This window comes from Mesobacillus zeae (assembly GCF_003570705.1).
In the GTDB taxonomy this organism is placed as follows: Bacteria; Bacillota; Bacilli; order Bacillales; family Cytobacillaceae; genus Mesobacillus_C; species Mesobacillus_C zeae.
This window is the reverse complement of the sequence record NZ_QWVT01000015.1, coordinates 115344-166544: the sequence shown is the minus strand read 5'-3', so window position 1 is coordinate 166544 and position 51201 is coordinate 115344. Positions and strand designations below refer to the sequence as shown.

Here is a 51201-nt window from a genome sequence, read left to right as displayed (position 1 = left end):
TTTGACGGGTTAATTCCTGAGCTTCTGCAGCAGGAATGTTGAATGCACCGGATACATCAGCAACCTTGGTTAATTCGTCAAATAAGGCTTTGCCTTCGAGTCCGGCATTGTGCATGTACTTTGCCATCATATCGACTTGTTCCGTCTCAAATTGAGTCGTCTTGGCGAATGTCGCAATCTCTTTCAACATATCCTTAGCTTTTCCTTGTGTGCCTAAGAGTGTGGTCCATGCTACTTGGCTGTTTTCTATCATCGAATTGTAGTCAATCCCGACTTTACCGATGATGCCCGTTAGTGTCACCAGTCCAGCTCCGGCCGCTGTAGCCCCAGCTACCACCGCACTTCCCATTAATGACCCGGCCTTACCAAAGAAACCACCGATTTTACTACTTGTTCCCTCTGCTTTTTTATCAATGTTATCTAGCCCGCGTCTCGCTTCCTCATCACGCAGTGCAACCGTTCCCCATAACTTAAACAGTTCCAAATTCTCACCTTCTTTCGAGGGCAAACAAAAAGCGCACTAAGTGCGCCCCATGCTTTTTAATATGTTTTCTGCATCTTGCAAGATTTCTTCCTCTGTTAGCCCAACTGAAGTTTTCGGATCACTTGCTGCTTTCTTTAACTCCCTAAGATACACGTTAAATGGCTGTTTTTTCTGCGCTTCTGTATCTAAGGTGAGCCAGTATTCCCACACTGTTTCCTCTAATTCCTTTTCTCTAGCCTTGCTTAATAGCTTTAAAAGCTTCTTAGGCTTCAAACGATACACAATATCCATGCCCTTATACCGCTTTAAAAGGAAGTCGAGTGTTTCGTAGTGGTCTACTGTTTTAGAAAGGAGAAAAAATCAAGTGAATCCTCGTCTTTCGCCAGTTCTTTCAGCACCACTAATGGAGTTGAAATAGGCATTGTCTTTACGTTTTCCGGTTTAACCCCGATTAATGATGCTATCAGCTCGGTGAATTCTTTATGGACCTTATAATATTTTTTCGTTAAATCAGTGATAACCTTTAAAAAAACAGCTGTACCTAAGCTCTCTAACTTTTCCTTATTCTTCTTAGATGCTTTCACTAATTCTTTGGCTTCTGTTTCATATTTAGCAAGATCAAAATCTGTTTTATCCAAGATCATAGAAATGATTTCAGTATCATCGAAATTCAATCCCCTAACCTGATATTCCTTTCCTTTGATCTTTACAGTGGAAATCACTCGAATCTCTTTATCCATTCATCACACCGTCGCTTTCGGGAAATAGATTTTCACTGGCAATACACCTGTAGTTGCTTCATCAGGTCCGATATGAGCTGCAAATTTGATTGGCAATACTGCTTCTTTCTTATCCTCTGGTTTAAGGTTAAGCCCTTCGATAGATAGAGCGTTTTCGAGGATAATTACAACAGGTTTAGAACTACCTGACACACGTCCGACATAAGCGATATTATCGAGGTAGTCTGTTGCCTCAATTTTTCCCTTTGGGGTAATCACATCATAATTCGTATCCGATGTAAGCGTTGAACCTGCGATCGCCAGTTTAAGATTGGCTGCTGTTTGTTCCAATAGATTGACAGTCAAGACCGCTTCTTCGCTGTCAACGACTTGCAATCCTTTAACGCGGCCTTTTACTCCATCAATTGGGATTGGACGGATTTCTTGCGAGTAGGAAAACTCGTTGCCGCCCTGTGTTGCTCCCAGCGCTTCACCCGAGAATATGCCAGTTGCTTCAGCATACGTGACATTTTTATAAATCGCTCCGGCATCCAATAGGAGGTGGTCCGGCACACTTGCGTTATAGCCAATTGTTTTTACTTGTTCTATTGCCATGTATTTCACTACCTTTCATATTGTTTGACTGTATATTGTAGTTGCCTGCGCTTAATACTTGTATCTTCATCTGGTATCATAAGTCGGTTTTCACGTTCGAACATGAGGAATTGGTTCATATCCGTCACCCTGAGCCTGTAAAGCAGTTTATCAACTTGGCTTGTGAGGTTTTCTAAGGCTGTTGTATCTGTCCTGTTATCCCATATGTCAATGATTAAGGAGTAATCTTGCCTATCATTTTCTACATTCAGACTGTCAGGCAATTTAAAGACGATATAAGGGAATTTAGGTGGTGCGAGTGTAATACTGTCTTTCTCTGGCGCTTGCTCGAAATAGACAGGCTTCTGCGCTTGAGAAAGCAACGTGAAAAGATATTTTAGTAGATTCATCATAGGCGCATCAACTCGCCGATCAGATTCTTAATCCGAGAAACGTTTTCCATAACAGAACTTCTTAGCCAAGGTTGAGAACGCTGACGAGAACTACCTTCATGCACCCATAAGCCATAGTCCGTGCTGTTGCCGATAAGCACCTTTTGTTCTTCCGATACAACTTTATAATCGTTAGAATCCCTCAACTCCCCTGTTTTTACAGGAGACCGCGCCTGAGCTTCACTCCTGACAAACTCCCCTACTCCGGTCAACGCCCTTTCTTCTGCATCATCCAAGGCTCTCAACACACTTTGAAGGTTCGACTTATGCTTAATCATGTAACCGCCCCCTTGTATTCGAGTAGAATTTCCAAGTGACGGTCCATGTTCATCGGATTGTCCACGTTCTTTATGTCGTATTGCTCATTGTTGAGGAGTACCCGGTCATTCTCGGTAATGTCAGCAATGTCACCAATTAGAATATGGGTTGAGCCTGGGAAGGTTTTGTCTGCTTTCACAAACTCATTGCCGCTTAACTGATCGAGTGCTGTACCGTAATTTTCAATATGATTCGTCCACGTTTCGATATAACCGCCAAATCCATTCGATACGGTCGTCACACGCTGGATTGTCACCATGTTAACCGCCGCCTTAAGCCTTTGGTGATTGATTTAGGATAATCCTCACTAAACGTAGCAGAGTAGCGAGAAAGGCTTTCAGCGCTTACTCCAGCCTTTTGGTTGAGGTTGTATTCAATCATCTTGGTTGCGATCAATTCATATCCAGTTGGATAACCATCAACATAATCATTGTTGCAGTATCCTTTGATCCAATCCTCGACCAACAGTATTAATTCGGTTATACGCTCGTCTTTATTTGTCCCGCTTATCCCTAGGACGTTTTTTGCTTTTTGGAGTGTCGTTATTGACATCTTTCACACCCTCTTTCATGAAAAAAGAGAGAGTTTATTTTCCCTCTCCTTCTCCCCCTTCTATTTCCTCTTCTACTTCTTTTTCTTCTCCCTCGCACACTTCAAACCCTAATTTTTTCAGCAATTTTTGTTCCTTCTTATCTTTTGTTTCCAATACACCATCTTCAAACTTCCCTAATAGAGTATTAGTTTCAGGATTCCAAACTAAACCAGCGCCTTTAAATTTCATGTTTCATTCCTCCTATTTCATTAATCCAGCATTTTTAAGTTTTAATAATAATGCATTAAAATCTGTTTTCAATGTTGCTACATCCGCAGCTGCACTATCTGCTTGTGTTGGCATTTGAATGACTTCTTTTAAGGTCTTATCAATACGAACATCGTCCTGCAATTTACCCATTCTATTCCCTCCTCAAATAAAAAAGGTAGAGGAAAACCCCTACCTTTTCTTTAAGATGTTGCTAGTCCTGTGATAGAACCGTGTAGTGAAGCATGACCATGTGCCAAACCAATTTGGCCGAAGATTTGTCCTTCTTCTGCAGCTCCTTTTTTTCCTAACTCTTCATAGAAGAAATTACCTTTACCTGGTACAGGTTGGAATACTGGGGAAATTTCGCTCATTTCGAACAAGCCGATTGAAGATGCTGGAACCATACGGTCAAGCACAATCCCGATGTTCCCGAAATCTGTTTCGATTTGTTTGATATTGACTCCGCCGACATTACGATCTTGTGGAGCATAACCGTAAACTTGAGACAGCTTTTGTTTTTGGAATCCGTTTGTGAACAGTACCATGTTTTGGAATTTAGCACCGTTATTAAACATTTGGAGCAATAAAGCATCTACTTTCGCTTTATCTAACGCAGCTCCTGCAGCCGCTAATGTGTTAATAGTCGCAGCAAGAGCAAAAATACCGCGTGTTTTATTTGCTACGTTTGCCGCTGTAGCAACCTGATACACACCATTAAGGAAAGTAAAGTTAACATCACGCGCAATTTTTTCTAATTTACGCGCGATTTGGAAATCCTTCTCTGATGGTGCATTATTTTGCTGCCCTTGTGTGTTTAATCCTGATAGACGGCCGCCATTGGACTGTTTCGCATAAGAGATAGAAATCGTTTCTTGGAAAATCTGTGTTACGTTAGTTGCTTGACCGCGGACAATTTCCTCTGCAGTTGGCGCAGTTAATGATGCTGTTTCGGTGATAGCTGGCTGTGCTGCTGTTGGTAAATCGTAATCAGAATAAGTCGGAAATTCGAAGTTGGCAGTTTGTTTACCACCACCAGATAGACCACCGATCATAGTTAAGAATGGTGTATTGACTTGTGAAGCTGTGAAAAGTTCTCCTGCGTAGTTTGGCAAGTTCCAAGTTGTTCCTGTTCCATTTACATTTGCTGGCATATATTATTCCTCCTATTCTTCCCCTTGGAAGATTCTATTTTTGATTGATATTGCTAACGGCATATTCCCAGTGCTTACCGCTTTTTCGTACTCTGTTTGAAGATTGGTTTGGTTTGCTGGTGGCGTTGGGTCATTGTTTGGCATTCTGCCCTTCAGTCCTGGTTCTTCAAACAAATAAGACTTGGATTCTTTCAACGCTTTAAGCGCATCGTCCAAGCCTTTCACCGCTCCATCATCTTGCAGCTCCAGTCCATCCTTTTTGATGAACGCAAGCACATCGTTTGCATCCTTCGCGCCCTTTGCTGCCAGTTTGATAGCTGTATTCAGTTGTGTTTCCTTGTATTTCACTTCCCAATCGTCATTGGTTTTTTGCAGACCTGCAATTTTCGCTTCGAGTTCCTCATTGCCTTTAACTGATGTTTTCAGCTGACCTATTTGTTCGTCACGCTGCTTTAATTCGGCTTTGAGATCCTTGACTTCTTCGTTTTTCTCGTTGAATTTCTCTTTCGGCAACCAATTCCCATCATTCACGACCGCAAGCTTCTTATCTCCTGCTTTCTCGATGACTTGATTGTATAGGTCTTCACCTAATAATTCTTTTAAATCCATTTATATTCTCCATCCTTATTAGTTTTTTTGGCGTGTAACCCTCCACGCTAAGGAATGCGTTTCTTTATGGTGTCTAACCTTTAAAAAGACACGAAAAAGCACTTTTTAAAGCGCCTTGTTTAAACCGTTGCTATTCTGTTTCCTCTGTTATCATGACTTCATATCCATCCTTGACTATAGCTTTGTTATCCGCAACTGAAGCGATAAGCTCATGTGTTTCCTTATTGTAAATGGTAACGACTTTCATATCGTCGCCCCTCTTCTTGCTTCTATTTTCAACTTATGGTCTAACTTCTTTGCAATTTCGTTGATATCTACTGTAGTAGTTACTGCTCCACATTTGAAAAACATGTCTGTCGATGTCTTGGATTTAACATTCAATTCTCTGAACCTATGAATTTCTTCCGGTGTACCATTTACCATTAAACCGTCAATCGTTGCTATCATCTTCCCACTCCTCACTTTTAACGACATTCAGCAAGCCGAAAAAACTTATTCCATACCGTCAATAACGATTTTCGGGCCACCAAAGTACAGTTTGTTATCCTTCAAAACTTGATATAGCACAATACTCACTCGATTTACCACGTCTTCGTCCTGTTCATTGAATCCAGCTTCGTTAAAACAAGCGTGTAGCATTTCATGGACAAGTGTTTGCTCTTTTTTAGTTTCTGATAAACTATTTAATATTTCGATTTTGCTAGCACTATAACTACAGGAACCAGCGTAATTAACACTGCCATCAATAATGACATTTTCAACTTCAACCACTTTATATTCCACACCAGCCACATTCACTTTGCTCGGTATCATCATTTCACCCCACGAAAAAAGACACCCGAATGGATGCCTTAATCTTGATTATTTAAAAATCCTTTAATATCAAATTCTCGTCCTAATAACTTTTGCAATTCAAAACGAATTAAATCCTTTGTGTGTCGATTTGTATTTGGGTCATTATAGACACGCTTAATAAGAAGTAAAACTTGTCTCGGTAACCCAACATCCTTTAAGTCAATGACAAATGGACTACTTTTATTCTTAGAAATACGCATCACCCCTCTAAATCAAATATTGTTTTAATCTTATGAAATTGATTTAATTTTTCTGCTGTTTTATCCTCGTGAAAGTCAGGATGAAGTTCATTTCCATCTCGGTATACCGATAAAACACGTTTATCGTTTTCCCAAATATTCAATACACTATCTTCATCTTTTTTGAATGTTTCTATAGCCTTTTGCTCATCATGGGTTGCGATTTCTAAACCAGTTTCATCATAATACACATGCGTTACTGTATAAATTTTCGTAGTCATCATCCCTCAATATTGGATTTTTTCCACTCTTCATAAGTGGTGTACTTGATTACCTTCGTCTTGCCATCCTCGCCCCTTGATGCCCTCACAGTTGGCTCATAACCATCAATAACGCTTATATAGGTGCATCGGCAATGAATATTTTGCCCTGCCGAATTGTGCCCTACAAAGCTTCCTGGATACATTGCTTCTGCTCCGTTGTTCTTGAATGGTTCGTCAATGTTGACTGTTTTTCCATCAAGTTCCTGGTGGTTTCGGCGAGTTTTTTTATCAAGAGTAGATACCCATTTCTTTTTTAATCTTATGCCCTTTGCTTGGGCTAGTTTCATGGAATCATAGCGCCCTGCATTCTTTACACGGTGACTTTCAGTTTGTGCTACTCGAATCGCCTTGGCAGCATCACCCTCGAATGTTTCTTTCAAGCGTTTCGCCATCTTTTGATACGACTCACCGAGTATTAAACCTTGTGTTAATTCCTGCTTCACTGAGTATATCAGATTTACCCTATTCTTTTCCAGTCGTTCAGTAAGGGTCAAACCGCTGATTGGATTTTGTACGGATGCTATCACTGTATCATTACTGACAGGCATATAACCAATGCCCCCTATTTCGCTGTAGGAAGCCGTATCAAGCGCATAACCAGTTGAGTAATAGGATAACTCATAAATATCTTTCAAGCCTTGTTCGAGTGTTTTAGCGTTCTTTCCGGTTAGCTCCATTAACCGCTTCTTCATCTCTTCTTCGATAGTCATCATACGGTTATATTTCTGCATCTCAACGTATGATAGGCCATCAGCCGTACCATATTCATAATAAACCTCGGCCATGTAAGCCCTGACTTCTTTCAAGGCAAGAGAATAAGACTTAATCAGTTCTTTTTCGGTTAGTTCAGCTAATTTTTCGGCTTGGGCATCGAATTGTTTAAGATTGTTTTCCAGGCTCATTGTTGTTCACCTTATTCTGTTTGATTGGAGTTTCAAGGTCAACGTATGCCTCTTTTTCTTCCTCAATCCTTTTCATTTCCTGTTGCAAGTCATCCACCCAAGGGTGATTCGCAAGGATGGTTTTCTTAGAGATAATCCCCGCGCTCTTTTGAGCAATGTCAGCAATTTCAAGCTCATTCACCATCATAGTGCGCTTGAACGTGAAATCAACCTCTTTGTAGTCGAATTCACCTTTGCCTGATATACTCAGATATTCGCAAAGAAACCACATCAACTCTTGTAATGCTGGTCTGAATTTACGCTCTAGCGTGCTTGCTTTCAGATCGAGGAGTGAATACAAAAATTCAAGTGCAATCCCCGATGGGCTATTCCCAAACTTATCCGTGCCAACATCTACCCCAAAGCCAAATGTGAATATCGACTCTCTCAGCCTGTCTAAATGGCTGTCAATCGAAGCAATAGGCATTTCCTGTTTAAGTGTGTCCACTCCGCCTTCTGAATCGACTTTGATTGTTTTGTAGTATCTTAGATTTCTTTGGAACTCACCTAAATCAGTACCATCATAGCCCTTTAGAATAGTGATAAGCTCCTGGATTTCATCAAGCGTATTCTGATTGTCGGATACACGTTTATCAAACGAGTCAATCGACTGCTTGTAATACGCTAAATCGCCTTTCTCCTGCTCGTTGTTGCGAAACTTAATGAAAGGTACTCTGCCCCAACCATAACCTTTCATATTCTTTCCTGCGCCGTAATAGAAGTGTGATTGCGGATTTTCCTCTACTGACGGATCAGGAATGTATTCACCATTTGATTTTACATAGAACCAAACTTGTTTGTCATCCGATAACTCTACACGGATTGTTTCTTCGTCAACCAATACATGAGGATAATACCGGATCATGTAAGCGAGTTTTCTATTCCGTTTATCCGCATAAACAGGAATACATTGTTCGGCAGGGATCTGCATGAAATCAAACTCGCCATCTTCATCAATGAAAGGGTGTAACCACTCTTTCCCCTTGTTCGACGCTGCAACGACTAACTCATTCGCTGTGTCATCCCACTTCTCGCCAAGGTATTCGTTGATAAACTCGGTTAGCTTTTCATCATCGGCTGAGAAGTTGATTGGCTGACCGACAAGGTAAGCTGCTTTCTGATCTACGAGAAGCTTATGCCACCCGTGAGGGATTTTGTTGTTTGTTTTTTCATTGTCAACAATCTTTACATCGTCTACAACGGCATATTGTACACGCTTGGTGATGTCATTCTCATTCTCGTAATACCTGACACCTTCCGCCATTTTAGATGTGTCGTGATTGTCGATATACTCTTTAATAAGCCGTTGATGCGCTGTTGCTGAGTCTTTTTGCATTTGCGCTGCGAGTTTTTCTGTTTCTGTTGGTGTGTTCGGGTACATATTCTCACCTACCTTAAAATTGAAATGCTGCTTTGTTTCATATCGTCCTCAAAGGCGTACCTGGTGGCGTCTATTGTGTGATTGTCTTTATCCTCTAACTTCGCTTTTGGATTACCGTCTTTATCAGTCTGGTAATCAATGTTCTCAAACTCTTTCGCTATGTTCGGTGTACGCTTCGGATCTATAATGATTTCCTCTAAGTCATCCAGCCACTTTTCACCATACTCAACACTACCCGGGCCTTTCCTGGCTCCTTTTGTCCTCACTCCATACGATTTCATTTCTGCAATGGATTTTGGTTCTGCTGAGTCGGATGTCGTGTTGGTATCATGATAGCTTTTTTTCTTTCTCCATTCGGCCGCTTCTCTGTTGGAGATTTTCACCCCATACAGTTCGTCCATGGCATATATCTTTTTCCTCGTCTTGTCGTAATGCCATCTAACGAACGAATAAGGGTCTGTGGCATATCCCCAGTCTTCACCCTGACGGATATTATCAAATGATTTGATTTCTTCGTCTGTAATTGTTCTGAATTTCAGATTATCGAACGGTACAACACCAGAACCGATTGCCTTACCGAGATATTCCCATTCGTACCTGAGTAAGTTTCGCTCTTTTGCTGCTTCTGCTTCTTCAATGAACTGCTTGGCAATAAAAGGATTATCTAAATAAGTGGAATGGTGAACGAAAGTGTTGTCCGAGACAAACTGAGTTTCATATTTCTTGTTCACCCATGATTGCTTTCTTTTTGGTGGGTTGTAAGAGTAAAAAAATTTATAAAAAAGACCATCGTCCAATTCTCCGCGCAATAAGGAGTTGGTGATGGTAGTTACTTCGTCTTCTGTTTTGAATTCAGCTAATTCCTCTATCCAAGCGATAGCAAACGGGAAGTTAGCCGATTTCAATGATTTAATCCGTTCTGGTTCCTGTGCCCCTCTGAACACCATGTAATTCCCTCTGGGGATATAAGTAATCCGCATAGGTGATTTATTCACCTTGAACAAATGGCTTATGCCCTGCTCGCTTATCGCCCATTTGATCTGCTCGAAAATAGACAGTTCGATCGTGTTATCTACTTTTCTGATACCAACGCCGTTAACCGGGTATCTCATAAGCAATTGAACAATGATATGAGCAATATCTGAGGACTTACCAGAACCACGGCCGCCTTTGCAGACGATGTTCAATATTTTCGGATCTAGCGCCACTCTCCAGACAGTAAAGAATGCTTTCGGGATGAATTCGGATAATTTACGTTTCATCCTCTTCACCTATATCGTCAACGAATGTGACAGCTCCCTGAACATCGACAGTTTGTTTGTCTGTCCACATGGCGTAGCGCTTGCCAAGAAGTTCAGCCGCTTTATTCGCATCAGATAGCTTAGATGGAATTTCAACTATCTCAGAAACTTCCTCTTCAACAGTTTGCTTCTTCCCATCTTCATACCAACTTCGACTTCTTCTTAAGGTAACAACCTGGTGTTCTTTTTCTTCTCTTCGCATTACCTTAGTAAGATAACGCAACACTTCATCTTGCTTCGCGATCTGTTCATCTTCTTTTTCAGCCATTCTTTCATCAATAAGTTTCTTAACCGAGTAATTTGCGAGTAATTTCCTTGCATTTGCTTCTGCTACTTGTCGGCTTGTGGCTTTATAGCCTGCATCAATATAAGACTGAGTCGCATTCCCTGTCTCAATGTAGTAATCAGCAAAACGCTTTTGTTTTTCTGTTAGTTTCATTACATCCTCACCGCCTCCTAATAGTTCCTTTACATCCTTTAATCTTCTTAATATTTAACATGTAAGACCACTCCAAAGGTACATAAAGCTGCCGTTTACAATCTAAACATTTATACTCAGCTCCACCTGTACTAGAGGTTCCTATATTCACATAGCGGTGATTTCTAAACTTAGATTTAATCCACTGCATCATCATTTATTTGTTACCGCCCCGTGTCGATTTCGTTTATACGTCTGCTTGTTCATTCCCATTAATTCTTTTATATCCTTTTCGCTTAGGTGTTCTTTTTTATTAGGTGACTTATCCTGTTGCTTATTCTCTTTCATAAACATCACCTCTTTATAATCATAAAAATGCAACCAATGATGCTTAGGCCTGTCAGAGTTATCAGCTCTGCCCCTTAGCAAGTATCCCTCTGCAGCGGCATTGGTTACATTTGTATAAGCATAAAAATAGACGATACATGAGCGGCAGGAATCGAACCTGCCACATACGGTTTTGGAGAACGTCTCGCCACCTTGGTACATGCCCATAAAAAAGCGGCCCTGCATAGTCGCAGTGCCGCTTTACTAATTCAAATACACCTGAGATAAGGTGTTTCCGCACCTTATAAACTTCTTACAATACAATAATATCACGGTTTTTAAGCCCGAAAGTGCAATTATAGTGCATAATTGAATCGGACTGCGAAGTTAATCTATCTTCCAAAATCCTTGATTAATTTTATTTTCAATTCCTTCTAAAGCCTCTAATCTTCCGTTATGATAAGACACTTCGTTATGTTCATCTCGGTTATTTGCGTCAATAATCCACGTTTTGATTTCCTCGATTTGAAGTCTTAGATTTTTCAAAATTTGTTCCCTATTCATTTCTTCACTCCTTTTGCGTCTAAGTTTTCGTCAAATATGACTTTTCCAACGTTTGCAATTGCACATTCCCACCTAAGTGTGTATTACTTAATAATTCTTGATAGCTTTCTAATAGTCCATTCTGCGATTTTAAAAATTCCCATCCTACCTAATATAATAGTTAAATGTCTTTTTAATCTTTTCACCTGAAAATAAAGAGTATCATGCATTTCAAACCGCCCTTTCCTTCGCAATTTATTCGAAGTATAACACTAAAGCCTTAAGCTAATTGGCATTGCTTTTTCTAATGCTTCATCTTCGTCTTTTGCTTCAACCTTAATGATAACAGTAGTTCCGTCAATAAATTTTACCTCAACATCATATTCATTCATCCGTTTATCTCCTTTATTTTTCGTTATACTTTATGTCAATTATTCATTACCGCCATCCCAACACTTCACCTACTGCATAGACAATTTCATCTCGCCAGTTAAATGCTTGTCTTCTGCTGACATGTAGTCCTTCAGCTATCCCTTCCCATGTTAAGGTCTGTGGTCTTGTCCAATACTTTAACCTCACCAACTTTTGATAATCCTCTGGCAAGCCTGTAAACACCTTCTCAATGGCGTGTGCCACTTCTTCCAGCCTTACCAACTTCTTATGAGTCGCCAACCTTGTACCGATATTCTCTGTTGGTGATGACGGAAGAGAGCTTCTTCCCCCACCTACATTCTCGTCATCGTTTTCATTTGTGAACATGATGTTCTTCCGCAGGAATTCAATTTCCCTCAATGTATCTTGATAGCTGTATAACTCTGATTCTATATGTTTAAAAGTGGCTTTTTTCAGTTTTACCAATGCTGACATTCCTTATCCCCCTTTACTCGTTCTCCGCTAACACTTTGCACTGCTCGCAAACTTCATAATTAACATCATGGTATTCTACTTCTGTTTTCGCTTCGTTTACTTCGCACAACTCACAATATTTCATGGTTACTTCCTCCTTTAGGTTCTACCAATCACTCTGCACCTTCGCGACTGTCTGCAGCACGCTCGCTTCTGTCCTCGTCTGTTTCATTGACTCCAACCCCGACAAATACATTTCTTTCGCTATATCCCGTTCCAGTCTCAGCTGTGCTATTCTCTCTTCACCCTTCGCCAAGTCGTTGATAAGGGTTGCAGGAAACCCCTCACTCTTAAGCTTCAAGATCTCCTGCCTTAGTGCCACCTTGTAATTCCGTTCCGCTTCTGCTTTGGCTGTGGCTAGGCTGAATATTTGCTTTGATGCTACATTCAGCCTTTGTCTTACTTCCCGCATCTCTGCTATAACAGAGGATAGTTCTATTTGGTTGGTCATTTACTCGCCTTCTTCAACGTGAATAGTGAAGTTTGTGAATTTTGCTTCTCCTTCACATTCATCAACAATAATCTCGGCTAATTCTTCCTTCATGGCTTCAATACGTATTTTTCTTTCATTTTCCGACAACGCTTCGTATGCTTCTGTTTCATGTTTAGGCATATTTATTTCAAATGTGAGCGAGGTAATTATTTTCATTTATCCATCAGCTCCTTGAACTTATCTAATGTCATGCACACAATCCATTGCTTGTTATCCGTCCTAAGTGCTACCGCATCCGGTTTTTCTCTTTCATCCTCTATCCAATCGTAAAGCTGTTTAAATCCTGATTTCCGGCGTTTTACTTCCCACGCTAACCCTAACCCTATAACATCATTTGCGTATCCTTCCTGTGCCCCTGACAACGGTACACGAAGACCGCCTATCAACTTAGCAAACTCCCTTTCGGCTGACTGCCCTTTCCTTCTCGATTTCAACCCGCTCATTTGCTTCTCCTGTCGTCATATATTTCCTGCAGCTTGTCCGGCTCCAGTGATTTCAGATATTCATAGCTGTAACTGGTGATCATGCTTAGTATGGAGATTAGTTCGTCCTTTTCCATCAGTATCCACGCTCCTGTCTTGCATGATTCTCTGCATTTTTCTCGAAATAGGCTTGTTCTACTTCTTCCCAGGTAAAGCCGAGCATTTGTCCGAGCCTTACGTATTCAATAAACAATTCTTGCCATTGCCCAAATTCATAAGTTTCGAGTTGAGCTAATTGAAAGATAAGTATGAAATGGTCAGTAACGTTTGGCTCATCGCCACAATAGATTTCTGCAAACTCGCAATCACCTGATTCAGGAATTTCTAACTCAATCCCTAACTCCAAAATAAAATGCAATCCGTCCACGTATTCTTCAAGGAGTGGGTTTTTCTCAACCCACCGATTCCCACCATTACACTCGCAATCATACTTTAGGTACTTCCCTTTCACTCTTGGCTTCTGGTCCTTGCTCCAAAACTTGAACCCCCGCCACTCATTCGCGCATTCGCCCAACTCAACCAGCAATGCCAATATCAGCTTGTCAAACCTGTCCGGCTCATTATAGTCAATTCGGTCACGTAAGACTTTTTGCGCTTCGAATAGTCTTTTAAGATTCATCCTCCGTACACCCTCTCATCCAATTCCTTTAATGCTTGCATTCTATATTCAGTAAACCGGGCCAAGAAGAGTAATTGGCCCAGTGTGCAGTTTTTAAGATTCATAGTTTCCTCCTAAAATGGCAAGTCATCATCTGAGATATCTATGTTGCCACCGCCTGCAAACGGGTCATCATCCACTCGTGTGTTCTGTGGTGCTCTCTGTTGCCCCTGTGCGCTTTGGTTTTGGTTTCCGTTACTTTGCTTCGGCTCTAGGAATTGAACGCTCTCTGCAAGGATTTCTGTCACATACACACGCTTTCCGTCATTCCCTTCATAGTTGCGTGTCTGGATTCTTCCGTCCACTCCAGCAAGACTTCCCTTTTTCAGATAGTTGGCAACGTTTTCTGCGGGTTTACGCCAGACCACACAATTGATGAAGTCCGCTTCCTGTTCTCCTTGTGCGTTTTTGAATGGACGATTTACCGCTAATGTGAATGATGCTGTTGGTGTGCCGTTCGGTGTATAGCGTAAATGTGGATCAGCTGTTAATCTTCCTACCAAAACTGCTCTATTAATCATTCGAATCATTCTCCTTTAAATTAAATTCTTGAATTTTGTTATAAATTGTCTTTCTGCTAACCCCTAATTTTTGGGCTGCCTTAGTTGGTCCGTATTCTTCAAGAAGAAAAAGAAGCATTTCTTTATCGACTTTTTTATATGAATGGTGATTCCCCTTAACAGAAAATCGCTCTTTTGCTTTGCGTCTCATTAATTCCTTTGTTTCTTCGCTTCTGGAGATACCTTTATGATGAAGTGCTGTATGCTCACCGTGATCCATTAACGAAAGGTTTTCTGCGCGATTATCGTGTTTAATCCCGTTTTTATGGTGAACAACTTCGCCGAGCTCTAGATATCTACCTAATTTCATTTCCATCACTACTCTGTGTTCAAAAACATAACCGTGAACAGAATCACTAAAAGGATGCGATTTTATGCACAAAGCCACATACCCTTTTGGTGTTCTCTTCCTGCCCGTAACAGTATGCATATTCCCAGCGATCGGCAGCGAATAAAAAGTCTGCTTAGTCTTAGGAGCTGGCATTTGTTAAACGTCCTACAAGAATTACTCGATTAATCATCTATTTATCCACTCCTAATTTTTCTTCGTTTTTGATTCGGATTGTGCATCAAACCTTTTGGATTATTTTAATAGCCTTATCAAGTGATAACTTTTTCAGATAACATTGATACCCTAATTCTAAAGTATAGGCAGTTCCTTCACTCAAAGCATTTTCCTTCTGAATTTCTTCAAGACTTTTACCGTTATTTCTCATTTTTAAATAGACTTCAATCGTCACCATGTTTCATCCTCCTTAATGCAAAGTTTGTGTCAAAACCGAACACTAATTCTCTTGTCCAATCCGCTCATTTGACACATAATGAAAATTGGATTCTTATAGCTATTTTTCTATGAAAATCAAAAATGTCGTTCCTTCTAACTTGCTTTCGCATACCTCAATCACTTGTAGTTTGTCCTCATCCACTGTTTCTTCCGTCCACTCACGCACATACAGCTTAGTCATTCCGCTTAAACCGTTTTAGAGATTGTCTGGCCGTTCTGTCCACTTGCTTTTGTGCTTTATCTCTTGCTGGTATGATGTGCGCTAGGTCTTTGTATTCTTCCCGTATCACAAGTTTTTGGAAAGCTAACTGTTCTTCTGTTGACATCGTTTTATCTCCTTCATCATGAATTTTTTGTATAATTCATCTGTCGGATTCTCGATGTGTCCTTCCATCCATAAATCGTATTTATCTTTGTAGTAATGAGGCCCAAAACGTTGGATGAACATTTCTCTTACCGCATTGTAAAATTTCCTGTTGAAATGAATCCCCACTGTATGGTCATTATGGTGTAGGTTGCATAACGGCAGCCCGTTTGTTATTACTCCTCTACCACCCTTCCCATATCCTTTTTCATATACGTGGTGGTGCGATATGTCAGGGTTGCCACATACGAAGCACCATTCACCCCATATCTCTTGTATTTCCTTTTTTGTCTTACGGCTAAATTCACCACGTTCTTTCCAGTGTGGTATCCTGCGATTGTGAAATACTTCGACGTTCTTATTTACTTTTGGCTTTTTAGTGTATACTCGTTTCTTTTTGAATTTTGGAGTGTCCTTATCCTTCTGATGCCCTCTCAACTGAGTTTCCTTGGAATAAGATCTCACTTCATCAAACATTCATTTCAGCCGCCTTGATACCGATTAGCGCCCATAGGTGTTTGTTTTCGTTTTTGTACTTCTCAATTTCTCCACCAGCCACTTTGAGCCAGTGCTTATGACTTTCTAAGTCGGCATCAACTCGTTCTAGTTTGCCGAATGTACTTTGATATTCTTCCTGTGCTAGATCACGCTCTGATTCGAGATTTGCGATGTATTCCATCAACTTCACCGAAACAACCGGATCCCCCATTTGTTCCTGAACATATCGCAGCGTTTTTTCAAGTTCTTTCTTCGTTCTACAAGCTATTTCAACAGGTTTTGGAACATCCTCGAAATTCATATTCGGGCCGACAACCGCCTGCAATTCCATTTTCGCCATTGCTTCACTCACATTCACCATATGTTCCACCCTTCCCTTGGCGTAATTTTGTCCTTGCTTAACCGATCCAGAGAGAGCAAAAACACACTCAACTCTGACTGCTTGAAATATGCTGCTATGTCCTTGATGCTGATCCCTGCTTCCCACAACTCTTGAAAAGCAATTACGTCCGGTGCTGACCAGTGCCACTCCACTTCCTTGACGTTATCCATCGCAGTGTATATATAGCGCCGTCTGTTCTTCAGATACTTCGCTTCAAGCCTGCCTGCTGATTTCAAGTTCATGCAGCCTTTCATATTCCGCCAACCTTTCTGCGAACTCATCCCATTCTTTTTTTACTTCCGCTTGATCTACATTGACCGGGGCGAATTGATACGCCCCTGGCATGATTTGAGTTACTTCACCCATTATCTTCAATTCCTTGCGTGCTCATTTTTTCCATTGGCGTGCCTTCTGAAGAATCTTCGTACCCTTGTGTGTACGCCCATTCAAACAGGTATCTTTCATGATTGTTTAATTTTCTTTCTAGAAGCTCCTCGGTATATTCAATATGCCCATTCAACCCTTTAGCCATTTGACACCTCACATAAAGTCTTTTAATCTATAATTTTTCCCGTCCATTTTTACCGCTTTGCAGTCTTGAAACATTCTGCTGAAATCACGCTCTCCATACATGTGCATGAGTTCTTTTCCAGTGAAGTTCGTTGTATAGACTGTTGATTTTCCAACTCGGCTGTCAATGATCTCATAAACCTTTCCCTTGGCCCATGTAGCTGCTTTGTCTGTCAGCCCTTCCCTATCTATTCCCAAGTCGTCCATAACCAGTAAATCGACCTTCTGAAGCGCTGTGAGCAGTTCTATTTCGGTTACTGTACTATTTCGGTTGTAAGTAGCTTTCAATTCTGTCATCAGCCGAGGAACAGAGATAAATATTCCTGTGTGCTTTTGCTTGATCAGTTCTTTTACGATTGATGCTGCAAGATGACTTTTACCGATTCCGGGCTTTCCTTGCAGTAATAATCGTTTCCGACTGTCGAATGATTCTACATATTCCTGAGATTGTTTTAAGGCCGCTTGTTGTGTTTCGCTTTGTGGCTTGTAGTTTTCAAATGTTGCCTGTTCCAAATCAACGTTCATCAGGCTTTTTTCCTTGAAGGCCGATAATAGTTCATCAACCTCCCTGTTTTTAATTAGCAGACTCATTTCGTCTGATACCTGCTTGTCCTCTTTGGCGATAACGTCACAGTGAAAGCAGTATTCCACGCCCTCTTTGAGTAAGTATTTCCGACTGCAGCTAGGGCAGCGATTGTCAGAAACCGAAATTGTATTTATCCCCATCCTCTGGGATATTGAATTGAGGTTGATCATAACTTCCTCCCTTTTGGTTTAGGTAGGATTCAAATTTAGTGCCAAACAGTGTTTCTGGCCGTAAGAATTTAACCATCTTCGAGTCTGTAAGCCATTCTGCTGTTTTGATGTCAATTACTGCTTTGAAGTCATCCAGTGTAAAGCCTTCATTTATTCTGGCTTTGATTAATGACTGTGTTTTTTTAGAAGTTGATCGGTAAGAAGTTTTAGCCACATCGTTGAGATAGGTTACTATCTCGACAAAGGGTATATTATTCTTCTTCTCTTCTTCTTCTCTTTCTTCTTCTCTTTCTTCCCCCGAGTCTATACATACCGTATCGATACCGTATCCTAACCGTTTGGCAGCTATACGATAATCGTTTGCAAACTGTTGCTCTTTAACCTTTTCAAGCTCTTTTTCAATGCAATTGATTACCTTTGGACTGTTGATAAAATTATAGTTAATCCAGTTCTTGAGCATGATTTCTCTCGTTCTGTCTGAATAAGAAATCTTTCCGTAATCAATAAACCGCTGAAGTAACTTCTCAACCGTTTCCCGGTTATATCCTGTTTCTGTCTCGATTATCCTTTTCGGCAACTCATATATGCCACATTGGGATGTCTTGCTGTTCGTCATTAAGTAAATATAGAAATATTTTTCTTCTGGCGTCAGATCAAGAACAAAACCGTCTTGCCAGTACTCGACATGAACCTGTCTGTATTTAGCCACGAACATCCACTTCCCTTACACTTTAAGTATCCTGATTGTCCTTGGGCTTCTTTCAATAAAAGTGATATATCCACTCTTCTTTAGAGCTGTTAAATGATGATGAATTGACGAAGTTGATAATAAGCCAACAGCTTCCCCAACCTCACGAAAAGACGGAGAATAGCCGTGTTCCTCTATATAATTAGTGATAAACATCAGTATGTTTCGTTTTGTTGTATTCATAATGGTTCTCCTTCCGAGATACAGAACACATGCTCCTGTAGCCAAAACCATATTTTTGGTATATAATTTGGCTACAGGATCATATTATTTAACAAGTCGTTTAAAGCTTGTCTAGTTGTTGGCGCAACTAGGCTATTTTTTTGTCCAAAAGACGAGAGATGTAGTCCACACCCTTAGCTGTTACATAGGTTTGTGGCTTATTGATGACTTGTCGGCCCATTGTGATAGGCTTTTCCTTTACTACAAAGTATCCTCTGTCAATGAATTGCTGGTACGGTGTATTGTCACCCATGAAAATCTTGTTATCTCTCAAAAAAGCGAACAACCTGTTTCGACCAATCCCCAAAGCCTTAGCTACCTGACCAACCTTCTGGTAATTATCTCCGCTGATGAACTTGTCGTGCGCTTCCACTTTCGGCTTGTCTAACTCAATTCTTTCTTGTAGATCCGCAGCCAGCCGCAAAGCTTCTGAGAATGTAGTTGGTACAGCGAATTGTTTTTGCAGCTGCTCTTTGATTCTTTTAAACTCTTGGATGAACTTCACTTTCATTTGTACAGCTTCTTTTGTGTTGTAACTCATTGCCACTAAAGTAAAGGCATCCTCTGTTAGATTAATCTTCGGTCTTGGCCGATTATTTTTATCAAAGTATTGGCACTCCTGAAAATTCAGGGCAGCGAAATCCCCGCCAGCATACTCGGCTTGCTTTCTAATATCTGATAAAACATTGTCATGCCTTTTCTCAAACACTTCAGCCACAGTCAGACTGTCGGTAACAGCCTGTCCTTGCTCAATAAAGACTAATTGATTCATAAATTCCTCCTATTCTGCTTTTTCCAGATAAAGCATGTCTTTCAAATCACAATTTAATTCTTTGCAAAGTGCTTCGATTAATTCGCCATCAAGCTTGTTTTGTTGTTGATTAGCGAATCGGAGAAGTCTTGCGTATTTAAACTCTTTCATGCTGCGCTGTTTCGAGAGTTCGAGCAAAGATCGAAAACCATCTTTAGCCAACAGGACTCTCAGGTTGTTACGGATTGGCATTGATGCACCTCCTTTTCCGTTTACTACCTTTATAATTAAATTTTACACCTTTGTAGTAAATTTAGCAAGGAATAATCTACTACTTAGGTATAATTTTTGAAACCTTAAGCATAAGATAAACGTATAAAAGTTATAAAATGTTTTACAAAGGTGATAAATAATTATATAATTAAGTCAAAATTACGCATACACAAAGAAAGGTGAATAGAAATGATTAGAAACAGACTCGCTATCGTCATGGCTGAGAAAGGAATCAAGAGTGTATCGGAGCTTCAACGGATTATTGATGACAAAGGTTTAAGTATCAGCCGCCGTACACTTGATAAGTTTTACAATAACAAGAACAATAATGTTTCTTATGACACCCTGGAGACTTTATGCCACGCTCTTGATATTGAGCTTCATGAACTACTCGCACTTGGAAAGTAATAATGTATTACATTGTTTTATGAAGGATCACGACAACGCATAATTTCACCACCTATGTATTTTTGTATTACACAAACTTATTAAAAAAGGAGAGTACCCCAAATGGCTCACAAAAGAAAGAACTGTAAGAACTTATCATTCTGTTATTCAATTCCTGAAAACCTTTACAACGAGGTTCAAAATTACCGTTTTAAGAATGAAATCGAGTACCGCAATGAAGCACTAAGTGAATTGATTGAGAAAGGCTTAAAATATGAAGCGTTAGTCGAACGTCATAAAGCTAAAAAGAAGAGGGAAAGAGTGCTTGTGTAGAGTACATGAGCACTCTTTTCTTTTGTTCTCAATATATAATACGTGTGAGAATGGAAAGTCGCGCACTTTATTCGGATTGTGTATTAAACGTGCTTTCCACAGATACAACATTCTGTATGTGATGGTTCCTTTACAGCTTCTCCTGCTATTGTTGTCCAAATGGTATCTGTTATTGGATGATGACATTTCCCTGAATCTATAAAGCGTTTTTGCCGTTCGCTTTGACGCTCATTTACGTATTTACAGCGAGCGCACACGATATATTCATAAGTAATAATCTCGCCGAATTCTTTAAAGACAACCCGTTTGCGATAATATATATCACCTTTCGCAAAAGACTTGTTGCAACATATACAATGATTTTTTAATTTTCGTAAAGCAACTTTGCGATTCATAAACTCACCCCATTTACTGCACTTTTTTGTCTACCACGTCACTTCCCACAACATGGGCAGCGTTTCTTTTCCCTTCTCCCAGGAGTGTTTAGCGCTTGATCGCGACTCCACCCCCTAGCGATTCGCTTATAAACTGTAGCTGGATGCACTTTGGCATTATTGAGTTCTTCCATGGTGAATGCTTTCTCCTGCTTCGGAATTGTGCACGCTTCCTCTGCACTCCATTTCTTCACGCTAATACGCCACTTTACAGCATCACTGCTTAGCCCTAGTGCCTTTGCTTTGTCTAAAAGGTGTTTAGGTATCTCTTTCTCGAAAGCTTCTCTAACGTGCCTTATATCACGTCTGGTGCAGTCTGCAAGAATCATAATTTGCTTGTCATTATATCCTTGTCTTCTGTACAACTTGTACAATTTACGGGTTAGCACGTTTTAGCCCTGCCCTTCTTAAATGACTCCTGACAGTCGGTTCAGATATGCCGAGTGTCATTGCTATATCTTTCAGTTTCAGCTTGTTGGAGAAAAGCTCCGCTACTCGATCCGTGACAGGCAGCACTTTCCGTCCGCAATACTTTAGCCCTGCTCCAGCTTTCCAACCGATACGATTTTTCCACTTGGCAAAGGTGGCATAAGAAACAAACAATTCTTCCGCAATCTCCGCATCTGTTTTACGTTGTGCTTTCTGATTCGTGTACCAGTCCACCGTGAAGTGTTCAGGTATTGAGATAGGTTCAGGCCCCATTACTCCACCTTCCTTAATTTCGCAAAATAAACCACAGCCACAGACTTTTGTAATGATGTTTTCACTTCAGTAACTGGTACAATGACTTCGCAGCCGCGACTGATAAGCTCAGTCACGGCTTTTTCGGCTTCTGTTCTGTTTTTGCGCCTGATTGGGATGGGGTTCATGGTTGCTCCAGGAGATCCTTGTTTTCGTATATGTTGCCAATCACTTCGATGTTGTCCAGACCCGTCCATCTAACAAATGATTTGATATCATCGGATTCGTTCAATTGCTCCCAAGACCTGTCCGGGTAACTTCTTGTATTCTCTCTTGAAATGTAGACAACCTCAGTAACTCCTGTATCAAATCTAATAGAGCCTGTATATGTTCCGGATTCTCCCCAGCAGCTGTCTGTCTCCCAAGTGAAACGGATGATATCATGTTCATAAATTCCGATACCGTTTTTGTCGTTGAGTCCGGTGTATTGCATGTACTTTAGATGATGGAGTGTTTTAAATTCATATTCTGGTTCCATTATGTCTGTTGCATTTATCCCATTAGAATCGAAAGAGAATACCACTTCATCACTTTCGCCAACAAAATACATTTTGTTTTTGACATTATCCCAAGCCCTGAATTTAATCTCTCTCATTTCTGCACCTCCAGGAGTTCCGGATTTTCGTATATGTTGCTGATTACTTCAATGAATTGATGTTTATTAAAAAATTCGTGTGCGTTCCAATTCCCAAACATAAAGCATCCGTTTAAGTATTGGACATTTTGTTCAACTTTACATTCGTGAAGACGATTCACACCCGCGACAATATCCCCCTCGTAAATCTCCTTGCCGTTCTTGTCTTTCAGTCCAGTGTATTGGAGCAGTTCGATATCCTCTTTGCTGAATACTTGAGTATCCCATTCTCTATTACTGTCTGTCATATCCAAACAAACTGAATCACTCCAAATAGTCAATACAGGAAATACTTCGTTTGTTTCAATAATTCTTGCCTTAAACTTAATTTCTCTCATTAACATCTACCTCCTGCCCTATTATCCCTTTGTATTCGAGTACAGCCATCGCACCGACAGCTGGAACAAATATGATAAAGCATGTTAAGATATAGCCCATTGGCGTTACCTCCTTCGTACTTGGTTCGAACTGTTCGTTAAGTACTCGGTAAAGATTTTAACCATTCATCCTTTGATAATGGATTTTCCGTTTTCTTGCAATACTCTTGATATTCGTACTCAATCATGCCCTCGTTGTGTTCTTTCTCTGACATATTACACATCCAACAATCGCACATTTTTATACCCCCTTACCGCGTTATTTTCAGTCAAATATGAACCTACAGAGGGCAATTAAGCCCCCTTCTTTTCTTTTTTTGCTAGTTCTTTTGTAGCTGATGTAATCCACCCTGTCAGCTTAGCAAGGATTTCCTTCGCTTCTTTAGAGGACAGTCCTGTTACATCCGCAACACCCAAAACCTTGTAAACGTCAGTGTCAGATTTCTCTCTTAGCGTTGCAAATTCGAGTACCTTTGTTTTTAATAATCCGATTTCTTTTGATGTAATAGGTTCAGGTTTACGATACTGTTCCGCTTTTTCTTGGAAGGCATCTGGATCATCTTTGTCAGTAGCAATGTTAAATTGCTTTAGGATGAAATATTTTTCTGCATAGGTTAAGGCCTTCCCGACACCTTTTTCCCCTGCGATATCTACACCCTGACCATACCAAGGGCATTCAATTGTTTCGTCGGGCTTATCTGCATTTACCCACGTCATCGTAAGGTCTAATTCAGTAAAGTAAGTAATTGTTCGCTTGGTGACATGACCATTATCCCCAATAAATTCAATTGCAGATTCGGACACTTGCTTACTAATGATTCTAGGGATAAGCAGCAGTCCTAATTCATCCATTTTTTCACGAACACTGGATAGTACCTGAGATGAACCGGTATAGTTGTATTGCTTACCTTGAGCTTCTTTTTTTAGATATGGAACAGCTTTTCTCACTTCAATTAGTTTTTGATAGATGTTTAATTCAATCATTGTCTATAACCTCCAAACTAGGCTCTACGCCTTGTTCTAGCATCATGCAATAGTCATAATCACTTATGAGTTGAAATCCATTAGAGACGGATGTGTGAGGTTTACCATTGATTAAGTAAATGTTCATTTAATCCTCACACTCCTAAGCTGTTGGATTTCACAACCAGGCACTTCTCCGCCTTCTTTCAAGAATTGGAGTACCGCCTTCTTGTCAAGATTTGGAGCAACTGGTACCATATAGTGAGAAGGTATTAACGATTCGTCCTTCACGAATACAGATGGAGGATTGTTTTGGATTGATATGGTAACGGTGGGACGTTTAATCTTATCCAATCCAGCAACCTCCAATTGATTCTGTAGGTAATCTTTTGCGTTTGAAATACGGTTTTCAATCGTTTTGCGACGATCCGCAAGCCTTTGTTCTTCTTCCTTGATTGCTTTGGCATCCGCTTCTAAGCAGCGAATCAATTTCGCCATGTTCTCTGCTTTGTCCTCAATTGCTTCTTCAATACTTTGTAATGTATCTTGAAACACTTCCGGGTCCATGACATCTGCCATTTCCAATAATTGAGTGAACGAATTTGAGAGTTCATATAATCTCACGCTTAATGCCTCCTATTCTGCTGTCTTAAACTTAAACCCATACACATCTGCTAAATACTTCTCCAGGTTATCCTGCAGTATGAGCTCCCCACCGTCTTCGGCAATGTCATCACCCACAAGTATTTCATCCCCAAAGTAGTCTGTACCGTTATGTTCCGGCTGTGCGACTATGTTCGGGTATCCGGTGCGCTCAATTTGTTCAATTGTTGGGTGGTCCCTCATTCACTTTCAACCTCCTCGAACGTTAGATCATCAATCATGTATGAAGATTCAGCCTTATTATTCAAAAGTTCGATTTGTTCATCTAAACGTTTTTTTATTTTGATTAAGTCGCCGTTTACGATATTCATTCCGAAATTGATCCCTTGGGAATAATCCAAATCCTCTGCTGCACGATTATTGCTCGCTTTGTCGTTCGTGCGAATCATCCTGTCGATGGTGTTGGAAATGAATTCGAGCTGCCACAAATCTCGTTTGATTATCATTCGGTAACCTCCTTCGCTTCATAGTCGGAATGTTCATTAAACGTTGTATGGGATTTCACTAACTTCCGCTTCGCAATCTTCATTAGACATAGTATTTAAAAGTTCTTCATCATAACCGATTTCTCTTAATAATTCTCTATCGTTTTTCATTTAAATCACTCCTTTTAATATGGTTCAATAGGTATTAAACTGTTTAGTCGAATTGTGCATTAGCCCCAGTGTCCATGACGCTTTAAAATATCAATAACTTCATCTGCATATGATTCATCTGTATTAATTACAAGATACTCATTTACAGGCTTTTTACCTTCGTCTTCTCTACGTTTTGCAATCTTGCGACCTACTGAAGCTAGATGATTACGCTCTGTTGGAGTTGATAATAAATCATACTCACTCATTTTAAGTACAATAAACTTGCGTTTAAATCCATCTAAATTAGCCATTTCCTTCATTCCTTTCTGTCGCTTTTTATGTCAACTTGAATCGTACTGCGACATTAGATGTTAAAATCCTCTAGCAATTTTCCCTGCTTTTTCTGCTAATTCTAAAAACATTTCCTCTGCTTCATACGGCGAAATTTCCAGGTAAAAGTTTAAATCGTCATACTCTCCAACTTGAATATGGAGGTAGTTTCTAAAGGTATCATAGGTGCTGAAGTGCATATTCCTAAAATCTATTTTTAGCTTAGAAATGTTTCTATCTTCGGTTTCAGTGTAGTAATCATTGCGTTTAACAATTATCTCCTGTTCCACTTCCTTTTCACTCCCTCTATTTCGTCATCTTTTGTGCCTTATGCGCCTTTGCGCTCGTTTGATTGTTGTAAAGCCGCCTCTTTCTCTTTTTTTATCAATTCCAATTCCTTCGGCAACAAATCTTTCAAAGCAATTTCAATCAGAATTCTTGATTGTTCCTCATTTAGAAAAATTTGCATATTCCTCCTCCTTATTTTCGTGATATAATCTCAATAAGTTAGAACACTATTTTAAAAAAAGAGACGGGCTAACAGAAAGACCCTTTTTACAAATTACCTCTAATTCTTCAACAGTCAATCTAGTTTGACCGTTAATGATTCTCGAGAATTTTTTGGGGTCAATCCCTGATTTTTCAGCAACAAATCCATATTTCAACCCATTTTCTTTAATGTAGTTTTTTAATTTTTCGCTTGTGCTCATGACTTGTTTCACCTCCGATTTCTAATTTTCTTAGATTTTATATCCAAATCTTACATCTAATTTTCTTAGACGTCAAGAAAAAAATCGATTATTTTTAGAAATAATTTTCTTATTATTTTAGATATGATAATATTCATATTCAGGAGTGATGCGATATGACGGTAGGAGAACGCTTACGCAGAGCAAGAGAGAAGAAAAAACTTAACCAAATGGATGTAGCCAAATTGACCAATATTAACAACAAATCATTGAGCAGATACGAGAAAGATTTGACAGAACCAAGTTTTGATACATTACGATTGCTGGCTGATGTATATGAAGTACCGATGGCATATTTTTTTGATGGAGAAATTACAAAAACGTATGATCTGGAAGAATTATTAAAAGAGAAGAAACTAACGTGGGGAGGAGAAGAACTGGACGAAGAGGAAGCAAAAAAAGCAATTGAAATATTAAATATCTTATTGAAAAAACAAAAAGACACTAATTAGCAGTGTCTTTTATGTTTTCGTAAATCTTTTGGTAATCGACATTTATTCCAAATAATGCGGCTATTAAATCTTTGATATCCAATTGGTTGTTACTTTCGTTCGATACTTGTTCAATCACTCTCATCAAAACGACTTCACCACCCTCAATTGGGAACGCTTGTTCTCGTTTATGTACATAATAATAGTACCACTAAATATTTCATTTATGAATATATGTTAAAAAGTTTTTACAAGATTACTACATAATTAGACAACATTCGACAAAATCGTCATAGCCTTATAACATTTCCGTCTTTATCGAGAATGATTTTTTTAGAAAGGTAACGTTTTTTCCCTTGGAAAAGTGCGTAAAAAACAAAATACTCCCCTTTCTTTTTTATAGCAAATATATGCAGGAACTTTGTGCTTGTTCTCATTTTTTTGAAATGGTAAATCGCAATGGCTGTTAATCTCTTGGTGGGCATAAAAAATTGTAGCTACAAAAAAATTTAATAATCAAATGTAATTAATGGTAAGGATGGTGAATAATATGAAAGCCGCGTTATACCCTCGTGTTTCCACTGAGGAGCAAAGCAAAGAGGGATATTCATTAGCAGCACAATTAGAAAAAATGAGGGCATTCTGTTTTTCCCAGGGATGGACAATTTATAAGGAATATACAGAGGAAGGCCGATCTGCTAAAAATATGGAGAGACCACAGCTGCAATCACTGTTATCTGAGTTAAATCAATTTGACGTTGTATTAGTTTACAAGCTTGATAGACTCTCTCGAAACGTAGGTGACATCAATTACCTACTTGATACATTTGAAAAAAACAATGTTGCTTTTAAAAGCGTTACAGAGCCATACGACACAACCACAGCACAAGGAAAGTTACTCATCAATATCTTTGCTTCTCTCGCTCAATTCGAACGGGAACAGCTTGCAGAACGAACACACATGGGTATGTCAAGAAAACACCAAGAAGGTTCCCGTAATGGTGGACGAGCTCCCTTTGGTTACTATTTAGACACAAACGGAAATTTGGCCATAAATGAAATTGAAGCAAAATGGGTTCGGTGGATGTTTGAGTCTTTTCATACAAAAGGGAAAAAGATGATTACAGAAGAATTAAATAAGAATGGTGTTCGAACTAGGACGGGAACTTTTTGGAATCACAGCGCAGTGGATTATGTAGTTACTAATCCTGTCTATTATGGTGCTTTAAGATGGAATTACCGTACGAAGAAAGGTAATCGAACTTATGAAGAAGTAATTGTTGAAGGAAATCACCCTGCGATCATAACAAAAGAAGTGTATGATGCCATTAAAAAGAAACGAAAAGACCGAAAAAACACTGGGTGGAAATCTCGAACCGTATACCCTTTTGCCTCCGTTTTGCGCTGTGCTCGATGTGGGCATGCTATGCATGGAGGAAAGCGACCAAGAGCTGACGGGTCAGAACATCGTTTTTATAAGTGTGCCGGAAGGTTTGAATATAAAATTTGTGACATGCCAGTGATTGCAGAAGATACGATTGAACAAGAGTTTATAAAATCCTTACACTACATAAAAGTTGAAGCTGATGTTCCGGACCAGGAAGTAGTGAATACAAAAGAAATTAAAAAGGAATTAAAACGGATTGAGGAGAGAAAATCACGCTGGAAAGAACTTTATGTAGATGGAGATTTGACCAAAAAAGAGTATAAAGAAAAAATGGATGATGAAATAGAAAAAGAGAACGAATTAATCCGTTCTCTCGAAATTAGACAAGAAACACCAACAACTGATGTCATTAACAGCATAATTGAAAACATTAAAACCAAATGGTATAACATCACGTTTGAAAACAGAAAACAGATATTGACTACTATTTTCGATACAATAAAAATCGAATGTTTAAAATCACACTCAGGAGGTCTCGGCGAAAGACCTCTTATCGAAATTAAAGACATTACCTTTAAAAAGCCTATTTAATTGGCTTTTTATTATTTTTACTATCGGTTGAGATACGTCCAACTCGGGACCCCGAAGGAACAATTATTAAATTTTAATTACGCTTAAATGATCCTTAGTGCTCAAGAGTGCTTTATTATCAATGTTTCGACGGTTTAATTGATTTTCGTAATACTCTTAAATTCTTTCGGATAATCTAAAATCTATTTAAGTATCCTACCAAAATCCTACCGTTTCCTACCGATACACCCTGCTAAGGATTGGTAGAATTTTATCACGGTATAATAAAAAAAGCAAAGGATTATTTCCTTTACTCTCCATCAAACCATTCAAAGAAGGCTTCTCTTGAATATAAGATTCAATGATTCCCTGGTCATATTCTTTCTCCAAATACTTTGGAGGAAACTTCTTTTTGCATTCATTGCATTGAATCATGATATTACCTCCAACCCTGATTTAATTATGTTATTATTTTTCTAAGAGAGGGGAGACACCAGTGGACAAAGAAAAGCAGGAATACGACATGAACATTATTTATAACTACAACGAATATCCGGACAAGGTCAGCGGCCGTTGTGATAACTGCGGCAATGCTCTCTTTAAGAGCTCGGTAAGTAATTATGTATTTATCAGGGAGTGCCGACAGTGCGGTATGAAGAAACGAATTTAGCCAGCATTAGAGCTGGCTTTTTGTATATATACACGACCAAGGATTTCCACCTTGCAGTTTGCCCATCTTCAAAGCCAGGTATTTAGCCCTTGCAATTAGGCTGACCAATCAGACTCGGAAACTTTGCGTCTACCTATTCCGCCATCGTGTAATAAAAAAAGAATTGCAAATGTGTCCCTCAGTCAATTCAAATCTTATTTGTATTTGCCCTATATACACAGGGATGCGTCCCGAAGAAATACTTGCGTTACGTTGGAAAGGCATTGATTTAGAAACATCGCAGATAAGGATTAATCAATCATTCAACCCTCTTTAGGCTATAAAAAAGGAGTAAGGACAGATTCCGGCTTCCGCCCCATCACAGTTGCTCCCACCGTTATGGCGGAATTTAAGAAACACCGGACAAAGATTGTCTAGGAAAAGCTGGCCATGGAAAACCCTTATATATCAAGGATTCGTGGTTGTCTTTTTTTAGGAGTATTCATTCCGACCCCGAAGGATAATTTTATCAAAAAAAAGGAAATGAAAAGGTTTCCTCCTGCCTTAAGCAGGAGGATGATATTGAATGACAATCTCTCATGGTGATAAAAATCAATAAAATCATTTTGGAAATATACCACCGATGATTAAGAGCAGTATAAATGCCGATTCAGCTTCCTGAATCGGCACAATACTAATGATCACCTTCGCTTGCCTCCATATCTGTGCTTATTCTTGAATCGTCCTTCATAGCAGGAATCGCATATTGGGAACTTCGCTTCATCAGAAAGCTTTTTGCCGCATCGCTTACATTTTTTTTGGTAGTTTTTCACTTCGTTTTTTAAATGCTCATGAACGTCTTCAGTAAGACCCGACCGGATACGCTCCCAATAAACCGCCTCCGTTCTCCTGTCAAGCCGGTAGAGAAATAGAAGATGCAGGCCGATCGACTTGTAGGAGCGTTCTAAATCTTCAAGCGTTCTTTTCCTGATGACTGGTTCCGGTATTTCATATTCGAAGACGATACTGTGCATAGTATCAAGCCACTGTTGCACAAGAATGCTTTCTTTTGCATCAAATGGGATATGCAGGAATCCATATAGTTCCCTCATTGGTATTCTTGCTTCAATTTCCGTACCCCGGATATATTCATAAAGCTCTTTTTCTTCAGAGAGAGACGCCTTTTTCGTCCCGGCTGGGGGTTCAAATTTGTCCCATAGCTCAAAAAACGCTCCAAGGTCCCGGTAATATCGCTGAAAACGCTCAAAAATCCCCGAGGTAGGCGCTATCGCAAAAGTAAGGACAGGTCTGTCATCCTTTGACAGCAATTCTTCCATCATTGGAATATCCGAAGTAAACGCGACCCGGCCAACTTCATATATTCCCTTTCTTCCTGCCCTCCCGGCAATTTGCTTAACCTCCTGTGAGGTGAGCCGCCTTCTCCTCGTTCCATCAAACTTTTCATTTTCAAGAAACACAATTCTTCGGATTGGCAGGTTCAGCCCCATTCCGATTGCATCTGTGGCAACGACAACCTGGGTCTCTCCGTTGATAAAACGCTGTATCTGTTTCTGCCTCGTTTCCGGAGGCATGCTTCCATAAATCATGCTCACATGATAACCGTTCCTCTGGAGCCGGGATGCCGTTTCAAGCACTTGCCTTCTGGAAAAACAGACAAGAGCATCACCTTTTTTTGTATGGGACAGCTTGAACTCTTTTTTTTCAACCTGGAGGGGAATGTCACGCGTATATTCAATCACTTCGACGTCCTCGTCCTCAAGCAATTCAAGCATCAAATCTTTCATATTCCTGCTGCCGATAATATGCACTTCACTCGCATTGGCTTTGGTAATTGCCCTGTACCATGAAAAGCCGCGAGCTTCATCTGCGATCATCTGTGCCTCATCTATCACAATCACTTCATAATGATCCTTCTCGCGGAACATCTCAACTGTACTGGACATATGGGCTGCACCTGGTACGGGCTTTTCTTCTTCTCCTGTCTTCAGGGAACACGGCACTCCATCTGCATTCAGTTTCTCGTATACTTCTAGTGCCAGCAGCCTGAGCGGAGCAAGGTATATCCCGCTCTCTGCTCTCTTCATCTTCTCCAATGCCCTGAAAGTCTTTCCAGTATTCGTCTCACCAACATGAAGAATATATCTAAGGCTCTTCCCGGCTGAAGGGGCGTATTCTTCGGCGAAAATTTCATTTAAAATCCGTTCTTCTTCCGCCTTTCTGCGTTCTTCCTCTGCCGCGATTTCCTTGAGCCTGCGCTCTCTCTCCTGCTCATCCTTTATAAACAGATCATAATGAGTTTTTTCATCAAAAGGTACATTAGAAACCCGCAGTATATCTGATAAAAATTCCTGTTGAAGTTCTTCATAGCAAGAATCAGCCAAATCCCGCAGGTCTCGTTCTATCATTTTAGTGAGGAGGTACACATCAAGCTCTTCACCATAAGCCTCTTCATAAAGCTTCTTTCGATCGCCAGGGAGGCGGTTCAAGACCATTTCAGGAACAACTTCATAAATAAAACTGAAAACAATATCTTCATATTTATCATAATACGACTCGTACTCAAATGATTTCCTACCCCAATCCAAGACCGAGTGAATTCCGCCAGTGAGTTCGTTAAAGAAGTCCGAAAGCATGTGGTAGTCATCCTGATTGAAACTGCCTTCTTCCACAAGCCTCTCTTCAAGCATCATTGGTTCTATATAACGGTATTTGGGATTAGAACCAATGTCCTTTTTAAGCCTGACTGCAGCATGGTATCTTACACGGAGGTAAATGTGTGCGATATTTTGTTCGATTACATCCTCGGCAGCTGATTTGATGATATTGTCGATCTTTTCTCTGCTTTGCTTAAGCTTAAGTTCTTCCTGTCTTTTTAAGTAGTCCTCCCTAGCTTTTTCGTAGCGCTCCTCCCAGCCATCCTGACAGTCTGCGAACATTTCATCCACCCAAGTAAATGCGTCAAAGGGCTTATGATTTTTCACCTCTCCCCTGAACAGCTTGTTAATCAGTTTACGATCGATACCATCTGTTGCAAAACCCCTATTTCTCAAGTACTCTTTTTTCTCTTTTCCCGGAATGCTGTTAGCAGCCTTGTTCAGCCAAACATTGATCCATATTTGTTCAATATAGCTTTTTCTATCTTCTCTGTAGTCCCCATAGTCCGGCAAGCTCTCGTTCCTGCCTAAGTAAAGCGTCAAATCTTCCAATAATTTTTGTTTTGTATGTTCAATCGCTTCATGATACGTTTCTTCAAATTTGCTCATAACCGTCCCCTTCTTCAAGCTCTCCGCAGTACCTATTTTCATCTATATTGCCCTGCATCCATGGCAAGAAACCATCCCACCCGATTCTGTCTGCCCCAAGAGTGGATATTTATCTCGTAACAATATGCTGTTTTGTCCATTCATAATGTATTTATTATATATTATAATCAAGGAAGTAACTTTTGGAATCGTATTGTTAGCTGAATAACCATGGAGGAGGACACATGAAATCAATATATCGGAACCCTAAAGCAAAGCAATCAATCCAGCAGCAATATGTTCAATATTTAGCTGATTTTAAGACACAGCCAGAAAGAGAATATGTTGAGACACGGTTTGGGATAACACATGTGCTAAGAACGGGGAATAAGAATGGAAAACCTTTGTTTATTTTCCAGGGAGGAAATTGTATAAATCCAATGACGCTGTCATGGTTTACAGATTCTTTCAACGACTATAATATTTATGCACCTGATACAATAGGTCATCCAGGCTTCAGTGACGAAACTAGAATCTCAGGCAAAGACGACAGTTATGCCCTTTGGATGAAAGATTTATTTGACTTTTACAACATTGAAAATACTGCTGTTTTGGGTGCTTCATATGGCGGCGGAATTTTATTAAGATTAGCAGCTTTTATGCCAGAGAAAATCGCCTGTGCCATTCTCGTTCATCCGGCAGGCATTGCGAAGGGACCAAAAAAGAACATGATTAAAGAAATACTTCTCCCCTTACTACTCTACAAAACAACTAAATCCAGTAAATATTTAAAGAAAATTACTAACGCAATGTCCACTAATCAAATCCCGGATAAAGATAGGGAAATTATCGAAATGATTTTTAATAACGTTACATTAGAAAAAGGGATGCCAAAATTAACTACAGAAAAAGAACTAATGAACTTTAAATCACCTGTTTTTGTTATCACTGGTACCCATGATATCTTTTTCCCTGATAGTAAGCTTGCAGCCCCAGCACATAAACTATTTGGAAACCTATTGGAATACAAAACTTTTCATACAGGACATTTCCCTTCCAAAAAGGAATTAAAAAGGATGAATAGAGACATATCCTGTTTTTTAGAAAAAAACTATAACACAGGTTACCCTTTATAAATCCACAGCCAATATGAAGCAGGAAAGAAACAGCCCGTCCAGATTGGACGGGCTGTTTCTTATCTTATTTTCGCAATAATTCCTTCTTCATCATCAAGCGCTAATTCTATACCAGAATAGGGATCCATTCCTAATTCTAGGTCAATCCACATCCTGAGAGCCTCAATAATATTCTGCGTAATGAGAATCTGGTTCCTGCCATTGACATGCGTCTCTGCAGAAAAACCATAATCGTCGTCATACATTAGTTCGACTCCGACATCATCAGGATTTACCTGTTTCTTTTCTGCAGTGTACAAGCAAAGGGCATTCACAATATCCTGTTCCGAAATCACTATTTCCGCCATTGGTTTTGGTCCTCATTGTAACGGTTGCGGCGTGTAAAAAAGATTCTTTTTACAAGACTGATAATGAGCAGGATTCCAAGGATATTCAGGATCATCCCGAACAGCGGGCCCATTGGCCCAAGGCTTGCCAGCATTCCGCCGAACAGGAGGCCGGCAATCCCGCCGTACATCAGGCCGCCCATAAAGCCGCGGCTTTTACTTTTAGCACTGCTGTTTCGGCTAGAACTCTTATTGTAAGTATTGTTTTGTTTGCTTTTACTAGGTGTTGAACGGTTGCTGTTATACCGTTTCACTCCCGATTTATAGCCCTTTGCACTTACAATCGTTGTCTGGTCATTAAAGACCTGTGATCCAATTGGTGAAAATACAACTGCGAAAGCCAATACGGCTGCTGCTGCTTTTTTTAACATGTAGTGTCCTCCTGTGATGGGTAGTATTGTGTTTCTGTCTAAGTACATACGTGCAGTGCTTCAAAAAAGATTCATTTTATTCACTTTTTCCTAAAATTATTTTTTAAACACATTCCAGAAATCTTAATCCACAGAAAATTCACAGCATGTTCCTTCCTATTATAATAGTGATCTTGTACAAGAGTAAAATATTAACCCTCTAACTTTACAAGTTCTGTATTCACAAATTGTTCATATTTCCGTCACCAAATCCTAATAATTTCTATGTTAAAATCATTATAAAGTAACCAGTGTGATAAATGTCACACCTTGAAGACTCAGGGAGTATTTTTATATAGCTTTGTGTGATAGATCGAGCAAACCTTCCGTTTGCCTTAGATTGTGATCATTTGAACAAGCGATACCTCCCTGTATCAATATAGCTAAACCTATTTTCGAAAGGAGCTGCAATAATGAAAGCATCCAAATTGTCCCTTGTCCTCACTACCCTGCTAGGTGCTGTGCTGCTTAGCGGCTGTGAGAACAATATGGTTGTTTTTCAGCCACAGGGACCTGCCGCCCGGAGCATTCTTGACCTAATCAACTTTTCCCTTGTCATGATGTTTGCGATCATCATTATCGTTTTTGCCCTGTTCGGCTTTATTGTTTGGAAATACAGGGAAAAAAAAGAAAACCTTGATTATGAACCGCCAGAAGAACATGGTAATACGGTGCTTGAGATTATCTGGACCCTTATACCAATCATTATCGTTGTGGCGCTTACTATCCCTACTGTTAAAACAATTTATGCGCTGGATAAAATCCCTAAAGGCTATGAGGAAAAAGAACCGCTCGTAGTCAATGTTACCTCAGCGGACTGGAAATGGATTTTTAGCTATCCAGAGCAGGGAATCGAAACAGTAAACTATGTAAATATACCGGAAGACAGGCCAATTGACTTCAGACTGACATCTGCAAGCACCATGCAGAGCTTCTGGATTCCGTCGCTTGGCGGACAAAAGTACTCCATGGCAAACGCTGAAACTCAGCTTTATCTTGTTGCTGACAACCCTGGTTCGTATATGGGCCGGAATACAAACTTTAACGGGAAAGGCTATGCTGAAATGGAATTTGAAGTCCAGTCTCAAACCCAAAAAGACTTTGACAAATGGGTTAAGGAGGTCAAAGCGACAGCTCCTAAACTTTCCGAAAAAGAATATGAAAAAATGCTTGAACCTTCGCATCTTGGCAGAAAAACATTCTCTAATACACATCTTGATTGGGTGGACCATTCCAAGGGACAGTCACAGAATTATATTAAACCAGAACTTTATAAACGTGAACATGGCTATCCTGGAAAGATATTTAAAGAAGAAAAACTGGAAACCGATCACAATCAACATGGAACGGATCATAGCCAGCATGGAAATATGAATGAAGAGACTAACGATTCACACGGAGGTGAACACAATGGGCATTAATTGGAGTGAATTTTTTGTAACAGGGGATCCACTAATTCTGGCTTCTCAGATTGCCATTGTTCTCACGTCGGTTGGCGCAGTAGCTGCCCTGACTTATTTTAAAAAATGGAAATGGCTGTGGAAGGATTGGCTGACAACTGTTGACCATAAGAAAATCGGGATTCTTTATATCCTTGTCGGAATCCTCATGTTCTTTCGCGGTGGTGTGGATGGGTTGATGATGAGGGCACAAACCTCAGTTCCTGAGAATACTTTCCTCGACGCCCAGCATTACAATGAAGTTTTCACAACTCATGGCGTCGTTATGATTCTCTTTGTAGCAATGCCTCTCCTCATTGGTGTCATGAATTTCGTTGTGCCTTTGCAAATCGGCGCACGTGATGTTGCTTTTCCGCAGTTGAACGCGCTTAGTTTCTGGCTCACATTCAGTGGGGCCATGTTGTTCAATATTTCTTTTGTAATCGGCGGCTCGCCGGATGCAGGCTGGACCTCCTATTTCCCGCTTGCCGGAAAGGAATTCAGCCCAGGGATCGGAAATAACTTTTACGCGGTCGCCCTGCAGATTGCCGGGGCAGGAACTTTGATGTCAGGAATCAACTTTGTTGTTACGATCCTGAAAATGAGAATTAAAGGTATGACAATGCTTAAGATGCCAATGTTTACATGGACATCGTTCATTACAAGCATCATTATTGTTGCCAGCTTCCCTATTTTCACTGTTGCACTTGCCCTGATGACTTTTGACCGGATTTTCGGCACTCACTTCTTTACAATATCGGGTGGAGGCATGGACATGCTTTGGGCCAACCTGTTCTGGCTTTGGGGCCACCCTGAAGTGTACATCGTTGTCCTTCCGGCATTTGGAATACTATCAGAAGTGATCTCTACTTTTGCCCGTAAAACATTGTACGGCTATAAGAGCATGGTTATTTCCATTACCCTGATTGCCGTATTGAGTATGCTAGTATGGGTGCATCACTTCTTTACGATGGGCAACAGCTCAGCAGCTAACTCCTTTTTCTCCATCACCACCATGATGATTGCCATACCGACAGGAGTAAAGGTCTTTAACTGGCTGTTTACCATGAGAAAAGGGCGAATTAAGTTTACAACGGCCATGCTTTGGGCGCTTGCTTTCGTTCCAAACTTTGTCATTGGAGGTGTGACAGGCGTCATGCTTGCAATGGCTGCGGCTGACTATCAATATCACAACACCCTGTTCCTTGTAGCCCATTTCCACTATGTACTGATACCAGGTGTCGTATTCCCGCTGTTTGCAGCATTCTACTACTGGTGGCCGAAAATGTTCGGCTATATACTCAACGAAAAAATCGGCAAATGGCATTTCTGGCTATTCACAATTGGGTTTAACCTTACGTTCATGCCAATGTTCTTCCTTGGCCTTGATGGTGCGGTACGCCGTGCATACACATATTCCGAAGAAACCGGCTTCGGACCGCTTATGCTGACATCTGCTATTGGAGCAATTATTCTGGCAGCCGGCTTTGCGGTACTCGTCTACAACATCTATTGGAGCGCACGCTATGCTGACAGGAACATTTCAAATGATCCATGGGATGCAAGGACATTGGAATGGGCTACAGCTTCACCAGTTCAACATTATAACTTTGCTGTGCTTCCAGAAGTGAAAAGTCTTGATGCTTTCTGGCATATGAAAAAGAATAATGAGATTAAAACATTAAATGAAGATGAAATTGAAGAAATCCACATGCCTAGCAATACATGGATTCCGTTCTATATGGGCAACGTCTTCCTTGTCGCAGGCTTCTTCCTTGTCTTTGAATGGACAATTGCAGCAGCCATCGCATCAATCGGCATCTTCGCTGGGCTGATTTTCCGGTCATTTGATTATGATGAGGGATTCCATGTCCATAAAGACGAAATTATCAAAACGGAAAGCAGCTGGAGAAATGTAGGCAAAGGAGTGAAAAACCATGTCAGCTAAAATCGATACTGCCCTTCCGCTCGAATACCAGACGGAACAAAACAGAATGAACATTTTAGGTTTCTGGATCTTCCTAGGCGCCGAAATCGTCCTTTTCGCGACACTGTTTGGCGTATATGGCGTACTTGGCCATCGGCATGCTGGCGGCCCGATGCAGCAAGATCTCTTTATCATCAAAGATGTCATGATCCAGACGATGCTGCTCTTGACAAGCAGCTTTACAATGGGAATCGCCATTTTTGAAATGCGCCGTCACCAGCTAAAAGGAATGCTGGTATGGCTCGTCATTACCCTGTTGCTGGGCGGAGGATTCCTTTACATGGAAATCCAGGAGTTCACCCATTATGTACATCAAGGAGCAACAATGCAGACGAGCGCTTTTCTTTCAAGCTTCTTCGTACTTCTGGGTACGCACGGCCTTCACGTAACTTTGGGGATCGGCTGGGCGGTCCTGCTGATCATACAGCTCCTACAGCGCGGCTTAACGCCAGTAACTGCCCGAAAAACTTTTATTATCGGATTATACTGGCACTTTCTGGACGTTGTATGGATTTTCATCTTTACGTTCGTATATTTAGCAGGGTTGGTGTCTTAAATGGAAAAAACAACAAAAAGTTTCCCTATCAGCCACGTTATCGGTTTCTTCATGTCTCTTCTGCTCACATTTGGAGCTGCATGGGTAGCATTGCAAACTTCGTTGCCCATGAATACAATTATTTGGATCATCGGCTCTCTCGCCGTTACCCAGGCAGCTCTTCAGCTTTATATGTTCATGCATATGAATGAAGGAGAAGATAAAGCAGCGCTGACAATCAACATCCTGTATGCAGCCTTCATTGCAGTCGTCATCGTTGCAGGTTCCATTTGGGTCATGTTCTCCGGACACTCCCACTAAGAAAAACATCAGCAGGTATCCAAATTGGATGCCTGCTTTTTATCTTTTATAGCCTTTGATCAGCCTAAGCTGCGGAACTCTGCCTTCTTTCCTGAAAATCATGAAAAGAGCAACATTGAACATTAAAAGGAATAGTGATAATATCGTATGCTGGTATTGATGTGAAGCAATGGTCAAGAATACGCTTACAACACAATAACCGGCAATGGTTAAATAAAAATAGGTGAGGAGTTTACCCAAAACCTTTCCCTCCAGTTTTCATTGATTTATCACTATTTTACCAGAAAAAATATTAAAATGTCACAATCCGTTCACAATTAGTTCATATTTTTTTCACAAAGAGATCAGACCCTTATCCGTCATAGGCTCTCAAAGAATCTCTCTAATAAAAAAAAGAGCCCGAAGGCCCTCTTCCATTAGTCTTCCACGACCACTTTTTCCATTACATCGCCATTTTTCATGGCTTTCGCTGTTTCAAGTCCGGAAGTCACTTTTCCAAAAACAGTATGGACACCATTTAAATGGGGCTGTGGCTCATGAACGATAAAGAACTGGCTTCCGCCTGTGTCTTTCCCTGCGTGTGCCATTGAAAGAGATCCAGCTTCATGCTTATGCGGATTTCCTACAGTTTCGCATTTAATGGTGTACCCAGGGCCGCCTGTGCCTGTTCCGTTAGGGCATCCTCCCTGAGATACAAACCCAGGAATAACACGGTGGAACGTAAGGCCGTTATAGAATCCTTCATTAGCTAGCTTTTCAAAATTCGCAACTGTTCCTGGTGCTTCGTTAGGATAAAGTTCAAACTCGATTTTTTCGCCATTGGCCATTAGGAAGTATCCTTTTTTCGCCATATGTATCATCTCCTTTGATTCAAATCAAAGCTATCATAACATTTTTTATAGAAAAATGAAAAGCTAGCGGCATTTTCCAAGCTTATTATCGTCATTTTGTGGTAAAATAGGAATGCCTCTTCCGAACATTCGCTTGTTGCGGGACACTTAACCACTGTACGGACGGAAGAGGCCCTGCTTTTGCAGGTTTTTTTTTACCTCTTTTCCATACGGTGCTTCTCAGCAAGCATCCGATAAATATCCACAATCTCCTTCATGTTCATCCTGACAAGGCCGCTTGAAGACGGAGCAACGAAATCTTTCACTCCAGGTACTGTGCTATTACTCTGGAATCCCCAGTCTACTTTCTTTTTTCCTGTGTACTCCTGATAAACTCCTTTTCCAACAAAACAAACGGTTCCCGGCTGGTAGAACTGGATTTTTCCTCTCAGCACTTCCCTGCCTTCTCTATACTCCTCTTTTGTTATTTCATCTGCTGCCTTTGTTGCCCTTGCTACAATATTAGTCAGGCCATAGCCAAGATCAGGCAGTTTATAATCTTCGGATGACTCATACTTTCTCGGTGTAAGGCCGGACGCATGGAGGATTCTCCAAAATCTGTTGTTTTTATTGGCGTAATGGTGCCCGGTTTCTCCAGACACCATCCCCGGGTTAAACCCGACAAAAAGAATATCCAGCCCTTTTTTCAAATGGTCCGGTATTTCATTCATTTTCTTCACCTGCCTATGGCTGCCACTTTTTCTTTCATCCTAACATGATTTAATTCCTTATTGTTTAATCCACCCGTTGTGTGTATACACATTCATGGAATTCCCTCTGATAAAGCCTATTGCTGTAATGCCCAAGTCATCTGCCAGCTTTAAAGCCAGCTCGGTCGGCGTAGACTTCGACAGAACCACTACGCATCCAATTTTAGCAACTTTCAAACAGTATTTCCGAGGAGAGGCGGCCGTTGAACACAATAACCTTGTCTCTCAGGGAAATATCCTTCTTTAAACAATAACCATATATTTTATCGAGCGCATTATGCCTTCCAATATCGACCCCGGAAAGGACTGTGCCATTTAGGTCACAAAGCGAAGCATTATGCACTCCGCCAGTAGCGTGCAGTATAGCTCGTGATTATATAGTATTTTATCCAACGCCATCGTCTGTGCCTTTTTCACATCCAGTGAGACAGTATCAATTCTGTCGCCATGATGAATCACCGTTGAACAAGACCTTACTAGTTCTCCATTCATTTCAACAATACATGTATCACAAGTCTCAATGGGCCCAAGGCTCGGATGGTAGCAAACGTTCGGAAATTTCTATTGAACTATTTGACAGCAGCTGAAGAGCGGTTTGTCCCTCTACCGCCTCCATCTCTACTCCATTGGTTTTTACGTTGACCTTGCTGGCCATTGGCGACACCCTTTCTTCCAATCATACTAAATGTCTTTTGATATTCTCAGTACCCTTATCACTATATGTAAAACCTTTTCATAATTGTTTTTCCGAATGTGGTTTTGCCCAATTAAAAGAGGATAAGCTATTAGCAAATACTTTACTTTAAAAGGAGAGTGCCGATATGTCATCTTTAAAGCGCGGAACTACGAAAGAATCTTTCACAATCAGTGGCGGGGCAACCGAAACTGCGGAACACAGCATGGTATGCAACGAAGAATTATTCTTTAAAAGTCTCCTAGCTGCTGCAGAAGACTCCGAAAAAGAACAGGAAGAAGAAACAGACAGAAAATAAAAAAATGGATGCCATTTGGCATCCATTCCATTAACGATCGTTTTTAGCATATTCAGTTTCGCGCTCTTCTTCCCGAGCCAAATACCAGTGTTTCACTTGGGTTAAAATTGAAAAGACAAGGAAAAAGTTCATTGACCAAATACTTACGAATGGGCTTATTCCTCCAAAATCAATTGTTTTATATCCCTTTAGCTGCATGACAATATACGATTCGACGAATACAAGGATAAACCCCGCAATGCTTGCGGCAGACATACGAACCAATAACAACACGTCCTTGTCATAACATTTATTAAGCTCATCATACAAGAACGCCGCCTGGAAATCAATTGAAAAGTTCATAAAATAGACAAAATTTCAATGGATTTCCTTTGATTTTAAAACATGTTTCTATAAACGAAGTTGAATATGTGTTAAAATAGAAATTTTCAATAATTATTGCCAACAGATCTCTTTTTTTGCTTTTCCATAATATCATAAGACTTTTCGATAATATCTGTCAGTACATCGCCTTTATAGACTCTTCCAACCTTCGTGTTTTCCTGATAATATCTTACAATTTCGTCCAACTGATCATATGTCTTCGTGGATATTCGCACATTTAACTGTACTTTTGCATTCTCTTCCAAGAAAAAGTTCCTCCCTAATTGCTAGCACCCGCTATAATATTAATATCTACTGCTACCTATCTGATGTCTCCCTAATATTCTATCATAAACGACAGGATTCTGATGTATTTAGAACTTTTGAATCGACAAGGTAAAAATCACCTTCTGCCATAATAAAAAAAGGCCAGTGGCCTTTTCAAAAGACTCTGTATCGTGAAGGCTGGTTTGTCAGGAAATATAGAAACCAGACTGCATGGTTTTGTTCATCAGCAGCTGCCCGCCGGAAAGTTTCCTTTATGATCGGATCGTTGGACCCTTCAGAAATACCCAAGTAAAAGTCAACGGTCTCTTGCTCATCTTGAAAGGCGAACTCCAAACCAGTCCGATATTGATTCGGACAACCCTCAACAATTTTGGGACTATGCTGCTTACCCGTAAGACTTGTATAAATCCTCATAAATTGATGGAAGTGTTTACTTTCGTCCTGGCGGATTTCCTGAATCTGCTTTTTTTCTTTTGCATTCGGTGCCATAAGCGCCAGTCTTTCATAGCATTGAATAGCGCTGTATTCGCCGTTTATTGCTTTCCTGATATTCCTCACAAGCTGTTCATTCTGTCTGTATCCCGAATCATTCTGTACATAGTAGTATGGGTGCATATGATACCTCCTTCTGCCTGCACGATCATTATATGCGCCCTAATTGCCAGAGTGCCTGGATACTGAGCAGTCAGCACGTGGGATCAACTTGATTAAACCAAGTTAAAAGTGATAAGGTTCCCCTAAATCCGCGCTTCTTCTGATATGCCTCTTCACCAGAACATTCATAGAAGATGCGAGTGTATCCCCAACCGGGCAGGTGTTTTCAACCGCTTCAGCAAGCTTTATTACCTGTTCTTCAGCAGAGTCTGTTACGAAATGCATATTGCACCTAATTTCCTGCAAGCCTGGCTTCACATCCGGAACACCTTTAAATCCATCGATATTTAGATCGCCTTCAACATCAACCCACATACTGCGGAGTTCAACACCAAACTTTGGTGCATACATTTTCGCTGTGATAATCTGGCAGGCTCCGAGTGCGTTCAGAAGCATTTCAATCGGATTCATGCCTTCATTGGTACCTCCAAGCTCTTCAGGTTCGTCGAACATTACCCTCAAGCCCCTTGATTTCCCTTCGACTCTTAATCCCTCCATACTTCTTACCGAACCTTTGAAGACTGTTGCACTCATAGCGCTGCCCCCTGTCAGTTTTTATTGATGGGTTACTCATTTACATTATAGTCCCATTTATCAGTAAATTTTTAATTGTCCCAGCCAATTCAAGGAACTTTCAAATCCTTTCTTCAAAGTAGGGAAAACCACCATTTGCAAACACACATATTTTCCGTAAATAAACCCACATTAACAAGGAAAGACTCAATATACTTACCGGGCAGGAAATCTACCCGGGTTGAAAGGAGGCATGTTCAGTAAATGGATAAAACGCTTGCCTATCTTAGGGAAACCATGGCGAATTATACGGAAAAGGACCCGATAGCCGATAGAATTTACAGAAAAATCGAAAGCGAAAAGTATGGATCTGAAGGTGATTTTGTACAAGATCTTACATTTAAAGAAGAACGATATCTAAACAAAGTCCTTGAATGGGAAATCCAGTACGCCAAAAATGAACAGGATGAAATAAGAGCAAAACAGCTGAACGAGGTTTTCGAACTTTTGTTATAAACATGTCAGAAACTGAATCCCCATTACCCTCTGCCTTTTCTTCGAATGTGTATTATAATAGAAATTAATGTCACTGCCCGGCGCTGAGCAAAGCCGGGTATCATTCTTTCTGCCAATGCATTAGATGAAATGAAAGTATATAAAGGAGGGGATTCCGTGTATCGTTTCGGGCAATTCATATACAGAAATAAGCTAAAGATGATTGCTCTTTGGGTTATTGCCATAATAGGTTTATCCTTCTTCGCTTTAAAGCTTCCCGATGTTCTGAGCGGAAATGGGTTTGAGTTCAATGGAGAATACAAAAAGACGCGGTCCATTCTTGAGGAAGACTTCAAACTGCCTAAATCAAACATCATTGTTTTGTTCGAACGCGGCGAAGATGTATCTGATTCTGATTGGACAAGCACTATTGATCGCAATCTGGATCGCGCCGGAAAGCTGGACAATGTAAAAGGGGTCACCTCTCCGCTTGAGCAGCATTCAATGTTAAAAGACAACATCGCTTATGCTGTTCTCAGTTTTGATGAAAAAGCAGAGAATATGGGAGATGCTGTCGGACAGCTGCGATCCGTTTTAAAAGACAAAAATGGCGTATCCGTGTCCATCACCGGTGAACCAGTGATGGTAAAAGATTTAAACGAAGCCAGCCAAAAGGATTTGGCCAAGGCGGAAATGATTGGTCTTCCCATTGCCTTAATTGTACTTATCCTTGCTTTTGGCAGTCTTGTTGCTGCTTCTATTCCTCTTTTAATTGGTCTTGTATCCATTCTGGCGGCCATGGGGATTGTTTACTTTTACAGTTACTCATTTGATCTCACCATATTTATACTCAACATAGTTCCTATGATTGGGCTATCGTTGAGCATTGATTTTGCTCTCTTGCTGATTAATCGTTTTAAAGAAGAAATCCGATTGAAGCCCGTTGAAGAAGCAATAGCATCAACATTGGCAACTGCGGGGAGATCCATTGTCTTTTCTGCGATGTGTGTCTTTATCGGGCTCTTTGGGTTAATGTTCATTCAAATTGATATATTCCAAAACGTTGCCCTTGGAGGCGTAACCGTCGTCCTGCTTGCAGCATTGTCTGCACTTACATTCCTTCCTGCCATTTTGTCATTGCTTGGCAAAAGGATACATTCCTTCACAATTATAAAAGTAAATACGGAAAAATCAGGATTATGGAGTCGTTTTGCTCATTTTGTCATGCGCAGGCCTGCCATTATGGCCATCCTTGCACTCGCTCTTCTCGTATTCGCATTACTTCCAGTCCGAAGCATGGTCCTAACAGTTCCAGGGATTGATGCCTTACCTCCTGCCTATGAAGCCCGGGAGGCATACGACCTTTACGAGAAAACATTTGTTAAGAAAGAAAAAGCTGACGAGAATAAAGTTGTTGCCATTATTGAGACGGATAAACAGGCACTCGAAAAAGAAAGCCTGAAACAATCGGCAGCTGTTCTTGAAAAAATAACCAATGACAGCAAGGTGGATTCCACAGAATCGCTCTTTACTCTGTCCAAGACAAATGATCCAGACAAACTGGTCGCAAGCCTGGCCGCTCCGGAAAGCCCGCTAGCCGACATTGCACCAAAGTTTGCAGCAGACAATAAAATGCTTGTTAACATTTATTTAAAGGATCACCTTTCTCCCAAGGAAAAACAGGAATGGGTTAGGGAGATGGCGGCTAAAGAGAGGAATCCTAAAATCCATTTTGGCGGAACTGCAAAGTTTGAACAGGAAATATTTGATGAAATATATAAAAAAGCCCCTCAAGGGCTCCTGCTCATCCTGGTTTCTACATTCCTCATCCTAATGCTTGCTTTCCGTTCAGTATTAATACCAATCAAGGCAATCATCATGAATGTTCTCAGTCTTAGTGCAACTTTTGGAATCGTTGCCTGGATTTTCCAGGAAGGGCATTTAATATCAGAGCCTGCCAGCATTGCGCTGATCCTCCCGGTTTTTGTCTTTAGCCTTGTATTTGGGCTGTCAATGGACTATGAAGTATTTCTTATTTCAAGAATTCATGAGATTTATGGAGAAACACAGAACAATGACCATGCGACACTGACGGGTTTAATATCAACGAGTAAGATTATCACCTCTGCTGCCGCCATTATGATTGTCATCACCGGTGCATTCGCATTCACTGATGTCATGCCTGTTAAACAAATGGGGGTTGGAATTGCGCTTGCCATTTTTCTTGATGCTACCGTTGTAAGGATGGTGCTTGTGCCATCGTTGATGAAGCTTCTCGGAGACTGGAACTGGTGGTTCTTCGGACTTCAAAAAAAGAATAATAATGCTTCAAACAAAAAAGGATGAACAAACATGTTCATCCTTCCACAGGCTGCCGTTAATCGGCAGCTTTTTTACCCTTGCGAAGAAAGAAGGCGTTTCCGGTCAAACCTCTGTTCTCCTCCATTTTTTTCCGAATGGTAAACAGCATTGATCTCCCCGCCAAGCAGTAAGGCCAGACCTGTCAGGAACAGCCAAAGCATGAGTACAATTACAGCCCCCAGGCTGCCGTACGTTGCCGAATAATTGGTAAAATTGCTGACATAGAAAGAAAAGCCGAGAGAGATCATCTGCCAGATTACAGTGCCAAATATGGCACCCGGTATGGCATGCGAAAAGGGGTACTTTTTATTCGGTGCAAAATAATACAGTACAGAAAGCACAGCCGCAATCACAACCAATGCTACGAGCCAGCGCATAATTTTGAACAGAATGGCAGACTCTGCGGGTATTGGAACTATTTCCCTCACTAAATTAAGAAAGACATTCCCAAATACAGGCAGGATTAGTGCAACAATAAAGGCAGTGATCATGCCAAGCGTCAACCCAATCGAAACCAGTCTCGACTTTATGAAAGACCTTGTCTCCTCGACATCATAGGCGGTATTCATCGCCTTTATAAAAGCATTGATACCGTTAGAAGCAGACCATAACGTCCCTATAATGCCGAAAGTCAGGAGGCCTCCGTTTCGCTCGCTGATAATCTTGATAATGTTATCTTTCAGGAAGCCTGCGGTTTCCGGAGGCAAGACATTGTTTACAAACCGGATTGCTTTTGCTGGTTCAATATTTAAATATGGGACAATTGACACAAGAAGAATCAGCATTGGGAACAGTGCAAGCATATAATAGTATGCCTGTTGGGCTGCAAGTCCCGTTGCCCGATCGCTCTTCAATTCTTTCACAATTCTTTTGATGTAGAGAAACCACCGTTTTTTCATATTTACACCTCGCTATGTCATGCCGTAATGCTAACCTTTTCCCTTCTTGCCTGCTTACTAATCCTGCAAGGGAAACTTTTGATGACAAAAGCAGATTTCAATATGATTTTCTAAATAAATTTTCAGCTAAAAATAATAATTATCACTCTTCTTCACTTTTCTCTGTATATGGTTCATGCTCATATGCCGGCAGATCTCCAAAAGGAGTCATGATTCCTTCTTCATCAAGACTTTCTTCATATCGTTCATGCTGTTTGTTCGGATAGATTGTTACAGGATTCCCATTCATATCTGTAGCTGCAAAATTTTCATATTCCTCAACATAGCCAATATTTTCTTCACTTTCAAGATACATGTCATTATAGTGGTCAGGCGGGTTCATGAAATCAGAGGGGCTTTCTGAAGTGCCCCAGCTTGCAACCTCCTGCCATGAATCCTCAGCATCGTAAGCAACATTCTCATGTTTTTCGTCCATATCAAATTTGCCGAAAGGCGGGATGAGCACCCCTTCTTCTATTGGACGGTTCGTTGATATAGTTGAATCAGGAGTATGATCAATGCAAAAAGTTGTTTCCGGGACTGCTTTAAGCCGTTCAAAGGGAATCTCCCTGCCACAAGTTTCACATTTGCCGTAATTGCCATTATCCATCATCTCAATGGCCTTGTTTATTTTTCCAAGCTGGTATTCCCCGTGGTCATTTAAGGCAATGTCTTTTTCCCTTTCATATAAGTCTGTACCTTCGTCCCCTGGGTGGTTATCGTAGCTTGAAAGCTCCCCCATGGATTCGTGATAATGCCCTCTTTCTAGGTCAAAATGATCATTCATTTTAAAGTGTTCTTCCAATTCACTTTTTGCTTTTATAAGCTGTTTATTCAGTTCGGACTTTTGGCTGTTTGTAAGCATGACAGTGCTCCTTTCGCATTTAAGCTGTTTCCTTTAGTATGAAACAAACTTACAGCTTTCATGAGCTATTCCGGCCGCTTGTATTCATATTGCGAAAACGGGCAACATAAAAAGCTGCCATCCAAAACGGACGACAGCTTTTATAAAATTTATTCAATTACAGTTACTTTAACTTGCTTTCTTCCCCATGCAATTGCATCATCATTACTTGGGAAGAACACATCTATTTTATTACCTTTTATAGCGCCGCCCGTATCGGATGCGGTTGCGTAGCCATAGCCCTCAACATAAACCTTCGATCCTAGGGGAATTACTGAAGGATCGACCGCGATGACTTTTGACCCAGGATTTGCTTTAAGATCTAATCCTGTCGCTGTTGTACCGGAACATCCTTCACAGTTGGCTGTATAGGCTGTAGAAGAAACTGTGATGACGTTTGTATTTGCAGCTTTTACTTCTTCCTTCACAGGCTGCTGTGCCGGTTCTGCCTGAACTGGTGCTGCAGCTGCATGCTCAGGTGCTGGTGCTGGTGCTGGTGCTGCATTATTTTGTGGCGCCGGTGCATCGGCTGTAGTTTCAGTTGCTGGTGGTGTGTCAGTGTAAATAACCAGTTTTTCTCCTGGATGAATCAGATCAGACGATAATTTGTTCCATTTCATAACGTCTTCTACCTGAACCCCATAGATTTTGGCAATATTCCAGAGAGTGTCACCTTTGTTTACGATGACAGTTTTAACAGGTGATATTTCCAAGCGGTCATTTGGACGAATCACATCACTTGATAAATTGTTCGATTTTTTTAGTGAGTCTACTTCTACGCCGTACTTCTGCGAAAGGTTCCACAGTGTGTCACCTTTATGTACGACGATTTCTTCTGCCTGCACATAGGCACCGGCAGCTCCGGAAATTGCCGCTGCAGCAACCAATGATAATACTGTCTTTTTCATTTGTTTGCCTCCCATCGGCTTTTTGTCTCACGTGAACTATCGTAACATAGAAATCGCCTATAAAAAGAACAAGGAGATAACTGTTCGATTACGAGAATAACAGAATGATAACATCAGCATGTCAAATTATCAGAAAACTTAGGCCTGACAAAACTGAAAAAAAACCAGGTATCCGTTAGGGACACCTGGTTTTTTTACTAAGTTGTTATATCGGTTGCTCTGAAATGAAAATGACACATTTGATTTCTATAATCCATATAAATGGGAATTTAGTATCTATCTGGAATTAAGCAATCTTAGCGGGAAGGTAAATTTTAAAGGTTGTCCCTTTGTCCTGCTCGCTCTCTATATAGACTTTTCCGTTATGGCTTTCGATAATTTTGAAACTAACCATCAGGCCGAGACCGTTGCCATTCTTTTTCGTTGTATAAAATGGTTCCCCGATTTTCTTTAAAGTATCCGGAGGAATGCCAACACCGGTATCCTGTATGGAAATAACAATGTTGTTTTCAACTACCTTTGCCCGAACATAGAGATCACCGCCGTTCGGCATTGCTTCTATCCCGTTTTTTATGAAATTTAAAAATACTTGCTTTAGCCTGTTCTCATCGCATTCAATTTGGACTATATCCTGATTGGTGTCAATTTGGAGTTTAACATTCCTCTTCCTCGCTTCGAACTCTAATAAAGAAACGACATTACGAATGATCGGGATAATATTTTTCTCCTCTAATTCGACTGCTTTCGGCTTTGCGAGGAGCATAAACTCTTCGACGATATTATTAACCCGGTCAATTTCATCAAGAATAATGTCGATAAACTCGCGGCGCTGCGGATCCTCCTCATCGAGCTGAAGGAATTCCGCATACCCTTTCATGGAAGTAAGCGGGTTACGAATTTCATGGGCAACACCTGCTGCAAGCTGTCCTACTGCAGCCAATTTATCCTGGCGGTGAAGCAGCTCTTCCGACTTCTTCCGCTCCGTAATATCATTCCGGATTGCCAGATACTGATAAGGTTTTCCCTCTTCATTCAAGAATGGTACGATCGTTGTGTCTACCCAATAGTAGCTTCCATCTTTCGCCTTGTTTCTGATTTCACCTTTCCATACACTCCCTGAACGAATTGTTTTCCAAAAATGTTCGAAGAATTCTTTCGAATGAAAACGGGAGTTCAGCAATCCGTGAGTTTGTCCAATGAGTTCATCTCTGGAATACTTGGATATTTCACAGAATTTATTATTGACGCTCTTTATAATTCCTTTTTCATCCGTTATGGCTACAATGGAAGATTCATCAAGGGCAAATTTATAGTCGGAAACTTCCTTCAATGATTCCTTAAGATTTGCTTCGGCCAGTTTTCTGTTAGTGATATCCGACCTGATCGAAACATATTGATATGGTTTTCCTTTGCTGTTAAGAAATGGCACGATCGTAGTGTCAACCCAGTAAAGGCTGCCGTCTTTCGCTTTGTTCTGAATCTCACTTTTCCAAACTTCTCCAGATCCAATTGTACGCCACATGTTCCTGAAAAATTCCTTGGAATGGCTGCCCGAATTCAGAATGGAATGATTATGGCCAATCAATTCTTCTTCTGAGTACTTGGAAATATCAATAAACTTGTCATTTACATAAGTGATTTTCCCTCTAGGATCGGTAATTGCAACAATTGAAGAGACATTCAGTGCATCAGTGATATCCTTCAGATTGCTGTCACTTACAGCCAGCCTTTTGCTAATCAACGCACTCGATCCAATCAGTCCGGCGAGAATAATGATAGAAACAGCAAGAATCATATAAATGACAAATGATTCTGGGAAGCTAATCTGCTCAGCGGAATGCGTTGCCGCGGTTAACGAGACTGCCTTTGTTAGCAGCACGTGCCCCTGGACAATCGCTCCTGTTACAGCCAGTGCGCTTAGTGGTTTAAGCCATGTATGGTTTTCCCGTGAGTAAAGTTTTGAGAAAAAGAGCAGCCAGAAAGCGAAAAAGAAAGAGACATAAACAATGATAAGGGCAATGGCCATTATTGAAGGCCGGTATCTGAAAGAGAGGTCCATGGAGAACATGCCAATAATATGAACGGAAAGGACTGCAAGCGTCATGAACAAACTTCCTATAGTAAGGTTCATTGACCCCAGTATTTTTCCTGTCAGCGTGTAGAAAGCCATACCTGTAAATGTAATCCCTAGAATGATCGATAGTATTGTTACCGGGATTTGGTAAGAAACGGATTCCCCCAGGGTTACCGCTAGCATCCCAAAGAAATTCATCACCCATATTCCGATGCCTAAGGAAAAAGTCCCACCAAGGAAAAGGAGCCGTTTATTCCGGTCTGATGACTTAATCAATGAAAACAAGTCGAGCGCTGTATATGAAGACATCATTGTCAGTAAAACTGCAACGAGGAGTAAAACAGGGTTAAAAGACATTTTATATTTTCATCTCCCATCCTTATTCCCCTAATTTAATCGTCAATATGATTGTAATTGAAGCACAGTGAGAATGAAAGAAAAAAATATCTACTTTGTAATATTATTGTCACTTTTTAGCCTTGACAATTGATATATTTGTCAATTTTTGTATAAATCGATACATTTTACACTAGATATAAAAAAAACTCCCAAATATGGGAGTCA

At 40.5% G+C, this 51201-nt stretch carries 84 protein-coding genes and 2 pseudogenes (1 of these 86 cut by a window edge); 13 read left to right on the top strand and 73 right to left on the bottom strand.

From position 1 onward, the window contains the following. The 42 genes from D1970_RS08975 to D1970_RS08800 all read right to left on the bottom strand — a co-directional run. Positions 1-484 carry the beginning of a tape measure protein gene (locus tag D1970_RS08975; protein ID WP_119112529.1) on the bottom strand. It extends 1634 nt beyond the left edge of the window, so 484 of the gene's 2118 nt are visible here — the first part of the coding sequence; the start codon lies at positions 482-484; its stop codon lies off the left edge, out of view. A gap of 36 nt (positions 485-520) precedes the next feature. After that, a complete protein-coding gene (locus tag D1970_RS08970; RefSeq protein ID WP_119112528.1) occupies positions 521-775 on the bottom strand; it encodes a hypothetical protein in 255 nt (84 codons plus the stop codon). Between the two features lie 44 nt (positions 776-819). Then, positions 820-1224: a hypothetical protein gene (locus D1970_RS08965; protein WP_119112527.1), complete on the bottom strand. Its 405-nt coding sequence runs from the start codon at positions 1222-1224 to the stop codon at positions 820-822. Positions 1225-1227: 3 nt separating this feature from the next. After that, on the bottom strand, positions 1228-1818 hold the full coding sequence (locus tag D1970_RS08960; RefSeq protein ID WP_119112526.1) for a hypothetical protein: 591 nt from the start codon (positions 1816-1818) through the stop codon (positions 1228-1230). 8 nt (positions 1819-1826) lie between these two features. Beyond that, the gene (locus D1970_RS08955; protein ID WP_119112525.1) at positions 1827-2210 is read right to left on the bottom strand and encodes a hypothetical protein; all 384 of its coding nucleotides are present in this window, start codon (positions 2208-2210) and stop codon (positions 1827-1829) included. Then, positions 2207-2527, bottom strand: a complete 321-nt coding sequence (locus D1970_RS08950; protein WP_119112524.1) for an HK97-gp10 family putative phage morphogenesis protein — start codon at positions 2525-2527, stop codon at positions 2207-2209. The genes D1970_RS08955 and D1970_RS08950 overlap by 4 nt, the downstream gene beginning before the upstream one ends. Continuing rightward, a complete protein-coding gene (locus D1970_RS08945; RefSeq protein ID WP_119112523.1) occupies positions 2524-2826 on the bottom strand; it encodes a phage head closure protein in 303 nt (100 codons plus the stop codon). Before D1970_RS08945 ends, D1970_RS08950 begins: the two co-directional genes overlap by 4 nt. Next, on the bottom strand, positions 2820-3119 hold the full coding sequence (locus D1970_RS08940) for a phage head-tail connector protein (RefSeq protein ID WP_119112522.1): 300 nt from the start codon (positions 3117-3119) through the stop codon (positions 2820-2822). Before D1970_RS08940 ends, D1970_RS08945 begins: the two co-directional genes overlap by 7 nt. 34 nt (positions 3120-3153) lie before the next feature. Further along, entirely contained in the window at positions 3154-3348 is a 195-nt protein-coding gene (locus D1970_RS08935; protein WP_119112521.1) for a hypothetical protein, read from the bottom strand. A gap of 12 nt (positions 3349-3360) precedes the next feature. Beyond that, entirely contained in the window at positions 3361-3519 is a 159-nt protein-coding gene (locus D1970_RS08930; RefSeq protein WP_119112520.1) for a head fiber protein, read from the bottom strand. A gap of 50 nt (positions 3520-3569) precedes the next feature. Continuing rightward, entirely contained in the window at positions 3570-4520 is a 951-nt protein-coding gene (locus D1970_RS08925; protein WP_119112519.1) for an SU10 major capsid protein, read from the bottom strand. A gap of 12 nt (positions 4521-4532) precedes the next feature. After that, positions 4533-5129, bottom strand: a complete 597-nt coding sequence (locus D1970_RS08920) for a phage scaffolding protein (protein ID WP_119112518.1) — start codon at positions 5127-5129, stop codon at positions 4533-4535. A 243-nt stretch (positions 5130-5372) separates the two neighbouring features. Then, the gene (locus D1970_RS08915; RefSeq protein ID WP_119112517.1) at positions 5373-5576 is read right to left on the bottom strand and encodes a hypothetical protein; all 204 of its coding nucleotides are present in this window, start codon (positions 5574-5576) and stop codon (positions 5373-5375) included. A gap of 45 nt (positions 5577-5621) precedes the next feature. Next, entirely contained in the window at positions 5622-5945 is a 324-nt protein-coding gene (locus D1970_RS08910; protein ID WP_119112516.1) for a hypothetical protein, read from the bottom strand. A 35-nt stretch (positions 5946-5980) separates the two neighbouring features. Continuing rightward, positions 5981-6184 carry a hypothetical protein gene (locus tag D1970_RS08905; RefSeq protein ID WP_119112515.1) on the bottom strand — a complete coding sequence of 68 codons (204 nt, stop codon included), beginning with the start codon at positions 6182-6184 and terminating at the stop codon, positions 5981-5983. After that, on the bottom strand, positions 6184-6447 hold the full coding sequence (locus D1970_RS08900) for a hypothetical protein (RefSeq protein ID WP_142921009.1): 264 nt from the start codon (positions 6445-6447) through the stop codon (positions 6184-6186). The genes D1970_RS08905 and D1970_RS08900 overlap by 1 nt, the downstream gene beginning before the upstream one ends. Then, entirely contained in the window at positions 6444-7388 is a 945-nt protein-coding gene (locus D1970_RS08895; protein WP_119112513.1) for a phage head morphogenesis protein, read from the bottom strand. The genes D1970_RS08900 and D1970_RS08895 overlap by 4 nt, the downstream gene beginning before the upstream one ends. Continuing rightward, positions 7366-8808 carry a phage portal protein gene (locus D1970_RS08890; RefSeq protein ID WP_119112512.1) on the bottom strand — a complete coding sequence of 481 codons (1443 nt, stop codon included), beginning with the start codon at positions 8806-8808 and terminating at the stop codon, positions 7366-7368. Before D1970_RS08890 ends, D1970_RS08895 begins: the two co-directional genes overlap by 23 nt. An 8-nt stretch (positions 8809-8816) precedes the next feature. Continuing rightward, positions 8817-10070, bottom strand: coding sequence for a PBSX family phage terminase large subunit (locus tag D1970_RS08885; RefSeq protein WP_119112511.1), 1254 nt, complete (start codon positions 10068-10070; stop codon positions 8817-8819). Continuing rightward, complete coding sequence (locus D1970_RS08880) at positions 10060-10548, bottom strand: terminase small subunit (protein ID WP_119112510.1); 489 nt, start codon at positions 10546-10548, stop codon at positions 10060-10062. The genes D1970_RS08885 and D1970_RS08880 overlap by 11 nt, the downstream gene beginning before the upstream one ends. 192 nt (positions 10549-10740) lie before the next feature. Next, complete coding sequence (locus D1970_RS22890; RefSeq protein WP_259339604.1) at positions 10741-10875, bottom strand: hypothetical protein; 135 nt, start codon at positions 10873-10875, stop codon at positions 10741-10743. A gap of 366 nt (positions 10876-11241) precedes the next feature. Then, positions 11242-11418 (bottom strand): hypothetical protein, encoded by a 177-nt coding sequence (locus D1970_RS22320; protein WP_181213245.1) that lies wholly within the window; start codon positions 11416-11418, stop codon positions 11242-11244. A gap of 417 nt (positions 11419-11835) precedes the next feature. After that, a complete protein-coding gene (locus D1970_RS08870) occupies positions 11836-12264 on the bottom strand; it encodes a DUF722 domain-containing protein (RefSeq protein WP_119112508.1) in 429 nt (142 codons plus the stop codon). A 145-nt stretch (positions 12265-12409) separates the two neighbouring features. Beyond that, positions 12410-12754 carry a hypothetical protein gene (locus D1970_RS08865; protein WP_119112507.1) on the bottom strand — a complete coding sequence of 115 codons (345 nt, stop codon included), beginning with the start codon at positions 12752-12754 and terminating at the stop codon, positions 12410-12412. Next, on the bottom strand, positions 12755-12952 hold the full coding sequence (locus D1970_RS08860; protein WP_119112506.1) for a hypothetical protein: 198 nt from the start codon (positions 12950-12952) through the stop codon (positions 12755-12757). It abuts the gene before it with no gap. Continuing rightward, positions 12949-13239 carry a PDDEXK family nuclease gene (locus D1970_RS08855; RefSeq protein WP_119112505.1) on the bottom strand — a complete coding sequence of 97 codons (291 nt, stop codon included), beginning with the start codon at positions 13237-13239 and terminating at the stop codon, positions 12949-12951. The genes D1970_RS08860 and D1970_RS08855 overlap by 4 nt, the downstream gene beginning before the upstream one ends. 115 nt (positions 13240-13354) lie before the next feature. Beyond that, a complete protein-coding gene (locus D1970_RS08850) occupies positions 13355-13897 on the bottom strand; it encodes a dUTP diphosphatase (RefSeq protein WP_119112504.1) in 543 nt (180 codons plus the stop codon). 113 nt (positions 13898-14010) lie between these two features. Continuing rightward, entirely contained in the window at positions 14011-14457 is a 447-nt protein-coding gene (gene ssb, locus D1970_RS08845) for a single-stranded DNA-binding protein (RefSeq protein WP_119112503.1), read from the bottom strand. Next, positions 14450-14980, bottom strand: coding sequence for an HNH endonuclease signature motif containing protein (locus D1970_RS22315; protein WP_181213244.1), 531 nt, complete (start codon positions 14978-14980; stop codon positions 14450-14452). The genes ssb and D1970_RS22315 overlap by 8 nt, the downstream gene beginning before the upstream one ends. Positions 14981-15065: 85 nt before the next feature. Then, positions 15066-15239 carry a hypothetical protein gene (locus tag D1970_RS22310; protein ID WP_181213272.1) on the bottom strand — a complete coding sequence of 58 codons (174 nt, stop codon included), beginning with the start codon at positions 15237-15239 and terminating at the stop codon, positions 15066-15068. Between the two features lie 99 nt (positions 15240-15338). Next, a complete protein-coding gene (locus tag D1970_RS22885) occupies positions 15339-15461 on the bottom strand; it encodes a hypothetical protein (protein WP_259339603.1) in 123 nt (40 codons plus the stop codon). Continuing rightward, positions 15454-15606 carry a hypothetical protein gene (locus D1970_RS22305; RefSeq protein ID WP_181213243.1) on the bottom strand — a complete coding sequence of 51 codons (153 nt, stop codon included), beginning with the start codon at positions 15604-15606 and terminating at the stop codon, positions 15454-15456. The genes D1970_RS22885 and D1970_RS22305 overlap by 8 nt, the downstream gene beginning before the upstream one ends. Then, entirely contained in the window at positions 15585-16121 is a 537-nt protein-coding gene (locus D1970_RS08835) for a hypothetical protein (protein ID WP_119112502.1), read from the bottom strand. The genes D1970_RS22305 and D1970_RS08835 overlap by 22 nt, the downstream gene beginning before the upstream one ends. Then, positions 16114-16503, bottom strand: a complete 390-nt coding sequence (locus D1970_RS08830; protein WP_119112501.1) for a hypothetical protein — start codon at positions 16501-16503, stop codon at positions 16114-16116. The genes D1970_RS08835 and D1970_RS08830 overlap by 8 nt, the downstream gene beginning before the upstream one ends. Beyond that, positions 16497-16778 (bottom strand): hypothetical protein, encoded by a 282-nt coding sequence (locus tag D1970_RS08825; protein ID WP_142921007.1) that lies wholly within the window; start codon positions 16776-16778, stop codon positions 16497-16499. The genes D1970_RS08830 and D1970_RS08825 overlap by 7 nt, the downstream gene beginning before the upstream one ends. Beyond that, complete coding sequence (locus D1970_RS22300; RefSeq protein ID WP_181213242.1) at positions 16738-16890, bottom strand: hypothetical protein; 153 nt, start codon at positions 16888-16890, stop codon at positions 16738-16740. The genes D1970_RS08825 and D1970_RS22300 overlap by 41 nt, the downstream gene beginning before the upstream one ends. Further along, positions 16883-17056: a hypothetical protein gene (locus tag D1970_RS22295; protein WP_181213241.1), complete on the bottom strand. Its 174-nt coding sequence runs from the start codon at positions 17054-17056 to the stop codon at positions 16883-16885. The genes D1970_RS22300 and D1970_RS22295 overlap by 8 nt, the downstream gene beginning before the upstream one ends. A gap of 8 nt (positions 17057-17064) precedes the next feature. Further along, positions 17065-17745 (bottom strand): ATP-binding protein, encoded by a 681-nt coding sequence (locus D1970_RS08820; protein ID WP_181213240.1) that lies wholly within the window; start codon positions 17743-17745, stop codon positions 17065-17067. 46 nt (positions 17746-17791) lie between these two features. Then, positions 17792-18559 carry a conserved phage C-terminal domain-containing protein gene (locus D1970_RS08815; protein ID WP_119112498.1) on the bottom strand — a complete coding sequence of 256 codons (768 nt, stop codon included), beginning with the start codon at positions 18557-18559 and terminating at the stop codon, positions 17792-17794. Between the two features lie 15 nt (positions 18560-18574). After that, a complete protein-coding gene (locus D1970_RS08810) occupies positions 18575-18781 on the bottom strand; it encodes a LexA family protein (RefSeq protein WP_119112497.1) in 207 nt (68 codons plus the stop codon). Between the two features lie 127 nt (positions 18782-18908). Further along, on the bottom strand, positions 18909-19592 hold the full coding sequence (locus D1970_RS22290; protein ID WP_181213239.1) for a Rha family transcriptional regulator: 684 nt from the start codon (positions 19590-19592) through the stop codon (positions 18909-18911). A 9-nt stretch (positions 19593-19601) separates the two neighbouring features. Then, entirely contained in the window at positions 19602-19823 is a 222-nt protein-coding gene (locus D1970_RS08800) for a helix-turn-helix domain-containing protein (protein WP_119112496.1), read from the bottom strand. Between the two features lie 210 nt (positions 19824-20033). Between D1970_RS08800 and D1970_RS08795 the strand changes: the two genes are divergently transcribed. Beyond that, positions 20034-20252: a helix-turn-helix domain-containing protein gene (locus D1970_RS08795; protein ID WP_119112495.1), complete on the top strand. Its 219-nt coding sequence runs from the start codon at positions 20034-20036 to the stop codon at positions 20250-20252. Between the two features lie 102 nt (positions 20253-20354). Then, entirely contained in the window at positions 20355-20564 is a 210-nt protein-coding gene (locus D1970_RS08790; RefSeq protein ID WP_119112494.1) for a hypothetical protein, read from the top strand. A gap of 83 nt (positions 20565-20647) precedes the next feature. Here the strand turns inward: D1970_RS08790 and D1970_RS22045 are convergent, their stop codons facing one another. The 14 genes from D1970_RS22045 to D1970_RS08735 form a co-directional block, all read right to left on the bottom strand. Next, entirely contained in the window at positions 20648-20959 is a 312-nt protein-coding gene (locus tag D1970_RS22045) for a hypothetical protein (protein ID WP_142921006.1), read from the bottom strand. Between the two features lie 38 nt (positions 20960-20997). Next, positions 20998-21387 (bottom strand): hypothetical protein, encoded by a 390-nt coding sequence (locus D1970_RS08785; protein WP_119112493.1) that lies wholly within the window; start codon positions 21385-21387, stop codon positions 20998-21000. Next, positions 21374-21700, bottom strand: a complete 327-nt coding sequence (locus D1970_RS08780) for a helix-turn-helix transcriptional regulator (RefSeq protein ID WP_119112492.1) — start codon at positions 21698-21700, stop codon at positions 21374-21376. The genes D1970_RS08785 and D1970_RS08780 overlap by 14 nt, the downstream gene beginning before the upstream one ends. Beyond that, positions 21700-21867 carry a hypothetical protein gene (locus D1970_RS22285; RefSeq protein WP_181213238.1) on the bottom strand — a complete coding sequence of 56 codons (168 nt, stop codon included), beginning with the start codon at positions 21865-21867 and terminating at the stop codon, positions 21700-21702. The genes D1970_RS08780 and D1970_RS22285 overlap by 1 nt, the downstream gene beginning before the upstream one ends. Further along, positions 21864-22334 carry a YopX family phage-derived protein gene (locus D1970_RS08775; RefSeq protein WP_119112491.1) on the bottom strand — a complete coding sequence of 157 codons (471 nt, stop codon included), beginning with the start codon at positions 22332-22334 and terminating at the stop codon, positions 21864-21866. Before D1970_RS08775 ends, D1970_RS22285 begins: the two co-directional genes overlap by 4 nt. After that, complete coding sequence (locus D1970_RS08770; RefSeq protein ID WP_181213237.1) at positions 22331-22711, bottom strand: YopX family phage-derived protein; 381 nt, start codon at positions 22709-22711, stop codon at positions 22331-22333. Before D1970_RS08770 ends, D1970_RS08775 begins: the two co-directional genes overlap by 4 nt. Before the next feature lie 333 nt (positions 22712-23044). Then, on the bottom strand, positions 23045-23734 hold the full coding sequence (locus D1970_RS08765) for an ERF family protein (RefSeq protein ID WP_119112489.1): 690 nt from the start codon (positions 23732-23734) through the stop codon (positions 23045-23047). Between the two features lie 123 nt (positions 23735-23857). Further along, the gene (locus tag D1970_RS08760) at positions 23858-24337 is read right to left on the bottom strand and encodes a siphovirus Gp157 family protein (protein WP_119112488.1); all 480 of its coding nucleotides are present in this window, start codon (positions 24335-24337) and stop codon (positions 23858-23860) included. A 12-nt stretch (positions 24338-24349) separates the two neighbouring features. Further along, positions 24350-24559, bottom strand: coding sequence for a YqaI family protein (locus D1970_RS08755; protein ID WP_119112487.1), 210 nt, complete (start codon positions 24557-24559; stop codon positions 24350-24352). Next, positions 24556-24822, bottom strand: coding sequence for a hypothetical protein (locus tag D1970_RS08750; protein WP_119112486.1), 267 nt, complete (start codon positions 24820-24822; stop codon positions 24556-24558). Before D1970_RS08750 ends, D1970_RS08755 begins: the two co-directional genes overlap by 4 nt. Before the next feature lie 209 nt (positions 24823-25031). Further along, on the bottom strand, positions 25032-25265 hold the full coding sequence (locus tag D1970_RS08745; RefSeq protein ID WP_119112485.1) for a hypothetical protein: 234 nt from the start codon (positions 25263-25265) through the stop codon (positions 25032-25034). Positions 25266-25325: 60 nt separating this feature from the next. Next, entirely contained in the window at positions 25326-25574 is a 249-nt protein-coding gene (locus tag D1970_RS08740; RefSeq protein ID WP_119112484.1) for a hypothetical protein, read from the bottom strand. A gap of 38 nt (positions 25575-25612) precedes the next feature. Further along, a complete protein-coding gene (locus tag D1970_RS22280) occupies positions 25613-25753 on the bottom strand; it encodes a hypothetical protein (protein WP_181213236.1) in 141 nt (46 codons plus the stop codon). Between the two features lie 46 nt (positions 25754-25799). Next, positions 25800-25994, bottom strand: a complete 195-nt coding sequence (locus D1970_RS08735; protein ID WP_119112483.1) for a helix-turn-helix domain-containing protein — start codon at positions 25992-25994, stop codon at positions 25800-25802. A gap of 155 nt (positions 25995-26149) precedes the next feature. On the opposite strand from D1970_RS08735, the gene D1970_RS08730 reads away from it, so the two are divergent. Both D1970_RS08730 and D1970_RS08725 read left to right on the top strand, forming a co-directional pair. Continuing rightward, positions 26150-26485, top strand: coding sequence for a helix-turn-helix domain-containing protein (locus D1970_RS08730; RefSeq protein WP_119112482.1), 336 nt, complete (start codon positions 26150-26152; stop codon positions 26483-26485). Between the two features lie 529 nt (positions 26486-27014). Beyond that, positions 27015-28442 (top strand): recombinase family protein, encoded by a 1428-nt coding sequence (locus tag D1970_RS08725; RefSeq protein ID WP_181213235.1) that lies wholly within the window; start codon positions 27015-27017, stop codon positions 28440-28442. Between the two features lie 216 nt (positions 28443-28658). Here the strand turns inward: D1970_RS08725 and D1970_RS08720 are convergent, their stop codons facing one another. After that, positions 28659-28856 carry a hypothetical protein gene (locus D1970_RS08720; RefSeq protein WP_119112480.1) on the bottom strand — a complete coding sequence of 66 codons (198 nt, stop codon included), beginning with the start codon at positions 28854-28856 and terminating at the stop codon, positions 28659-28661. 88 nt (positions 28857-28944) lie between these two features. On the opposite strand from D1970_RS08720, the gene D1970_RS22275 reads away from it, so the two are divergent. Beyond that, on the top strand, positions 28945-29091 hold the full coding sequence (locus tag D1970_RS22275) for a DUF8096 family protein (protein WP_498071989.1): 147 nt from the start codon (positions 28945-28947) through the stop codon (positions 29089-29091). A gap of 680 nt (positions 29092-29771) precedes the next feature. Here D1970_RS22275 and D1970_RS08715 read toward each other — a convergent pair. After that, entirely contained in the window at positions 29772-32354 is a 2583-nt protein-coding gene (locus tag D1970_RS08715) for a helicase-related protein (RefSeq protein WP_119112479.1), read from the bottom strand. Between the two features lie 224 nt (positions 32355-32578). On the opposite strand from D1970_RS08715, the gene D1970_RS08710 reads away from it, so the two are divergent. Next, positions 32579-33469, top strand: a complete 891-nt coding sequence (locus tag D1970_RS08710; RefSeq protein WP_119112478.1) for an alpha/beta fold hydrolase — start codon at positions 32579-32581, stop codon at positions 33467-33469. Between the two features lie 59 nt (positions 33470-33528). Here D1970_RS08710 and D1970_RS08705 read toward each other — a convergent pair whose 3' ends face one another. Both D1970_RS08705 and D1970_RS08700 read right to left on the bottom strand, forming a co-directional pair. Next, positions 33529-33816: a YxcD family protein gene (locus D1970_RS08705; RefSeq protein WP_119112477.1), complete on the bottom strand. Its 288-nt coding sequence runs from the start codon at positions 33814-33816 to the stop codon at positions 33529-33531. Then, a complete protein-coding gene (locus D1970_RS08700; protein ID WP_119112476.1) occupies positions 33804-34226 on the bottom strand; it encodes a hypothetical protein in 423 nt (140 codons plus the stop codon). Before D1970_RS08700 ends, D1970_RS08705 begins: the two co-directional genes overlap by 13 nt. A gap of 452 nt (positions 34227-34678) precedes the next feature. Here D1970_RS08700 and qoxA point away from each other — a divergent pair, with 452 nt between their 5' ends. From qoxA to qoxD, 4 genes are read left to right on the top strand one after another with little or no spacing between them, the layout of a single operon-like run. Continuing rightward, on the top strand, positions 34679-35686 hold the full coding sequence (gene qoxA / locus D1970_RS08695) for a cytochrome aa3 quinol oxidase subunit II (protein ID WP_119112475.1): 1008 nt from the start codon (positions 34679-34681) through the stop codon (positions 35684-35686). Next, entirely contained in the window at positions 35676-37652 is a 1977-nt protein-coding gene (gene qoxB / locus D1970_RS08690) for a cytochrome aa3 quinol oxidase subunit I (RefSeq protein ID WP_119112474.1), read from the top strand. Before qoxA ends, qoxB begins: the two co-directional genes overlap by 11 nt. Then, entirely contained in the window at positions 37642-38247 is a 606-nt protein-coding gene (gene qoxC, locus D1970_RS08685; RefSeq protein WP_119112473.1) for a cytochrome aa3 quinol oxidase subunit III, read from the top strand. The genes qoxB and qoxC overlap by 11 nt, the downstream gene beginning before the upstream one ends. Next, positions 38248-38547, top strand: a complete 300-nt coding sequence (gene qoxD, locus D1970_RS08680) for a cytochrome aa3 quinol oxidase subunit IV (protein WP_119112472.1) — start codon at positions 38248-38250, stop codon at positions 38545-38547. 39 nt (positions 38548-38586) lie between these two features. Here qoxD and D1970_RS08675 read toward each other — a convergent pair whose 3' ends face one another. The 5 genes and pseudogenes from D1970_RS08675 to D1970_RS08655 form a co-directional block, all read right to left on the bottom strand. Continuing rightward, complete coding sequence (locus D1970_RS08675) at positions 38587-38787, bottom strand: hypothetical protein (protein WP_119112471.1); 201 nt, start codon at positions 38785-38787, stop codon at positions 38587-38589. Positions 38788-38963: 176 nt separating this feature from the next. Next, complete coding sequence (locus D1970_RS08670) at positions 38964-39398, bottom strand: peptidylprolyl isomerase (RefSeq protein ID WP_119112470.1); 435 nt, start codon at positions 39396-39398, stop codon at positions 38964-38966. 194 nt (positions 39399-39592) lie between these two features. Continuing rightward, on the bottom strand, positions 39593-40108 hold the full coding sequence (locus D1970_RS08665; RefSeq protein WP_119112469.1) for a mismatch-specific DNA-glycosylase: 516 nt from the start codon (positions 40106-40108) through the stop codon (positions 39593-39595). A 57-nt stretch (positions 40109-40165) separates the two neighbouring features. Beyond that, positions 40166-40499: pseudogene (locus D1970_RS08660) on the bottom strand (formate dehydrogenase accessory sulfurtransferase FdhD); the annotation flags it as partial. Continuing rightward, positions 40499-40802: pseudogene (locus D1970_RS08655) on the bottom strand (2Fe-2S iron-sulfur cluster-binding protein); the annotation flags it as partial. The pseudogenes D1970_RS08655 and D1970_RS08660, both read right to left, overlap by 1 nt. 166 nt (positions 40803-40968) lie before the next feature. Here D1970_RS08655 and D1970_RS22270 point away from each other — a divergent pair. After that, the gene (locus D1970_RS22270; protein WP_181213234.1) at positions 40969-41139 is read left to right on the top strand and encodes a hypothetical protein; all 171 of its coding nucleotides are present in this window, start codon (positions 40969-40971) and stop codon (positions 41137-41139) included. A gap of 30 nt (positions 41140-41169) precedes the next feature. Here the strand turns inward: D1970_RS22270 and D1970_RS08650 are convergent, their stop codons facing one another. The 4 genes from D1970_RS08650 to D1970_RS08635 all read right to left on the bottom strand — a co-directional run bounded on the left by D1970_RS08650 (position 41170) and on the right by D1970_RS08635 (position 42978). Beyond that, positions 41170-41448 (bottom strand): hypothetical protein, encoded by a 279-nt coding sequence (locus D1970_RS08650; RefSeq protein ID WP_246370039.1) that lies wholly within the window; start codon positions 41446-41448, stop codon positions 41170-41172. A 119-nt stretch (positions 41449-41567) separates the two neighbouring features. Continuing rightward, on the bottom strand, positions 41568-41768 hold the full coding sequence (locus tag D1970_RS08645) for a hypothetical protein (RefSeq protein ID WP_119112468.1): 201 nt from the start codon (positions 41766-41768) through the stop codon (positions 41568-41570). 175 nt (positions 41769-41943) lie between these two features. Further along, positions 41944-42405, bottom strand: coding sequence for a ferritin-like domain-containing protein (locus tag D1970_RS08640; protein ID WP_119112467.1), 462 nt, complete (start codon positions 42403-42405; stop codon positions 41944-41946). Positions 42406-42507: 102 nt separating this feature from the next. Beyond that, positions 42508-42978 carry an OsmC family protein gene (locus D1970_RS08635; protein ID WP_119112466.1) on the bottom strand — a complete coding sequence of 157 codons (471 nt, stop codon included), beginning with the start codon at positions 42976-42978 and terminating at the stop codon, positions 42508-42510. Between the two features lie 243 nt (positions 42979-43221). Between D1970_RS08635 and D1970_RS08630 the strand changes: the two genes are divergently transcribed. Beyond that, on the top strand, positions 43222-43473 hold the full coding sequence (locus tag D1970_RS08630; RefSeq protein ID WP_119112465.1) for a sigma-G-dependent sporulation-specific acid-soluble spore protein CsgA: 252 nt from the start codon (positions 43222-43224) through the stop codon (positions 43471-43473). A 156-nt stretch (positions 43474-43629) separates the two neighbouring features. Then, positions 43630-45798, top strand: a complete 2169-nt coding sequence (locus D1970_RS08625) for an MMPL family transporter (RefSeq protein WP_259339597.1) — start codon at positions 43630-43632, stop codon at positions 45796-45798. Between the two features lie 47 nt (positions 45799-45845). Here D1970_RS08625 and D1970_RS08620 read toward each other — a convergent pair whose 3' ends face one another. The 4 genes from D1970_RS08620 to D1970_RS08605 all read right to left on the bottom strand — a co-directional run bounded on the left by D1970_RS08620 (position 45846) and on the right by D1970_RS08605 (position 50994). Next, positions 45846-46712, bottom strand: coding sequence for a YihY/virulence factor BrkB family protein (locus D1970_RS08620; protein ID WP_119112463.1), 867 nt, complete (start codon positions 46710-46712; stop codon positions 45846-45848). Between the two features lie 142 nt (positions 46713-46854). Further along, a complete protein-coding gene (locus D1970_RS08615) occupies positions 46855-47616 on the bottom strand; it encodes a TraR/DksA C4-type zinc finger protein (RefSeq protein WP_119112462.1) in 762 nt (253 codons plus the stop codon). A gap of 149 nt (positions 47617-47765) precedes the next feature. Beyond that, positions 47766-48563, bottom strand: coding sequence for a 3D domain-containing protein (locus D1970_RS08610; protein ID WP_119112461.1), 798 nt, complete (start codon positions 48561-48563; stop codon positions 47766-47768). A gap of 286 nt (positions 48564-48849) precedes the next feature. After that, a complete protein-coding gene (locus tag D1970_RS08605) occupies positions 48850-50994 on the bottom strand; it encodes a PAS domain-containing protein (RefSeq protein WP_119112460.1) in 2145 nt (714 codons plus the stop codon). Between the last annotated feature and the right edge of the window lie 207 nt (positions 50995-51201).

What these genes read in the sequence shown, in the direction of transcription:
- D1970_RS08970 (WP_119112528.1), bottom strand. Translation starts at nt 775, where the DNA reads ATGGATATTGTGTATCGTTTGAAGCCTAAGAAGCTTTTAAAGCTATTA.
- D1970_RS08965 (WP_119112527.1), bottom strand. Translation starts at nt 1,224, where the DNA reads ATGGATAAAGAGATTCGAGTGATTTCCACTGTAAAGATCAAAGGAAAG.
- D1970_RS08960 (WP_119112526.1), bottom strand. Translation starts at nt 1,818, where the DNA reads ATGGCAATAGAACAAGTAAAAACAATTGGCTATAACGCAAGTGTGCCG.
- D1970_RS08955 (WP_119112525.1), bottom strand. Translation starts at nt 2,210, where the DNA reads ATGATGAATCTACTAAAATATCTTTTCACGTTGCTTTCTCAAGCGCAG.
- D1970_RS08950 (WP_119112524.1), bottom strand. Translation starts at nt 2,527, where the DNA reads ATGATTAAGCATAAGTCGAACCTTCAAAGTGTGTTGAGAGCCTTGGAT.
- D1970_RS08945 (WP_119112523.1), bottom strand. Translation starts at nt 2,826, where the DNA reads ATGGTGACAATCCAGCGTGTGACGACCGTATCGAATGGATTTGGCGGT.
- D1970_RS08940 (WP_119112522.1), bottom strand. Translation starts at nt 3,119, where the DNA reads ATGTCAATAACGACACTCCAAAAAGCAAAAAACGTCCTAGGGATAAGC.
- D1970_RS08935 (WP_119112521.1), bottom strand. Translation starts at nt 3,348, where the DNA reads ATGAAATTTAAAGGCGCTGGTTTAGTTTGGAATCCTGAAACTAATACT.
- D1970_RS08930 (WP_119112520.1), bottom strand. Translation starts at nt 3,519, where the DNA reads ATGGGTAAATTGCAGGACGATGTTCGTATTGATAAGACCTTAAAAGAA.
- D1970_RS08925 (WP_119112519.1), bottom strand. Translation starts at nt 4,520, where the DNA reads ATGCCAGCAAATGTAAATGGAACAGGAACAACTTGGAACTTGCCAAAC.
- D1970_RS08920 (WP_119112518.1), bottom strand. Translation starts at nt 5,129, where the DNA reads ATGGATTTAAAAGAATTATTAGGTGAAGACCTATACAATCAAGTCATC.
- D1970_RS08915 (WP_119112517.1), bottom strand. Translation starts at nt 5,576, where the DNA reads ATGATAGCAACGATTGACGGTTTAATGGTAAATGGTACACCGGAAGAA.
- D1970_RS08910 (WP_119112516.1), bottom strand. Translation starts at nt 5,945, where the DNA reads ATGATGATACCGAGCAAAGTGAATGTGGCTGGTGTGGAATATAAAGTG.
- D1970_RS08905 (WP_119112515.1), bottom strand. Translation starts at nt 6,184, where the DNA reads ATGCGTATTTCTAAGAATAAAAGTAGTCCATTTGTCATTGACTTAAAG.
- D1970_RS08900 (WP_142921009.1), bottom strand. Translation starts at nt 6,447, where the DNA reads ATGATGACTACGAAAATTTATACAGTAACGCATGTGTATTATGATGAA.
- D1970_RS08895 (WP_119112513.1), bottom strand. Translation starts at nt 7,388, where the DNA reads ATGAGCCTGGAAAACAATCTTAAACAATTCGATGCCCAAGCCGAAAAA.
- D1970_RS08890 (WP_119112512.1), bottom strand. Translation starts at nt 8,808, where the DNA reads ATGTACCCGAACACACCAACAGAAACAGAAAAACTCGCAGCGCAAATG.
- D1970_RS08885 (WP_119112511.1), bottom strand. Translation starts at nt 10,070, where the DNA reads ATGAAACGTAAATTATCCGAATTCATCCCGAAAGCATTCTTTACTGTC.
- D1970_RS08880 (WP_119112510.1), bottom strand. Translation starts at nt 10,548, where the DNA reads ATGAAACTAACAGAAAAACAAAAGCGTTTTGCTGATTACTACATTGAG.
- D1970_RS22890 (WP_259339604.1), bottom strand. Translation starts at nt 10,875, where the DNA reads ATGAAAGAGAATAAGCAACAGGATAAGTCACCTAATAAAAAAGAACAC.
- D1970_RS22320 (WP_181213245.1), bottom strand. Translation starts at nt 11,418, where the DNA reads ATGAATAGGGAACAAATTTTGAAAAATCTAAGACTTCAAATCGAGGAA.
- D1970_RS08870 (WP_119112508.1), bottom strand. Translation starts at nt 12,264, where the DNA reads ATGTCAGCATTGGTAAAACTGAAAAAAGCCACTTTTAAACATATAGAA.
- D1970_RS08865 (WP_119112507.1), bottom strand. Translation starts at nt 12,754, where the DNA reads ATGACCAACCAAATAGAACTATCCTCTGTTATAGCAGAGATGCGGGAA.
- D1970_RS08860 (WP_119112506.1), bottom strand. Translation starts at nt 12,952, where the DNA reads ATGAAAATAATTACCTCGCTCACATTTGAAATAAATATGCCTAAACAT.
- D1970_RS08855 (WP_119112505.1), bottom strand. Translation starts at nt 13,239, where the DNA reads ATGAGCGGGTTGAAATCGAGAAGGAAAGGGCAGTCAGCCGAAAGGGAG.
- D1970_RS08850 (WP_119112504.1), bottom strand. Translation starts at nt 13,897, where the DNA reads ATGAATCTTAAAAGACTATTCGAAGCGCAAAAAGTCTTACGTGACCGA.
- ssb (WP_119112503.1), bottom strand. Translation starts at nt 14,457, where the DNA reads ATGATTAATAGAGCAGTTTTGGTAGGAAGATTAACAGCTGATCCACAT.
- D1970_RS22315 (WP_181213244.1), bottom strand. Translation starts at nt 14,980, where the DNA reads ATGCCAGCTCCTAAGACTAAGCAGACTTTTTATTCGCTGCCGATCGCT.
- D1970_RS22310 (WP_181213272.1), bottom strand. Translation starts at nt 15,239, where the DNA reads ATGGTGACGATTGAAGTCTATTTAAAAATGAGAAATAACGGTAAAAGT.
- D1970_RS22885 (WP_259339603.1), bottom strand. Translation starts at nt 15,461, where the DNA reads ATGACTAAGCTGTATGTGCGTGAGTGGACGGAAGAAACAGTGGATGAG.
- D1970_RS22305 (WP_181213243.1), bottom strand. Translation starts at nt 15,606, where the DNA reads ATGTCAACAGAAGAACAGTTAGCTTTCCAAAAACTTGTGATACGGGAA.
- D1970_RS08835 (WP_119112502.1), bottom strand. Translation starts at nt 16,121, where the DNA reads ATGTTTGATGAAGTGAGATCTTATTCCAAGGAAACTCAGTTGAGAGGG.
- D1970_RS08830 (WP_119112501.1), bottom strand. Translation starts at nt 16,503, where the DNA reads ATGGTGAATGTGAGTGAAGCAATGGCGAAAATGGAATTGCAGGCGGTT.
- D1970_RS08825 (WP_142921007.1), bottom strand. Translation starts at nt 16,778, where the DNA reads ATGAAAGGCTGCATGAACTTGAAATCAGCAGGCAGGCTTGAAGCGAAG.
- D1970_RS22300 (WP_181213242.1), bottom strand. Translation starts at nt 16,890, where the DNA reads ATGGGTGAAGTAACTCAAATCATGCCAGGGGCGTATCAATTCGCCCCG.
- D1970_RS22295 (WP_181213241.1), bottom strand. Translation starts at nt 17,056, where the DNA reads ATGGCTAAAGGGTTGAATGGGCATATTGAATATACCGAGGAGCTTCTA.
- D1970_RS08810 (WP_119112497.1), bottom strand. Translation starts at nt 18,781, where the DNA reads ATGAATACAACAAAACGAAACATACTGATGTTTATCACTAATTATATA.
- D1970_RS22290 (WP_181213239.1), bottom strand. Translation starts at nt 19,592, where the DNA reads ATGAATCAATTAGTCTTTATTGAGCAAGGACAGGCTGTTACCGACAGT.
- D1970_RS08800 (WP_119112496.1), bottom strand. Translation starts at nt 19,823, where the DNA reads ATGCCAATCCGTAACAACCTGAGAGTCCTGTTGGCTAAAGATGGTTTT.
- D1970_RS08795 (WP_119112495.1), top strand. Translation starts at nt 20,034, where the DNA reads ATGATTAGAAACAGACTCGCTATCGTCATGGCTGAGAAAGGAATCAAG.
- D1970_RS08790 (WP_119112494.1), top strand. Translation starts at nt 20,355, where the DNA reads ATGGCTCACAAAAGAAAGAACTGTAAGAACTTATCATTCTGTTATTCA.
- D1970_RS22045 (WP_142921006.1), bottom strand. Translation starts at nt 20,959, where the DNA reads ATGAATCGCAAAGTTGCTTTACGAAAATTAAAAAATCATTGTATATGT.
- D1970_RS08780 (WP_119112492.1), bottom strand. Translation starts at nt 21,700, where the DNA reads ATGGGGCCTGAACCTATCTCAATACCTGAACACTTCACGGTGGACTGG.
- D1970_RS22285 (WP_181213238.1), bottom strand. Translation starts at nt 21,867, where the DNA reads ATGAACCCCATCCCAATCAGGCGCAAAAACAGAACAGAAGCCGAAAAA.
- D1970_RS08775 (WP_119112491.1), bottom strand. Translation starts at nt 22,334, where the DNA reads ATGAGAGAGATTAAATTCAGGGCTTGGGATAATGTCAAAAACAAAATG.
- D1970_RS08770 (WP_181213237.1), bottom strand. Translation starts at nt 22,711, where the DNA reads ATGAGAGAAATTAAGTTTAAGGCAAGAATTATTGAAACAAACGAAGTA.
- D1970_RS08765 (WP_119112489.1), bottom strand. Translation starts at nt 23,734, where the DNA reads ATGATTGAATTAAACATCTATCAAAAACTAATTGAAGTGAGAAAAGCT.
- D1970_RS08755 (WP_119112487.1), bottom strand. Translation starts at nt 24,559, where the DNA reads ATGAGGGACCACCCAACAATTGAACAAATTGAGCGCACCGGATACCCG.
- D1970_RS08750 (WP_119112486.1), bottom strand. Translation starts at nt 24,822, where the DNA reads ATGATAATCAAACGAGATTTGTGGCAGCTCGAATTCATTTCCAACACC.
- D1970_RS08745 (WP_119112485.1), bottom strand. Translation starts at nt 25,265, where the DNA reads ATGGCTAATTTAGATGGATTTAAACGCAAGTTTATTGTACTTAAAATG.
- D1970_RS22280 (WP_181213236.1), bottom strand. Translation starts at nt 25,753, where the DNA reads ATGCAAATTTTTCTAAATGAGGAACAATCAAGAATTCTGATTGAAATT.
- D1970_RS08735 (WP_119112483.1), bottom strand. Translation starts at nt 25,994, where the DNA reads ATGAGCACAAGCGAAAAATTAAAAAACTACATTAAAGAAAATGGGTTG.
- D1970_RS08730 (WP_119112482.1), top strand. Translation starts at nt 26,150, where the DNA reads ATGACGGTAGGAGAACGCTTACGCAGAGCAAGAGAGAAGAAAAAACTT.
- D1970_RS08725 (WP_181213235.1), top strand. Translation starts at nt 27,015, where the DNA reads ATGAAAGCCGCGTTATACCCTCGTGTTTCCACTGAGGAGCAAAGCAAA.
- D1970_RS08720 (WP_119112480.1), bottom strand. Translation starts at nt 28,856, where the DNA reads ATGATTCAATGCAATGAATGCAAAAAGAAGTTTCCTCCAAAGTATTTG.
- D1970_RS22275 (WP_498071989.1), top strand. Translation starts at nt 28,945, where the DNA reads ATGAACATTATTTATAACTACAACGAATATCCGGACAAGGTCAGCGGC.
- D1970_RS08715 (WP_119112479.1), bottom strand. Translation starts at nt 32,354, where the DNA reads ATGAGCAAATTTGAAGAAACGTATCATGAAGCGATTGAACATACAAAA.
- D1970_RS08710 (WP_119112478.1), top strand. Translation starts at nt 32,579, where the DNA reads ATGAAATCAATATATCGGAACCCTAAAGCAAAGCAATCAATCCAGCAG.
- D1970_RS08705 (WP_119112477.1), bottom strand. Translation starts at nt 33,816, where the DNA reads ATGGCGGAAATAGTGATTTCGGAACAGGATATTGTGAATGCCCTTTGC.
- D1970_RS08700 (WP_119112476.1), bottom strand. Translation starts at nt 34,226, where the DNA reads ATGTTAAAAAAAGCAGCAGCAGCCGTATTGGCTTTCGCAGTTGTATTT.
- qoxA (WP_119112475.1), top strand. Translation starts at nt 34,679, where the DNA reads ATGAAAGCATCCAAATTGTCCCTTGTCCTCACTACCCTGCTAGGTGCT.
- qoxB (WP_119112474.1), top strand. Translation starts at nt 35,676, where the DNA reads ATGGGCATTAATTGGAGTGAATTTTTTGTAACAGGGGATCCACTAATT.
- qoxC (WP_119112473.1), top strand. Translation starts at nt 37,642, where the DNA reads ATGTCAGCTAAAATCGATACTGCCCTTCCGCTCGAATACCAGACGGAA.
- qoxD (WP_119112472.1), top strand. Translation starts at nt 38,248, where the DNA reads ATGGAAAAAACAACAAAAAGTTTCCCTATCAGCCACGTTATCGGTTTC.
- D1970_RS08670 (WP_119112470.1), bottom strand. Translation starts at nt 39,398, where the DNA reads ATGGCGAAAAAAGGATACTTCCTAATGGCCAATGGCGAAAAAATCGAG.
- D1970_RS08665 (WP_119112469.1), bottom strand. Translation starts at nt 40,108, where the DNA reads ATGAATGAAATACCGGACCATTTGAAAAAAGGGCTGGATATTCTTTTT.
- D1970_RS22270 (WP_181213234.1), top strand. Translation starts at nt 40,969, where the DNA reads ATGTCATCTTTAAAGCGCGGAACTACGAAAGAATCTTTCACAATCAGT.
- D1970_RS08640 (WP_119112467.1), bottom strand. Translation starts at nt 42,405, where the DNA reads ATGCACCCATACTACTATGTACAGAATGATTCGGGATACAGACAGAAT.
- D1970_RS08635 (WP_119112466.1), bottom strand. Translation starts at nt 42,978, where the DNA reads ATGAGTGCAACAGTCTTCAAAGGTTCGGTAAGAAGTATGGAGGGATTA.
- D1970_RS08630 (WP_119112465.1), top strand. Translation starts at nt 43,222, where the DNA reads ATGGATAAAACGCTTGCCTATCTTAGGGAAACCATGGCGAATTATACG.
- D1970_RS08620 (WP_119112463.1), bottom strand. Translation starts at nt 46,712, where the DNA reads ATGAAAAAACGGTGGTTTCTCTACATCAAAAGAATTGTGAAAGAATTG.
- D1970_RS08615 (WP_119112462.1), bottom strand. Translation starts at nt 47,616, where the DNA reads ATGCTTACAAACAGCCAAAAGTCCGAACTGAATAAACAGCTTATAAAA.
- D1970_RS08610 (WP_119112461.1), bottom strand. Translation starts at nt 48,563, where the DNA reads ATGAAAAAGACAGTATTATCATTGGTTGCTGCAGCGGCAATTTCCGGA.
- D1970_RS08605 (WP_119112460.1), bottom strand. Translation starts at nt 50,994, where the DNA reads ATGTCTTTTAACCCTGTTTTACTCCTCGTTGCAGTTTTACTGACAATG.